General features: G+C 72.1%; 52 protein-coding genes (2 of these 52 only partly in view). 23 read left to right on the forward strand and 29 right to left on the reverse strand.

The features are described from left to right. The 3 genes from AC07EQ_RS05295 to AC07EQ_RS05305 all read left to right on the forward strand — a co-directional run. Positions 1-920, forward strand: partial view of a winged helix DNA-binding domain-containing protein gene (locus tag AC07EQ_RS05295; protein WP_478386671.1) — the 3' portion only. Its footprint begins 181 nt before the window's first position; only the last 920 of its 1101 coding nucleotides appear in the window; its start codon lies off the left edge, out of view; it ends in the stop codon at positions 918-920. A 144-nt stretch (positions 921-1064) separates the two neighbouring features. Further along, positions 1065-1892: an AraC family transcriptional regulator gene (locus tag AC07EQ_RS05300; protein ID WP_478386672.1), complete on the forward strand. Its 828-nt coding sequence runs from the start codon at positions 1065-1067 to the stop codon at positions 1890-1892. A 4-nt stretch (positions 1893-1896) separates the two neighbouring features. Next, positions 1897-2292 (forward strand): VOC family protein, encoded by a 396-nt coding sequence (locus tag AC07EQ_RS05305; protein ID WP_478386673.1) that lies wholly within the window; start codon positions 1897-1899, stop codon positions 2290-2292. 67 nt (positions 2293-2359) lie between these two features. Here AC07EQ_RS05305 and AC07EQ_RS05310 read toward each other — a convergent pair whose 3' ends face one another. The 3 genes from AC07EQ_RS05310 to AC07EQ_RS05320 form a co-directional block, all read right to left on the reverse strand. Further along, the gene (locus AC07EQ_RS05310; RefSeq protein WP_452612569.1) at positions 2360-3511 is read right to left on the reverse strand and encodes an SPFH domain-containing protein; all 1152 of its coding nucleotides are present in this window, start codon (positions 3509-3511) and stop codon (positions 2360-2362) included. Positions 3512-3527: 16 nt separating this feature from the next. Further along, positions 3528-3959 (reverse strand): NfeD family protein, encoded by a 432-nt coding sequence (locus AC07EQ_RS05315; RefSeq protein WP_132486117.1) that lies wholly within the window; start codon positions 3957-3959, stop codon positions 3528-3530. A gap of 87 nt (positions 3960-4046) precedes the next feature. After that, a complete protein-coding gene (locus AC07EQ_RS05320) occupies positions 4047-4853 on the reverse strand; it encodes a DUF3097 domain-containing protein (protein ID WP_478386674.1) in 807 nt (268 codons plus the stop codon). A gap of 140 nt (positions 4854-4993) precedes the next feature. On the opposite strand from AC07EQ_RS05320, the gene AC07EQ_RS05325 reads away from it, so the two are divergent. Further along, positions 4994-5767: a hypothetical protein gene (locus AC07EQ_RS05325; protein WP_478386675.1), complete on the forward strand. Its 774-nt coding sequence runs from the start codon at positions 4994-4996 to the stop codon at positions 5765-5767. 62 nt (positions 5768-5829) lie between these two features. Here the strand turns inward: AC07EQ_RS05325 and AC07EQ_RS05330 are convergent, their stop codons facing one another. The 3 genes from AC07EQ_RS05330 to fabG all read right to left on the reverse strand — a co-directional run bounded on the left by AC07EQ_RS05330 (position 5830) and on the right by fabG (position 8519). Then, positions 5830-6849, reverse strand: coding sequence for a ferrochelatase (locus AC07EQ_RS05330; protein ID WP_478386676.1), 1020 nt, complete (start codon positions 6847-6849; stop codon positions 5830-5832). 67 nt (positions 6850-6916) lie between these two features. Continuing rightward, positions 6917-7684, reverse strand: coding sequence for an enoyl-ACP reductase FabI (gene fabI / locus AC07EQ_RS05335; protein ID WP_358575866.1), 768 nt, complete (start codon positions 7682-7684; stop codon positions 6917-6919). Between the two features lie 130 nt (positions 7685-7814). Then, a complete protein-coding gene (fabG, locus tag AC07EQ_RS05340) occupies positions 7815-8519 on the reverse strand; it encodes a 3-oxoacyl-ACP reductase FabG (protein WP_132486125.1) in 705 nt (234 codons plus the stop codon). Positions 8520-8800: 281 nt separating this feature from the next. Here fabG and AC07EQ_RS05345 point away from each other — a divergent pair, with 281 nt between their 5' ends. After that, entirely contained in the window at positions 8801-11653 is a 2853-nt protein-coding gene (locus AC07EQ_RS05345; protein WP_478386677.1) for an FAD-binding and (Fe-S)-binding domain-containing protein, read from the forward strand. A gap of 96 nt (positions 11654-11749) precedes the next feature. Then, positions 11750-12103, forward strand: coding sequence for a thioredoxin (trxA, locus tag AC07EQ_RS05350; protein ID WP_478386678.1), 354 nt, complete (start codon positions 11750-11752; stop codon positions 12101-12103). 209 nt (positions 12104-12312) lie between these two features. Here the strand turns inward: trxA and AC07EQ_RS05355 are convergent, their stop codons facing one another. From AC07EQ_RS05355 to AC07EQ_RS05390, 8 genes are all read right to left on the reverse strand, one after another. Beyond that, positions 12313-13035, reverse strand: a complete 723-nt coding sequence (locus AC07EQ_RS05355; RefSeq protein ID WP_478386679.1) for an MgtC/SapB family protein — start codon at positions 13033-13035, stop codon at positions 12313-12315. 37 nt (positions 13036-13072) lie between these two features. Then, positions 13073-13663 (reverse strand): class I SAM-dependent methyltransferase, encoded by a 591-nt coding sequence (locus AC07EQ_RS05360; protein WP_478386680.1) that lies wholly within the window; start codon positions 13661-13663, stop codon positions 13073-13075. Between the two features lie 11 nt (positions 13664-13674). Next, on the reverse strand, positions 13675-14655 hold the full coding sequence (locus tag AC07EQ_RS05365; protein WP_397525911.1) for a VWA domain-containing protein: 981 nt from the start codon (positions 14653-14655) through the stop codon (positions 13675-13677). A gap of 2 nt (positions 14656-14657) precedes the next feature. Continuing rightward, the gene (locus AC07EQ_RS05370; RefSeq protein ID WP_358575870.1) at positions 14658-15611 is read right to left on the reverse strand and encodes a DUF58 domain-containing protein; all 954 of its coding nucleotides are present in this window, start codon (positions 15609-15611) and stop codon (positions 14658-14660) included. 14 nt (positions 15612-15625) lie between these two features. Then, the gene (locus AC07EQ_RS05375) at positions 15626-16765 is read right to left on the reverse strand and encodes an AAA family ATPase (protein WP_478386681.1); all 1140 of its coding nucleotides are present in this window, start codon (positions 16763-16765) and stop codon (positions 15626-15628) included. A gap of 206 nt (positions 16766-16971) precedes the next feature. After that, positions 16972-17553 (reverse strand): molybdenum cofactor guanylyltransferase, encoded by a 582-nt coding sequence (mobA, locus tag AC07EQ_RS05380; protein WP_478386682.1) that lies wholly within the window; start codon positions 17551-17553, stop codon positions 16972-16974. Between the two features lie 175 nt (positions 17554-17728). Next, positions 17729-19045: an NlpC/P60 family protein gene (locus AC07EQ_RS05385; protein WP_478386683.1), complete on the reverse strand. Its 1317-nt coding sequence runs from the start codon at positions 19043-19045 to the stop codon at positions 17729-17731. Between the two features lie 163 nt (positions 19046-19208). Continuing rightward, on the reverse strand, positions 19209-20045 hold the full coding sequence (locus tag AC07EQ_RS05390) for an SIR2 family NAD-dependent protein deacylase (RefSeq protein WP_478386684.1): 837 nt from the start codon (positions 20043-20045) through the stop codon (positions 19209-19211). A 175-nt stretch (positions 20046-20220) separates the two neighbouring features. Between AC07EQ_RS05390 and AC07EQ_RS05395 the strand changes: the two genes are divergently transcribed. The 9 genes from AC07EQ_RS05395 (at position 20221) to AC07EQ_RS05435 (ending at position 34512) form a co-directional block, all read left to right on the forward strand. Beyond that, the gene (locus AC07EQ_RS05395; protein WP_478386685.1) at positions 20221-21612 is read left to right on the forward strand and encodes a nitrate/nitrite transporter; all 1392 of its coding nucleotides are present in this window, start codon (positions 20221-20223) and stop codon (positions 21610-21612) included. Beyond that, a complete protein-coding gene (locus AC07EQ_RS05400) occupies positions 21605-23680 on the forward strand; it encodes a molybdopterin oxidoreductase family protein (protein ID WP_478386686.1) in 2076 nt (691 codons plus the stop codon). Before AC07EQ_RS05395 ends, AC07EQ_RS05400 begins: the two co-directional genes overlap by 8 nt. After that, a complete protein-coding gene (locus tag AC07EQ_RS05405) occupies positions 23677-25062 on the forward strand; it encodes an FAD-dependent oxidoreductase (protein WP_478386687.1) in 1386 nt (461 codons plus the stop codon). Before AC07EQ_RS05400 ends, AC07EQ_RS05405 begins: the two co-directional genes overlap by 4 nt. Further along, complete coding sequence (gene nirB, locus AC07EQ_RS05410; protein WP_478386688.1) at positions 25059-27572, forward strand: nitrite reductase large subunit NirB; 2514 nt, start codon at positions 25059-25061, stop codon at positions 27570-27572. Before AC07EQ_RS05405 ends, nirB begins: the two co-directional genes overlap by 4 nt. Further along, complete coding sequence (nirD, locus tag AC07EQ_RS05415) at positions 27569-27892, forward strand: nitrite reductase small subunit NirD (protein WP_132486153.1); 324 nt, start codon at positions 27569-27571, stop codon at positions 27890-27892. Before nirB ends, nirD begins: the two co-directional genes overlap by 4 nt. Continuing rightward, positions 27889-29031 (forward strand): uroporphyrinogen-III synthase, encoded by a 1143-nt coding sequence (locus tag AC07EQ_RS05420; protein WP_478386689.1) that lies wholly within the window; start codon positions 27889-27891, stop codon positions 29029-29031. Before nirD ends, AC07EQ_RS05420 begins: the two co-directional genes overlap by 4 nt. Further along, on the forward strand, positions 29010-29702 hold the full coding sequence (locus AC07EQ_RS05425; protein ID WP_478386690.1) for a sirohydrochlorin chelatase: 693 nt from the start codon (positions 29010-29012) through the stop codon (positions 29700-29702). Before AC07EQ_RS05420 ends, AC07EQ_RS05425 begins: the two co-directional genes overlap by 22 nt. Before the next feature lie 120 nt (positions 29703-29822). Next, positions 29823-30194, forward strand: coding sequence for a hypothetical protein (locus AC07EQ_RS05430; protein ID WP_478386691.1), 372 nt, complete (start codon positions 29823-29825; stop codon positions 30192-30194). Between the two features lie 16 nt (positions 30195-30210). After that, positions 30211-34512, forward strand: coding sequence for a cation-translocating P-type ATPase (locus AC07EQ_RS05435; RefSeq protein WP_478386692.1), 4302 nt, complete (start codon positions 30211-30213; stop codon positions 34510-34512). 214 nt (positions 34513-34726) lie between these two features. Here the strand turns inward: AC07EQ_RS05435 and AC07EQ_RS05440 are convergent, their stop codons facing one another. Beyond that, positions 34727-35659, reverse strand: a complete 933-nt coding sequence (locus tag AC07EQ_RS05440; protein WP_358575888.1) for an EamA family transporter — start codon at positions 35657-35659, stop codon at positions 34727-34729. Between the two features lie 250 nt (positions 35660-35909). On the opposite strand from AC07EQ_RS05440, the gene acnA reads away from it, so the two are divergent. Continuing rightward, positions 35910-38726 (forward strand): aconitate hydratase AcnA, encoded by a 2817-nt coding sequence (acnA, locus tag AC07EQ_RS05445; RefSeq protein WP_478386693.1) that lies wholly within the window; start codon positions 35910-35912, stop codon positions 38724-38726. Between the two features lie 120 nt (positions 38727-38846). Further along, positions 38847-39302 carry a MarR family winged helix-turn-helix transcriptional regulator gene (locus AC07EQ_RS05450; RefSeq protein ID WP_478386694.1) on the forward strand — a complete coding sequence of 152 codons (456 nt, stop codon included), beginning with the start codon at positions 38847-38849 and terminating at the stop codon, positions 39300-39302. Here the strand turns inward: AC07EQ_RS05450 and AC07EQ_RS05455 are convergent. The 3 genes from AC07EQ_RS05455 to AC07EQ_RS05465 form a co-directional block, all read right to left on the reverse strand. Further along, positions 39286-39975 carry a cysteine hydrolase family protein gene (locus AC07EQ_RS05455; RefSeq protein ID WP_478386695.1) on the reverse strand — a complete coding sequence of 230 codons (690 nt, stop codon included), beginning with the start codon at positions 39973-39975 and terminating at the stop codon, positions 39286-39288. The two genes, AC07EQ_RS05450 and AC07EQ_RS05455, sit on opposite strands and share 17 nt — an antisense overlap. 224 nt (positions 39976-40199) lie before the next feature. Continuing rightward, the gene (locus tag AC07EQ_RS05460; protein WP_478386753.1) at positions 40200-40793 is read right to left on the reverse strand and encodes a class I SAM-dependent methyltransferase; all 594 of its coding nucleotides are present in this window, start codon (positions 40791-40793) and stop codon (positions 40200-40202) included. Between the two features lie 378 nt (positions 40794-41171). Beyond that, entirely contained in the window at positions 41172-41321 is a 150-nt protein-coding gene (locus tag AC07EQ_RS05465; RefSeq protein WP_478386696.1) for a hypothetical protein, read from the reverse strand. A gap of 262 nt (positions 41322-41583) precedes the next feature. Between AC07EQ_RS05465 and AC07EQ_RS05470 the strand changes: the two genes are divergently transcribed. Continuing rightward, positions 41584-42633: an NAD(P)-binding domain-containing protein gene (locus tag AC07EQ_RS05470; RefSeq protein ID WP_478386754.1), complete on the forward strand. Its 1050-nt coding sequence runs from the start codon at positions 41584-41586 to the stop codon at positions 42631-42633. Positions 42634-42763: 130 nt separating this feature from the next. Here AC07EQ_RS05470 and AC07EQ_RS05475 read toward each other — a convergent pair whose 3' ends face one another. Both AC07EQ_RS05475 and AC07EQ_RS05480 read right to left on the reverse strand, forming a co-directional pair. Further along, on the reverse strand, positions 42764-42973 hold the full coding sequence (locus AC07EQ_RS05475) for a ferredoxin (protein ID WP_478386697.1): 210 nt from the start codon (positions 42971-42973) through the stop codon (positions 42764-42766). A 2-nt stretch (positions 42974-42975) separates the two neighbouring features. Beyond that, positions 42976-44193, reverse strand: coding sequence for a cytochrome P450 (locus AC07EQ_RS05480; protein WP_478386698.1), 1218 nt, complete (start codon positions 44191-44193; stop codon positions 42976-42978). A gap of 139 nt (positions 44194-44332) precedes the next feature. Here AC07EQ_RS05480 and AC07EQ_RS05485 point away from each other — a divergent pair, with 139 nt between their 5' ends. After that, positions 44333-45007 carry a TetR/AcrR family transcriptional regulator gene (locus tag AC07EQ_RS05485; RefSeq protein WP_478386699.1) on the forward strand — a complete coding sequence of 225 codons (675 nt, stop codon included), beginning with the start codon at positions 44333-44335 and terminating at the stop codon, positions 45005-45007. A 22-nt stretch (positions 45008-45029) separates the two neighbouring features. On the opposite strand, the gene AC07EQ_RS05490 is transcribed toward AC07EQ_RS05485, so the two are convergent. The 7 genes from AC07EQ_RS05490 to AC07EQ_RS05520 all read right to left on the reverse strand — a co-directional run bounded on the left by AC07EQ_RS05490 (position 45030) and on the right by AC07EQ_RS05520 (position 52975). Then, positions 45030-45410 (reverse strand): VOC family protein, encoded by a 381-nt coding sequence (locus AC07EQ_RS05490; RefSeq protein ID WP_358575898.1) that lies wholly within the window; start codon positions 45408-45410, stop codon positions 45030-45032. Positions 45411-45495: 85 nt separating this feature from the next. Beyond that, complete coding sequence (locus tag AC07EQ_RS05495; RefSeq protein ID WP_478386700.1) at positions 45496-46836, reverse strand: uracil-xanthine permease family protein; 1341 nt, start codon at positions 46834-46836, stop codon at positions 45496-45498. A gap of 101 nt (positions 46837-46937) precedes the next feature. After that, positions 46938-47936 carry a TIGR03842 family LLM class F420-dependent oxidoreductase gene (locus AC07EQ_RS05500; RefSeq protein WP_478386701.1) on the reverse strand — a complete coding sequence of 333 codons (999 nt, stop codon included), beginning with the start codon at positions 47934-47936 and terminating at the stop codon, positions 46938-46940. Positions 47937-48001: 65 nt separating this feature from the next. Further along, on the reverse strand, positions 48002-49402 hold the full coding sequence (gene hydA, locus AC07EQ_RS05505) for a dihydropyrimidinase (RefSeq protein ID WP_478386702.1): 1401 nt from the start codon (positions 49400-49402) through the stop codon (positions 48002-48004). Next, on the reverse strand, positions 49399-50697 hold the full coding sequence (locus AC07EQ_RS05510; protein ID WP_478386703.1) for an aspartate aminotransferase family protein: 1299 nt from the start codon (positions 50695-50697) through the stop codon (positions 49399-49401). The genes hydA and AC07EQ_RS05510 overlap by 4 nt, the downstream gene beginning before the upstream one ends. A gap of 11 nt (positions 50698-50708) precedes the next feature. After that, a complete protein-coding gene (locus AC07EQ_RS05515) occupies positions 50709-51551 on the reverse strand; it encodes a nitrilase-related carbon-nitrogen hydrolase (RefSeq protein ID WP_478386704.1) in 843 nt (280 codons plus the stop codon). A 266-nt stretch (positions 51552-51817) separates the two neighbouring features. Continuing rightward, complete coding sequence (locus AC07EQ_RS05520) at positions 51818-52975, reverse strand: alpha/beta fold hydrolase (RefSeq protein WP_478386705.1); 1158 nt, start codon at positions 52973-52975, stop codon at positions 51818-51820. Here AC07EQ_RS05520 and AC07EQ_RS05525 point away from each other — a divergent pair. Then, positions 52949-53491, forward strand: coding sequence for a helix-turn-helix domain-containing protein (locus AC07EQ_RS05525; protein ID WP_478386706.1), 543 nt, complete (start codon positions 52949-52951; stop codon positions 53489-53491). The two genes, AC07EQ_RS05520 and AC07EQ_RS05525, sit on opposite strands and share 27 nt — an antisense overlap. Positions 53492-53556: 65 nt before the next feature. Here AC07EQ_RS05525 and AC07EQ_RS05530 read toward each other — a convergent pair whose 3' ends face one another. Both AC07EQ_RS05530 and AC07EQ_RS05535 read right to left on the reverse strand, forming a co-directional pair. Continuing rightward, positions 53557-54945: an NAD(P)/FAD-dependent oxidoreductase gene (locus tag AC07EQ_RS05530; RefSeq protein WP_478386707.1), complete on the reverse strand. Its 1389-nt coding sequence runs from the start codon at positions 54943-54945 to the stop codon at positions 53557-53559. A gap of 6 nt (positions 54946-54951) precedes the next feature. Next, positions 54952-55335 (reverse strand): DUF5313 family protein, encoded by a 384-nt coding sequence (locus AC07EQ_RS05535; RefSeq protein ID WP_478386708.1) that lies wholly within the window; start codon positions 55333-55335, stop codon positions 54952-54954. A gap of 186 nt (positions 55336-55521) precedes the next feature. On the opposite strand from AC07EQ_RS05535, the gene AC07EQ_RS05540 reads away from it, so the two are divergent. The 3 genes from AC07EQ_RS05540 to AC07EQ_RS05550 all read left to right on the forward strand — a co-directional run. After that, complete coding sequence (locus AC07EQ_RS05540; protein ID WP_478386709.1) at positions 55522-55680, forward strand: hypothetical protein; 159 nt, start codon at positions 55522-55524, stop codon at positions 55678-55680. A gap of 271 nt (positions 55681-55951) precedes the next feature. Then, positions 55952-56506: a hypothetical protein gene (locus AC07EQ_RS05545; protein WP_478386710.1), complete on the forward strand. Its 555-nt coding sequence runs from the start codon at positions 55952-55954 to the stop codon at positions 56504-56506. A 50-nt stretch (positions 56507-56556) separates the two neighbouring features. Further along, positions 56557-56821 carry the start of an SDR family oxidoreductase gene (locus tag AC07EQ_RS05550; protein WP_478386711.1) on the forward strand. 536 nt of this gene lie beyond the right edge of the window, so only the first 265 of its 801 coding nucleotides appear in the window; its start codon is at positions 56557-56559; the stop codon falls past the right edge of the window.

Here is a 56821-nt window from a genome sequence, read left to right on the forward strand (position 1 = left end):
TCTCGGACCTGCTGACGGAGCGTGGCGCGGTGCGGATCCACCTCATGCGCCGCACCGTCCACCTCGTCACCGCCGGCGACGCGCTGTCCTGGCGGGCCCGCTACGACGCCATGCTGCGCCAGCGGGTTCTCGGGACCTACCGCCGCGAGCTCGACGGAGTCGACCTCGACGAGCTCGCGGCGGCGGGCCGGGCGGTGATGGCCGACGGCGAGCCGCGCTCGATGCCCGAACTCGCGCGGGCTCTCGCCGGCCGCTGGCCGGCGGCGGGGTTGCGGGCGCTGGGCGAAATGCTGCTCGCCGCCCTCATCCCGGTGGTGCAGCTGCCGCCGCGCGGGCTCTGGCGGGCGAAGGCAGGCGTTCGCAATGCACTGTTCTCCCACTGGCTGGGGCGCGAGATCGACCCACTGCCCTCGGACGACTCCGATCCGGTGGGCCAGGCACTGGTGCGGCGCTACCTGGCTGCGTTCGGCCCAGCCTCGTCGGCCGACCTGCGCGCCTGGTGCGGCCTTGCCGGACTGCCCGCAGCGGTAACCGCGATGCGCGATGAACTGGTGATCCTCCGCGACGAGCGAGGCCGGAAGCTGCTGGATCTGCCCGACGCACCGCGCCCCGACCCCGGCACACCCGCCCCGGTGCGGTTCCTGCCGGCGTTCGACAACGCGGTCCTCGGCTACGACGACCGCAGCCGGATCATCGACGACGCCCATCGCGGCCTGTCGGTCACGGGCGCTCGCTTCGTCCTGGTCGACGGCCGGGTCGCCGCGACCTGGACCGTCGAGGCCGACACCGTGATCGTCACCCCGCTGCGCCGCTTCTCCCAGGCCGACCGCACCGCCGTCGCCGACCAGGGCCGGGAGCTCGCGTCGTTCCTCTCCGACGACGACAGCGACCGCGTGCAGATCGCCGCCTCTCCCCTGTGAACCGGTTCACAGCAGGTGTCGCTGCGCGACATCGGCGATCACCGCGGTGACGAGTTCGCCGCGGCCTTCCGGCGGGTGGCGCCAGGCTCGCCGCCGTCGAGTCGGGCAACGCGGGCGTCAGTACCGGCGTCTAGTCTTCGGGGCGTGGCTGAGACGCAGTACGTCAAGGCGACGCCGCCGCCCCACCTGCGACCGCTGATCACCGACATGGCGGGATACCGCATCCGCTCGGCGCCCGGCGTGCACCGCGGCCTGCCGTCGCGGAGCCTGACCGTGATCCTCACCCTGGACGAAACGGTCGACATCGCCCCCGATTCGGGACCAGCGCAGGCCTACACCGCCCTCGTCGGCGGGCTGCACCGCAAACCGACCCGGATCACGCACGGCGAACTGCAGCACGGCATCCAGCTGGGCCTGACGCCGCTGGGTGCCCGCGCGCTGCTGGGCAGGCCCGCCGGGGAACTCGTCGACACCGGCGTCGACCTCGCCGCCCTGCTGGGCTCGACCGCCACCGACGAGCTCCTCGAGCGGCTGCGCGCCGCGACCACCTGGAGCGATCGCTTCGCCCTCCTCAACGACGCGCTCGCCCGGCTCGCCGCCCCGGCCGCCCTCCCCTCCCCCGAGCTCGACTGGATCTGGCGGCGGATGACCGAGACGCACGGGCACGCTCCCGTCGCGTCCCTGGCCGCCGACGTCGGCTGGAGCCGCCAGCACCTCGGCTCGCGGTTCCGCCGCGAGTTCGGCCTGCCGCCCAAGCTGATCAGCCGGGTGATGCGGCTGGAACAGGCGCGCGGCCGGTTGATCAGCGGTGTCCGCGGCAGCCTCGCCGACGTCGCCGCCGACTGCGGCTACTCCGACCAGGCCCACTTCAACCGCGACTGGCTGGAGTTCACCGGTGTGCCGCCGTCGCGGTGGATGGCCGAGGAGCTTCCATTCGTCCAAGGCGCGACGCACCTCGCCGACGCATCCTGAGGCCATGACGACGAATGCGACGCGAACCGGCATCTGGCCGCTGATCCCCTACACCGACAAGAAGGCCGCCATCCGCTTCCTGGTCGAGGCCTTCGGCTTCGAGGAAACCCTGATCGTGCCCGGCGACGACGGCGAGATCGTGCACGTGGAACTCGGCTGGCCGCACGGCGGCGGCATCATGTTCGGCACCTGCGACCCGGCGAGCCCGTTCGCCAAGCCGCGGGGCTCGGGTACCGCCTACGTGGTCACCGACGACCCCGACGCGCTGTTCGAACGGGCCGTCGCGGCCGGGGCGGAGGTCGTCCTCGAACCGTCCGATCAGGACTACGGCTCGCGGGACTTCGTCGTCCGCGACCCGGAAGGCAACACCTGGAGCTTCGGGACCTACGCGGGCAGCTGACGGCCAGGACGACGAGAAGGGCTCGGCGGAAACCACGTTCCGCCGAGCCCTTCTCCTGGTTTTCTGCTCAGCCCTGCTGCTCCGGCTGCTCCGGCAGCGCACGGGTGCCCAGGTCCGTCGCGCTGGGCACCTCCTTGCGGGCCACCGCCTCGGCCGCCCGGACGGCCTCCGCGACCTCCGGCGTGGTCGAGGTGTCGAACCAGGACTTGACCGAGTCCTCCTCCTCTTCCGGCGCGCCGGTCGGCGGCTCCTCCTTCGGCGGCTCGTAGCGGAACACGCCGTCCTCGCCAGGCGCGCCGAGCATCCGCGCGAAGCCCTCCAGGGACTTGCCGAACTCGCTGGGCACCAGCCACACCTTGTTCGCGTCGCCCTGCGCCATCTGCGGCAGCGTCTGCAGGTACTGGTAGGCCAGCAGCTCCGGCGTCGGCTTGCCGCGCTTGACCGCCGCGAAGACCTTCTCGATCGCCTTCGCCTGGCCCTGCGCCTGCAGGTACCGGCTGGCCCGCTCGCCCTGCGCCCGCAGGATGCTGGACTGGCGGTCGGCCTCGGCGGCCAGGATCGCCGCCTGCTTCTGCCCCTCGGCCGCGAGGATCGAGGCCTGCTTCTGGCCCTCGGCGGTCTTGATCGCCGACTCCCGCGCACCTTCGGCGTTGAGGATCATCGCGCGCTTCTCCCGGTCGGCGCGCATCTGCTTCTCCATCGAGTCCTGGATGGACGGCGGCGGGTCGATCGCCTTGAGCTCGACCCGCGCGACCCGGATGCCCCAGCGCCCGGTCTCCTGGTCCAGCACCCCGCGCAGCTGCGTGTTGATCGCGTCCCGCGAGGTCAGCGTCTCCTCCAGGCTCATCGCGCCGACCACGTTGCGCAGCGTCGTGGTCGTCAGCTGCTCCACCGCGATGATGTAGTTGGAGATCTCGTACACCGCGGAGCGCGAGTCGGTGACCTGGAAGTACACCACGGTGTCGATGGACACCGTCAGGTTGTCCTGGGTGATCACCGGCTGCGGCGGGAACGAGACGACCTGCTCGCGCAGGTCGATCCGGGCCCGCACCCGGTCGAAGAACGGCACCAGGAAGTTCAGGCCCGGCTCGGCCACCGACCGGAACTTCCCGAGCCGTTCGATCACCGCCGACTGGGCCTGCGGCACGACCATCACCGACTTGACGGCGATGATCAGCACCAGCAGCACCACGACCACTAGCACGATCAGTCCGGTCATGCGTACATCAATCTCCTCACGGCTCGGCCCACACGACGGCGGTCGCGCCCGCGATCTCCATCACGGTGACCGTCTGGCCCGCCTCGATAACCTGGGTTTCGTCGAACGCCCGCGCCGACCACAGCGCCCCCTCGATGCGCACCTGGCCACCATGCGCGTCCACAGTGGATTCCACCAGCGCGTGCTTGCCGACCAGGGCGTCCACATTGGTCTTGAGCTCGTGCGGCAGTCGCAGCCGGCGCTTCAACGCGGGCCGCGCCAGGAAGATCAACCCCAGTCCCAGCACCGCGAACACCACCGCGTCCACCGGCAGCGGCGCCCCCAGCGCCGAAGCGCCGGCGGCACCCAGTGCCGCGGCGCCGAGCATCACCAGGACGAATTCCCCGGAAAGCACCTCGGCACCGATCAGCAGTACCCCGGCGATGAGCCAAAGCAGTGCGGGCGTCATGTCACCCATGGTGACAGACGCCGCGAGAGCGGGAATGGCGGAATCGCCCGACGTGATCAACGCGTGATGTCATCGGCCACGCTCGGCTCAGCTCGGCTCGGTGACGAAGTCGATGAGCCGCTCGACCGCGCCGAGCAGCGGCGTCTCGACGTCCCGGAAGCCCGACACCGAAGACAGGACCCGCCGCCACCCGTCGGCCGGTTCGCCCCAGCCCAGCTCGGCGCAGACGCCCTGCTTCCAGTCCGTCCCGCGCGGCACCCGGGGCCAGCCGGGGATGCCCAGCACCTGGGGCTTGACCGCCTCCCAGATGTCGACGAACGGGTGGCCGGTGATCAGCACGTCCGGGTCGTCGATGCCCTCGACGAGGCGGGACTCCTTGCTGCCGGGCACCAGGTGGTCCACCAGCACGCCGACCCGCCGCCCCGGCTCGGGCGCGAACTCCGCCAGCAGCCCGGGCAGGTCGTCGACGCCGTGCAGCGGCTCCACGACCACACCCTCCACCCGCAGGTCATGCCCCCAGATCCGCTCGACGAGCTCGGCGTCGTGCTGACCCTCCACCCAGATCCGGCTGCCACGCGCGGTGCGCGCCCGCAGTCCTTCGACGCGCACCGACCCGGACGCCGACTGCTTCGGCTTCGCGGGCGCGCCGCCGCGCACCGGCACCAGCGTCGCCGGCTTCCCCTCGAACAGGAACGCGGCCGGCCGCATCGGGAACAACCGCTGCTTGCCGTGCCGGTCCTCCAGCACGACGGTGTCCTTCTCCACCCGCAGCACCGCGCCGCAGAACCCGCTGGCCGGGTCCTCGACGACCAGGCCGGGTTCGGCGGGGATCTCGGGCACCTTCCGCCGCCGCGGGCCCGCGAGGATGTCCTTGCCGTAGTTGACCGAACGCACGAGGCGTCACGTTAATCCGATCGGGGACAACATGGTCGGCGGCGCGCCGCCGCAGCGCAGATCACAGTCACAGCCCCCGGGACGACACGACCCGGATCCGGTCCGTACCCTCTCTCGACGTGCCTTGCCCAAGCGCCACGATGGTTGTCTGGACGTCCGCCTGGCTGCACGGTGCAGCCGCCTCGGACGACATGCTCGATGCCCTGCAGACCTGGGCCGAGTCGCAGGAAGTGCTCGCCGCCGACGAGGAACTGGCCGCGCGGCTGGACCTCCCCGGCCCCCAGGAGACCCCGGCCGGTCCGGCGCTGCTGCTCGCCGCCCTGCGCAAAGCCGGCGCCGGCGACGGCCAGCTGGTGCTGCCGGTGCCCGGTGATGCCCGCGGTCTCGGTGGTGCGAGCCCGTTCGCGAAGCTGGCCATGCGCGGCGGCGAGGCCGTCGTGCTGCCGCAGGCCGGGATCGGCCTGGTCCCCCAGCGCATCGCCGAAGGAATCCTGCGCTGGACGGTGTTCGGCATCGGGGACCTGCCGCCTGCCGAGCACTTGCCGATCGGCGAGGCCGAGCACGGCATGGCCTCGGCGATGCGGGAAGCGGCCACCGCGCTGATCGACCTCGGCGTCGCCAAGCACCGGCCCGGGGTCCGCGAGGAGATCGCCCAGACCATCTCGGCCCGCCCGGTGCCGCCGTGGCCCGAGGGCGTGCCTCAGCGCACCCTGCGCATCCTGCAGCGAGCCACCGAGGTGGAGGCGATCCTGTGGGTCGCCACCGACGACGCTCCTGGCGGCGCCCTGTCCGCCTCGGCGATCCGTGGCCGCACGGAGGCCCTGCGCCCGCTGTTCGACGCGGTCCGGGCGGCCCGCCGCGCGTCGGTCGCCGAAATGGTCCGCATCCTCGGCGACCACGCGGAAAAGTCCTGAACAAGACGATGGGGGTCACCTTCGCCTGAAGGTGACCCCCATCGTTTCGCCAGGTCCGGGCGTCAGCAGCCCGGGGCGCAGGGTTCGCCGTTGGCGCTGGAGCCCGCCGCCGGCAGCTCGGAGAGCTTGCGGGGCTCGGCTCCGTCGGTGTGCTCCGCGATCAGCTCGACGATCAGCTTCGCGAAGCGCGGGTCCGGCCCCGCCGTCGCCGCGCGGGCGAAGCCCATGCCCAGCTCGGCGGCCTTCTCCGCGGCCTCGTTGTCCAGGTCCCAGATCACCTCGAGGTGGTCGGAGACGAAGCCGATCGGGCTGACCACCACCGCCTGGACGCCCTTGGCGTGCAGGTCGTCGAGGTGGTCGCAGATGTCCGGCTCCAGCCACGGCACCTGCGGCGGGCCCGACCGCGACTGCCACACCAGGTCGTAGGCGTCCACCCCGGCCGCCTCGGCGACCAGCCGCGACGCCTCCGCGACCTGGCGGGAGTACCACTGCGGGCGGCCGTCCGGCCCGTCCTGCGCGTCGGCCTTCAGCGGGATCGAGTGCGCGGTGAACACCAGCCGCGCCTGCTCGCGCTGCGCCGGGTCCAGCTCGGCGAACGCGCGGCGGACGGCGTCGGCGTTGGCCTCGATGAACAGCGGGTGGTCGAAGAACTGCCGGATCTTCACCAGTTCCGGCGCCCGGTCGCCGACCGCGGCGCGGGCCCGTGCGATGTCCTCGTGGTACTGCTTGCAACCCGAGTAACCGCCCCACGCGGACGTGGCGAACACCAGCGCGCGGCGCACCCCGTCGTCGGCCATCTTCGCGACGGTGTCCTCGGCCATCGGGTGCCAGTTGCGGTTCCCGAAGTACACCGGCAGCCGCCGGCCCTGCTCGGCGAGCTCGGCCTCCAGCGCGGACATGATGTCCTTGTTGAGCCGGTTGATCGGCGACACCCCGCCGAAGTGGTGGTAGTGCTCAGCGACCTCGTCGAGGCGTTCCGGCGGCACTCCCCTGCCTCTGGTCACGTTCTCCAGGAACGGCCGGACCTCATCGGGGCCTTCGGGCCCACCGAACGACAGGAACAGCAACGCATCAAAGCTCACCCGACCATGATGCCGCCGAGCGATGAGCGCCCGCAGCCGGGGGCACCGGCTGCGGGCCGCGACCGCCTCAGATGCCGAGGGCGTGCACGCCGCCGTCGACCATGATCATCGAGCCGGTGGTCGCGGGCAGCCAGTCCGACAGCACCGCGCAGACCGACTTGGCCACCGGCGTCGGGTCGTTGACGTCCCAGCCCAGCGGCGCGCGGTCGCCCCAGCCGGCCTCCAGGTCGGCGAAGCCCGGGATCGACTTGGCCGCCATCGTCCGAACCGGACCCGCCGAGACCAGGTTGACGCGGACGCCCTTGGGCCCCAGCTCGCGCGCCAGGTAGCGGGAGGTCGACTCCAGCGCGGCCTTGGCCACGCCCATCCAGTCGTAGGCCGGCCAGGCGACGCGGGCGTCGAAGTCCATGCCGACGATCGAGGCGCCCTCGGACAGCAGCGGCAGCGTCGCGGTGCTCAGCGACTTGAACGAGTACGCCGAGACCTCCAGCGCCGTCGAGACGTCCGACCACGGCGCGGCCAGGAAGTCCCCACCCAGGCAGGACGCCGGGGCGAAGCCGATGGAGTGCAGCACGCCGTCGAGCCCGTCGACGTGCTCGCGCACCCGGTCGGCGAGGCTGTCGAGGTGCTCGGCGTTGGTCACGTCCAGCTCCAGCACCGGCGCGGGCTTGGGCAGCCGGCCCGCGATGCGCTGCACCAGGCTCATCCGGCCGAACCCGGTGAGCACCACCTCGGCGCCCTGCTCCTGCGCGACCTTGGCCGCGTGGAACGCGATCGACGCGTCGGTGATCACACCGGTGACCAGAATCCGCTTGCCTTCGAGCAATCCGCTCACGTATTTCCTCCGCAATGCTTTCGTGAGGCGCCTGGGCACCTGCGACTACCGCCGGGCGCCGCCGCCGGGCGCGAGAAGACCGGATCGTCCACTGCGTCCGTCCACAGTGTTCGACCGCAGGGGGCCGGGCTCAGTGACCCATCCCGAGGCCGCCGTCGACCGGGATCACCGCGCCGGTGATGTAGGCCGCGGCGTCGGAGGCCAGCCACTCCACGGTGCCCGCGACCTCCTCGGCGGCGGCGAACCGGGCCAGCGGGATCTGGCCGAAGATCTCCTTCTTCCGCTCCTCGGACAGCGCGTCGGTCATGTCCGTGGTGACGAAGCCGGGCGCCACCACGTTGGCCGTGATGCTGCGCGAACCGAGCTCGCGGGCGATCGAGCGGGCCAGGCCCACCAGGCCCGCCTTGCTCGCCGCGTAGTTGGCCTGCCCGGCCCCACCGGAGAGCCCGACCACCGACGAGATGAAGATCATCCGGCCCCGGCGGAGGCGCAGCATGCTGCTCGCCGCCCGCTTGGCCACCCGGTAGGAACCGGCCAGGTTGGCGTCGATGACCCGGCCGAACTGGTCCTCGCTCATCCGCAGCAGCAGCGTGTCGTCGGTGATGCCCGCGTTGGCCACCAGCACCTCGACCCGGCCGTGCGCGGCCTCGACCTCGTCGAAGGCCGCGGTCACCTGATCCGGGTCGGTGACGTCGCACTGGACGCCGAACAGCCCTTCCGGGGCACCCGATCCGCGGTGGGTGACCGCGACCTTGTCCCCGGCGGCCTGGAAGGCCTTCGCGATGGCCAACCCGATGCCGCGGTTGCCGCCGGTCACCAGAACGGACCGTGCCACTGTGGATCTCCCCTCGAACAATGCCGCAAGATTCGTTTCAGCCGCGACATTATCCGCTCGACACCCACGACCGCTCATCGCCTCCATACAGAAAAAACTGGACCATGTCGTGGTCCCCCTACAGCGACGAGAGCAGGCACACTGCGCTAGGGAAACGTCGAGGACCCGATGCGGGTGGCGGAACCTCGCGGGATTCGCGGTCACCACCCGGACTCCGGGATCTCCGACTTGCGCACGACCGAACGAGGACCGGCCCGATCAGCAATCTGGGAGGCGCTTGCATGGCAACCTCAGCCGACGTCCTCGCCGCCGAACTGCGCGGCGAGCTCTCCGGCCCGGCCCGCTTCGACCCCGGCACCCGCGCGATGTACTCGACCGACGCCTCCAACTACCGCCAGGTGCCGGTCGGCGTCGTGTTCCCGCGCACCGAGGACGACGTGGCGGCGGCGGTCGCCGTCGCGCGGCGGCACGGCGTGCCGGTCACCGGACGCGGCGCGGGCACCAGCATCGCCGGGAACGCCGTGGGTCCCGGCCTGGTGCTCGACTTCTCCCGGCACCTCAACCGGATCCTGGAAGTCGACCCCGAGCGCCGGCTCGCCCGCGTGCAGCCGGGCGTCGTGCTGGATTCGCTGCGCGCGGCCGTCGCCGGTCACGGCCTCACCTTCGGGCCGGACCCGTCCACGCACAGCCGCTGCACGCTCGGCGGCATGATCGGCAACAACTCCTGCGGCACGCACTCGGTGGCCTGGGGGAAGACCGTCGACAACGTGCATTCGCTGGACGTGCTGCTCGCCGACGGCACCCGCCTGCAGGTCGGCGAGACCACGCCGGCCGAGCTCGACCGGCTGTGCTCGCGCGGCGACCGGACCGGGCGGCTCTACCAGGAGCTCAGGGCGCTGCGCGACGACACCGGCGACCTGGTCCGGCGCTCGTTCCCGGACCTCACCCGGCGGGTGTCCGGCTACAACCTGGACCAGCTGCTCCCGGAGAACGGGTTCCACCTGGCCAGGGCGCTGGTCGGCACCGAGGGCGGTTGCGCCGTGGTGCTGGGCGCGACGGTCCAGCTGGTGCCCTCGCCGCCGACCCGGGCGATGACGGTGCTCGGCTTCCCCGACACCTACGCCGCCGCCGACGAAGTGCCCCGGCTGCGCGGGCTGGACGCGCTGGCCATCGAGGGGCTCAGCGCGGAACTCGTCGATGTCGTGCGCCGGCGCAACCCGGCCTCGCCCGCGCTGCCGCTGCTGCCCGGCGGGCGCAGCTGGCTGCTGGTCGAATCCGGTGGCGCCGATCAGGGCGAGGCCGAGGCGGCGGCGCGACGCATCGCGGCGGCGATGGGCGAGCGCGCGGAGAGCGTGATCCACACCGCTCCGGCACGGATGGCGGCGCTGTGGAAGATCCGCGAGGAGGGCTCCGGGTACTCGACGCGGATGGCCGGCTCCGAGCGGTGGTCCGGCTGGGAGGACGCCGCGGTGCCGCCCGAACGACTGGGCTCCTACCTGCGGGAATTCGACTCGCTGCTGGCCTCCTACGGCCGCCGCGGGGTGACCTACGGCCACTACGGCGACGGCTGCATCCACGTCCGCATCGACTTCGACCTGCTGTCCTCGCCCGGCGCGACCGAGTACCGGAACTTCCTGGACGCCGCCGCGGACCTGGTCGTCGCCCACGGCGGCTCGGTCTCCGGGGAGCACGGCGACGGCCGGGCCCGGTCGGCGCTGCTGGCCCGGATGTACCCGCCCGAGGTGATCAAGGCGTTCGAACGGTTCAAGGCCGCCTTCGACCCGGACGACCTGCTCAATCCCGGCCAGATCGTGCGCCCGCGCCCGGTCGACGCCGACCTGCGGCTGCTGGTGGCCCCGCCCCGGCTGCCCGGCCGGACCGAGCTGGCGCTGCACGCCGACTCCGGCGACCTCGCCGCCGCGACCCGCCGCTGCGTCGGGATGGGCAAGTGCCTGAACACCACAGGTGGGGTGATGTGCCCGAGCTACCGCGTGACGAAGGAGGAGAAGCACTCCACCCGTGGTAGGGCGCACCTGCTGTTCGAGATGCTGGCCGGCCGCGTCGTCCGCCGCGGCTGGCGCTCGCCGGAGGTCCGGGACGCGCTGGACCTGTGCCTGTCGTGCAAGGGCTGCAAGTCGGACTGCCCGGTCGATGTCGACATGGCGACCTACAAGGCCGAGTTCCTGCACCACCACTACCGGCGCCGCATCCGCCCGGCCGCGCACTACTCGATGGGTTTCCTGCCGTTGTGGCTGGCCGCCGGGCACCGCGCGCCCCGGCTGGCCAACCGGGTGCTGACCGGCCCGCTGGCGCCCGCGATCAAGCGGCTCGGCGGGATCGACGCGCGGCGTGAGGTGCCGCAGCTGGCCGCGCAGACACTACAGGCGTGGTGGTCCGGCCGGCGCACGATCTCCGATCCCACCACTCCCGTAGTGCTGTTCCCGGACACCTTCACCAACCACTTCGACCCGCACATCGGCCGCGACGCCGTCGCGGCGCTCGAAACGCTCGGCCACGCCGTGGAAATGCCGCGCGAACCGGTCTGCTGTGGACTCACCTGGCATTCCACCGGGCAGCTGCGCATCGCCCGCGCCGTGACCCGCCGCACCGCCCGCCTGCTGCGCCCGCAGCTGGACCGCGGCCTGCCGGTGGTCGGCCTCGAACCCAGCTGCACGGCGTTCCTGCGCAACGATGCGCTCGAACTCGCGCCGCACGACCCGGACGTCGCCGCGCTGGCCGCCGCGACCAAGACCTTCGCCGAGCAGGTCGAGCCGACCCGCGCGCGGTGGCAGCGGGAGCCCGGGCCGGAGGCGCTGGTGCAGGTCCACTGCCACCAGCACGCCGAACTCGGCTTCGCCGCCGATCAGGCCACATTGGACGCCACCGGAACCCGTGCGCGGGTGCTGGACTCCGGCTGCTGCGGCCTGGCGGGCAACTTCGGCTTCGAACGCGGCCACTACGACGTGTCGATCGCCTGCGCCGAACAGGTCCTGCTCCCGGCCGTGCGAGCGGCCGACCCGGGCACCGAGATCGTGGCCGACGGCTTCAGCTGCCGGACCCAGCTCCGCCAGACCACCGACGCCGAACCCGTCCACCTCGCCAGCCTCGTCGCCCGCGCCCTCGGCGTTCCGTGACCGAGGGTGGCGGATGCGACACACTCGCCGGGGAATGCGCGGACGGCCACGCCGCGTTGCCCCGGTACGCCCGCAACCGCCCAGGAGGGAAAGCACATGGCAACGGTCGAGCTGACCACCGAGAACTTCGACGAGGTCGTCTCCGGCAACGAGTTCGTGATCATCGACTTCTGGGCCGACTGGTGCGGCCCGTGCAAGATGTTCGCGCCGGTCTTCGAGCGCAGCGCCGAGAAGCACGACGACATCGTCTTCGCCAAGGTGGACACCGAAGCCCAGCCGCAGCTCGCCGGGGCCTTCGAAGTCCGCTCCATCCCGACGCTGGCGATCGTCCGCGACAACGTCCTGGTCTTCCAGCAGCCCGGCGCCCTGCCGGAGAACGTCTTCGAAGACCTCATCCGCCAGGCCCGCGAACTCGACATGGAAGAAGTCCACAACAGCGCGAAGGAATGACAGCATTCGTTCGGCTCGTTCTGCGTAGCGGTGCGGGTGGCGGCCCCCCTGCGGGAGTTACAGGCGCCTTCTCGCTGTGGGATCCCCGACATCATGAATGCCAATTCACCACGTCGGGGCCGTCCTCACGAGAAGACACCTGAGAACCCGCGGCGGTGCCGGTTGCGCAGGTGGGCTAAGCGGCTCCGCCGCTTCAAAGACGTGGGTCGCTAGAAGCCTGGTTCGAAGGACTCCCCGACCGCGGTGTGCAGCACGCCCGGCATCGCGCTGATCTCCTCGACCAGCGCGGCTGCCGGCACCTTCCCGCGCAGCCGCAGCGCGACCACCGCCGTCCGCTGCTGCTGGTCGTCGGTGTCCTCGCGCTCGACCTCGAGGTCCATCACCGTCCACCCGCGGCTGGTGCACAGCGTCAGCACGCTCCGCAGCACGCCGTACCCGTCGAGGTAACCGACGCGCAGCACCTGCGGCTCCCGCAACGACTTGCGCATCAACCGCAACAGCCGCGGATAGCCCATCGCCACGAGGAAGTGCACCGCCGTCGTCGCCGCGGCCAGCAGCACCAGTCCGCTGCCGCAGGCCATGCCGATCGCGGCGACCAGCCACACCGTGGCCGCGGTCGTCAGGCCGCGCACCGCGTCCCGGCGCACGAAGATCAACCCGCCGCCGATGAACCCGATGCCCGAGACCACCTGCGCCGCCACCCGCGACGGGTCCAACGAGACCCTCTCGAACGCCAGCAGGTCACCGAAGCCGTACTTGGACACCAGTACGAACAGCGCCGCTCCGACGCCGACCAGGGCGTGCGTGCGCAGCCCGGCGCTCTTGGCCCGGACCTCCCGCTCCAGCCCGACCAGGCTGGACAGCAGCAGCGCAGTGCCCAGCTCGACGAGCAGCGGAACCTCGCCGAACCCGGCTACTACCGCATCAGACACCCATGGAACGTAACTCACCGCCGCCGCGCGGTCACGATCAGCTCGCCCGCCGCGGCCGCCGGGCCAGGTAGGCCACCGCCGGCGGCAGGTTGCGCCAGACCGTCCGGCTGATCACCGTCTCCTCGAACTCGGCCCGCAGGTCCGCGAGCTGCCGGCGGGCCGGCGGGGCCCACCGCGTCCAGGTGTAGGCGAACTGCGTGTACGCCCCGCCCGGCGCCAGCGACTCGGCGACCAGCCGGATCAGCGGCACCCCGGCCACCGGCGCGTGCGCCACCCACGGCAGCCCGCTGACCACGACGTCGGCCCGCAAGCCCCGCTCGCGCAGCAACTCCGGCAGCTCCCGGGCGTTCGCGCACACCGACTCCACCGCCGGGAACCGCTCCCCCAGTTCCGCCGCCCACCTCGGGTTGAGCTCCAGCGCCAGGTGCCGCCCGCGGCCGCCCAGGCGGCGCTGGATCGCCTCGGTGAACGCGCCGGTCCCCGGCCCCAGCTCGACGACCACCGGGTCGCCCGAGTGCGGGACCGGCGCGACCATCTGCTCGGCCAACGACCGGGAGCTGGGACCGACCGCAGCGGTCGTGGTCGGCGATTTGACGAACTCCCACAGAAAACCCGCTGCCTGGCCCACCTGCGCTCCCCCTAAGGCAACCTTCGGCCGGCGAACATCGACACCCCGGCCGCGATGATCGCGGTGAGCGTACCCAGCACCAACCACGGCTTGCTGGCATCTGTGTGCTTGGTCTCGTAGCCGATCTGCTCACCGAGCGTCGCGTACACCTCGCGCAGTTGCTCCGCGCTGGCCGCCTTGTGGAACTCGCCGCCGGAGAGCCGGGCGATCTCCTGCATCGCGTCGTCGTCGACCTCGACCCACTCCTGCTCGCCCTGGATCTCGATGCTGCCGTGCTTGGTGCCGAACGAGATCGTGGAGATCGGGATGCCGGCCTGCTTGGCCTCCTTGGCCTTCGTGTAGGCGCCGCGCGGTGCGTCCAGGTCGCGCGGGATCGTCTGCCCGCCGTCGGCCATCAGCACGATCCGCGCCGGCGGCGCCCCGGCCGGGCCGCCGACCATCTTGCCGAACGAGTCGATCGCCTGCATCGAGGCGTTGATCCCGTCGCCGGTGGCCGTCGCCTCCGCCAGCTTCAGGCTGTCGATGGCCTGCTTGACGCCGGCCCGGTCGGTCGTCGGCATCACCAGCACCGTCGCGGTGCCCGCGAAGGACACCAGCCCGAGGTTGATGCCGGGCGTCAGCTTGTCGGCGAACTCCTTCGCGGCGACCTTCGCGGCCTCCAGCCTGCTGGGCTCGACGTCGGTGGCCTTCATCGACAGGGACACGTCGATGGTGAGCATCACGGTGGCCCGGTTGCGCGGGATCCGCTGCTCGGCGGTCGGGCCGGTCAGCGCCACCGTCAGCATGATCAGCGCCACGCCCAGCAGCGCCGGCGGCACGTGCTTCCACCAGCCCTGCCGCTTCGAGGCGACCTGGTCGAGCACCTCCAGGTTGCTGAACCGCAGCGTGTCCCGGCGGCGGCGCCGCAGCGCCCACACGTAGCCGACGACCAGCGCCGCGACCACCAGCAACAGCAGGAACCACCACGGCGTGGCGAATCCCGACAAACTCAACATCAAGCAGCTCCTCCGGACCAACCCCGCTTGCGCGCAACGACGAACCGCACCACGTCGGCGATCCAGTCCGAATCCGTGCGCAGCGCCAGGTGCGCACACCCGGCGCGCCGCAGCACGGCGGCGACCTCATCGCGGTGCGCCGCCGCCGCGGCGGCGAATTCCTTGCGCAGCACCGGGGTGGTGTGCACTTCCCGCCGCTTCCCCGTTTCCGGGTCCGACAGCAGCACGGTGCCGACATCGGGCAGTTCCAGGTCGCGCGGGTCCAGCACCTCGATCGCCAGCAGCGAATGGCGGGCCCCCAGGCCGCGCAGCGCGCGCTGCCAATCCGTCGGGCCCAGGAAATCCGAGATCACCACCGCGAGCCCGCGCCGCCGAGGCGGCCGGCGCAGCGACTCCAGCAGCTTCGCGAGATCACCGCGGGTGCCTTCGGCCGCGCGCGGCGTCTCGGCCACCTTCTTCAGCAACGCCCGTGCGTACGCCGCGCCACCGCGCGCGGGCAGCCGGACCTGTCCGGTGCCGTTGTCCACCACCGCACCGATCCGGTTGCCACCGCCGCTGGTCAGGAACATGACCGCGGCCAGCGCCGCGACGGCCAGCTCCCGCTTGTCGCTGGCCGCCGAGCCGAAGTCCAGGCTCGGCGAGAGGTCCATCGCCACCCAGGTCTCCAGCTCGCGGTCGGCCACCGTCTGCCGGATGTGCGGCTCGGCGGTACGGGCGGTGACCGCCCAGTCCATCCGCCGCACGTCGTCGCCCGGCTGGTAGACCCGGGCCTCGCCGGGCTCGGAACCCGGGCCCGGCACCAGGCCCAGGTGATTGCCCTGCAACAGGCCGTCGAGGCGGCCGCGCACGCTCAGCTCCAGCGTCCGCAGCGCGACCTCCAGCTGGCCCGTGTCCAGGGCCGGCGGCGCCCATGGCGGGCGGCCGTCGCGGCCGGAATGGGATGTCGCCGACACCGCTGCGTCGCTCCTCACTGGTGCGGGTTCGGCCCGAGGTGCGGCGGCTGCTGCTGCTGCGCGTAGCCGACCGGGCCGGCCGGGCCCACCGGAGCGGGCGGGCCTGCCTGGGGCCGCGCCGACACCTGCGGCAGCGGCACGGTCTGCAGGACCCGGCTGACGATGTGCTCGACCGGGATCCCGTCGGCCAGCGCGTCGTAGGACAGCACCAGGCGGTGCCGCAGCACGTCCGGCACGACGTCCACCACGTCCTGCGGCAGCACGTAGTCACGGCCGCGGACCAGGGCCAGCGCCCGCGAGGCGGCGATGATGCCGAGGCTGGCGCGTGGCGAGGCGCCGTAGGACACCCAGCCGGCGATATCGGAGAGACCGTGCTCGTTGGGCAATCGGGTGGTCACGACCAGCCGCACGACGTAGTCGACCAGCGCGTGGTGCACGAACACTCCGGCGGCCACGTTCTGCAGGCGGATCAGCTCGTCGGGGTTGAGCACCGGGTTGGGTTCCGGCGCCGCCACTCCCATCCGGTAGATGATCTCCCGCTCCTCCTCCGCCGAGGGGTACTCGACGGGCAGCTTGAACAGGAAGCGGTCCCGCTGCGCCTCCGGCAGCGGGTAGACGCCCTCGTTCTCGATCGGGTTCTGGGTGGCCAGCACGAGGAACGGGGCGGGCATCGGGAAGCTCTGGCCGCCGATCGAGACGTGCCGCTCGGCCATGACCTCCAGCAGCGCCGACTGGACCTTCGCCGGCGCGCGGTTGATCTCGTCGGCGAGCACGAAGTTCGCCAGCACCGGGCCCAGCTCGACGTCGAAGCGCTCGCTGCCCTGCCGGTAGATCCGGGTGCCGAGGATGTCGGCGGGCACCAGGTCCGGGGTGAACTGCAGGCGGGAGAACGAGCCGCCCACGACCCGCGCGAAGGTCTCCACGGCGAGCGTCTTGGCCACGCCGGGCACGCCTTCGAGCAGGATGTGGCCCTTGGCCAGCAGCCCGGTCAGCACCCGCTCCACGAGCCGGTCCTGGCCGACGATCACCCGCTTGACCTCGAAGACGGTGCGCTCCAGCAGCTGCGCGTCCCGCGCCGGGGTGCTCACCTGGTCCGCCGGGCGCGCCGCCGCGGCTCCGGCGCCCCCGCTCTCACCGTTGCCGGCCTCGGTCACTTCTCCCAGCCTCCTGTCGTCGATGCGGCCGTTCGTGGCCGATCAAGATCCTGACACGCGCCGATCGCAGGCTCGCGCGGGGGCGATGCCCCACGCACACCCAACCGCACGCGCGGTGTGACCGCTGTTAAGCGGTTAATTTCATTCTTCACTGAAGCTATAGATATTACAATCATGCGGGCGGCGGCTCTCCCTTGATGAGCCGCTCACTCGGTTCTTCGGGTTTCGCGGGCCCGGCGGAGGTCCTCCGGGGTGTCCACATCGGACGCTTCCGCCCCGGATGCGGGAATCAGCAGTGGTGCCAACGGCGCGAAGGCGGAGCGGATCGAGCCGTTGCGCGCCTCCCCCGGCATCGCCTCCCGGAGCGCGGCGGTCCGCCACACCCCCACCAGCCATTGCGGTTCGCCCGCGTCGTCGGCCAGCACCGCGCCGGGAGCTCCGGGATCGGCGAGCAGCGCCTCCAGCAGGCGCGAGATCGTCGCCGGCTCCAGATGCGGATGATCTCCGGCGAGCACGGCGACCAGCCGCGCCGACGCCGGCAACCTCCGCAACCCGGCGTGCACACCGGCCAGCGGGCCGCCGCCCGGCGGCTCCTCCAGGGTCCACTCGACCGCCCTGGCCGTCGCCCGCTGCGGCCCGACCACGACGACCGGATCCGCCGCCGCCACGGCGTCGAGGGTGCGGTCCAGCAACGACCGGCCGCCGACCGGCAGCAAGACCTTGTCCACGCCGCCGAGCCGACGCGCCCGACCGCCCGCCAGCACGAGTGCCGCGAATTCCACCGCCACGCCGCGCAATGCTCCCAGCCGTCCGGAACCCGCGGCCAACCGGACCGCGAGTGGGGCCCTCTTCCGGCCTTCACGAGCGACCGGTCGCGGGCCGCCGCAGGACCATCACCTGGTCTTGCTGTGCACGACCTTCCAGCGACCGGCAGGCCCCGGGATCTGCGCCGCGCTCGACGCCTCAGAGCATGCGGACCGCGTACGGGGCGATGCCGCCGTAGCGGACGGCGGTGACCCGGACCCGCGAGCCCGAGTACGGCGCCTCCACCATCTTTCCGCCGCCGAGGTAGAGCGCCACGTGGTGGATCCGGCCGCCGTCCTGCCAGAACAGCATGTCGCCGCGCCGCATCTGCGACACCGGCACCCGGCGGCCGGACTGGTACTGGTAGCCGCTGTAGTGGTCGAGGCCGACGCCGGCCCCGGCGAAGGCGTAGATCATCAGGCCCGAGCAGTCGAACCCGACCTTGGCGTAGTCGCCGTAGGAGTCCGCGACTCCGCCGTCCCGGATGCCCCGCGACGGGCCGCGCGAAGTCCCGCCGCCCCACGCGTACTGCACGCCCAGCTGGGACAGCGCCCGCCCGACGACCACCTCGACCGACCGACCGCCGGGCCGCGGCCCCGCACCCGCCGATGTCGCGGTGACCGTGCTGTCCGACGTGGCCTGCGCGGCCGCCTCCTCCTCGCGCTGCTTCGCAGCTTGCCAGCTCTCGTACCGGCCGCGCTGCGCTTCCAGGCCCGCCACGCGGGAGCGCGCCTCGGCGAGCTGCGCTTCCACGCCTGCCTTGTCGGCCTCCAGCCGGCGCGCTTGCTCCGCCTGCGTCTCCTGCGCCGTGATGGCCGCCTGCTCCGCGGCCTCCGCGGCGCTGCGCGCCTGATCGGCGGCGAGGCGCTTCGCCTCCGCGTCCTGCAGCGCCGCCCGGGTCAGCGAGTCCTTGTTGACCTTCTCGATCCGCGCCCGCTCCAGGTCGTCCATGACGTCGAGCTGCGATTCGCTGATCGCGTCCAGGAAGACCGCCCGGTCGAGCACGTCCTGCGGGGTCTTCGAGCCGATGAAGGCCGTGGCCGAGCCGATCGTGCTGCCCTGCCGGTAGCTGCTGGCCGCGAACTGGTCGAGCCGCTTGCGCTGCTCCTCGATCTGCCTGGCCGCGGCGTCGGCCTCGGCCCCGGCCGCCTCGGCGGCGCGGCGGGCATCGTCGTGGGCGCGTTCGGCGCGGCCGAGATCGACCCGCGCCTTGTTCGCGTCCTCCATCTTGAGCTCGACCTGGGACTGCAGGCCGATCAGCTGCGACTCCGCATCGGCGAGCCGGTTCGCCAGCTCCCCCACCTGACTCGCCGTGCTCTGCGCCGTCTCGCGGCCCGCGGTTATCTCGGCGTCGCTGGGGTTGGGCGGCGGGGGTGGCACCGCGAGGGCACTGCCGGACGCCGCCAGGCCGACTGCCGTCAGCAGCGTGATCGTGGCAATGCTCCGCGCGCGGAGCACTCCTCGGGTTCGCGACACGACCGTCACCTCCAGCTGATGCGCCCGATCGGCGGTCGATCAATGGGCCGAATGGAGTCACACGACAGCCACGAACTTTGCCACTCGTGTCCCGATTGCACCACTCGACACGATCACGACTTGTGCAACATCAGCCACACGTGTCACATCGATGGAGGGACGTTCACCCCCAGGTGCTGGGGTCGCCCCAGGTGCGCAGCGGGTTCGGCGAGTCGATCAGCGGCGCCGCGACCAGCTCCGGCAGCACCTCGGCCAGCGGCTCGCGCAGCACCGCCGACGCGACGTCGTCGTACGGGGTCGGCTCGGCGTTGCAGATGACCAGCGCCGCGCCCGCCTTGACGGCCAGCTCCACGAAGCCCGCCGCCGGGTACACCGTCAGCGAGGTGCCGGCCGCGACGAACAGGTCGCAGTTCAGCGTCGCGCGCTGGGCGTCGCGCAGGACGTCGGGGTCCAGGGACTGTCCGAAGGAGACGGTCGCCGACTTGAGGATGCCACCGCAGGAACGGCAGGGCGGGTCCGGCTCGCCGGCCGCCACCCGTTCCAGCGCGGCGCTCATCGGGCCCGTCGCCCCGCAGTCCAGGCACACCGTCCGGTAGATCGTGCCGTGCAGCTCCAGAACCCGGTCGCGGTCGAGGCCGGCGCGCTGGTGCAGCTCGTCGATGTTCTGCGTCAGCAGCGCGCCCAGCCGCCCGGAGCGGTCGAGGTCGACGAACGCGCGGTGGGCGGCATTGGGCTCGGCGCGCCAAGCCGAGTGCTCGGCGCGGTTGCGCCACGCCTCCTCGCGGACCTGCGGATCGGCGATGTAGCTGTCGATGTCGGTGAGGCGCTGGGCGGCCGGGTTCTTGGTCCACACGCCGTTGGGGCCGCGGAAGTCCGGGATCCCGGAGGCCGTCGACACCCCGGCGCCGGTGAGGGCGGTGATCCGGCGCGCGCGGCCGAACAGTTCGCGGGCGCGCTGGTCCGCGCCGTCACCCGTGCCGTCGGCCGTGCCTCGCTGCATCACGGCTCCACGGTGCCATGGACCGACCGGCCGAGACGCGCTCGGGGGCCGTTCCGCTGCTCACACGGTCCGGACCTGCGCCTGTGAAGGCCGGTTTGCATCGTGGTAACGATCGGCGCGCCCGCACGAAACACCCGGTTCCTACCTTCGGAGCAATCCGACGAGAGGAGCCGAGTTGACCGCGAGAGCCAAGTCCAGCGGCCGCTGGATCGAGGGCTGGGATCCCGAGGACGAGCGGTTCTGGGAGTCCACCGGCAAGCGCGTGGCGCGGCGGAACCTGATCTTCTCGATCCTCTCGGAGCACATCGGCTTCTCCGTCTGGAGCATCTGGTCGGTGCTGGTGCTGTTCATGTCGCCGGACATCGGCCTGCCGTTCACCGCGGCCGAGAAGTTCCTGCTGGTGATCACCCCGAACCTGATCGGCGCCGTGCTGCGGCTGCCCTACGCCGCCGCGGTCACCCGCTTCGGGGGCCGCAACTGGACGGTCTTCAGCTCCGCCGCGCTGCTGGTGCCGACCGCGCTGGCGTTCCACTTCGTGCAGCAGCCGGGCACGCCGCTGTGGATGTTCATGCTGATCGGCGCCGCGGCCGGGGTCGGCGGCGGCAACTTCGCGTCGTCGATGACGAACATCACGACGTTCTACCCGCAGCGCCACCAGGGCTGGGCGCTGGGGCTCAACGCGGGCGGCGGAAACCTCGGCGTGGCGGCGATCCAGGTCGTCGGCCTGCTGGTGATCGCCACCGCGGGCAACACCCACCCGTCCTACGTCGCGGCGATCTACCTGCCGCTGATCGTGGTGGCCGCCCTGTGCGCGGCGCTGTTCATGGACAACGTGGACGCGGTGCGGGCCCGTCCCGGCGCGTTGCGCGAGGCCGCCGCGAACAAGCACACGTGGTGGGTCTCGTTCCTCTACATCGGAACGTTCGGCTCGTTCATCGGTTACAGCTTCGCCTTCGGCCTGGTGCTGCAGACCGAGTTCGGCTTCACCCCGCTGCAGGCCGCGAGCTGGACCTTCCTCGGCCCGCTGATGGGCTCGGTGTCCCGGCCGTTCGGCGGCTGGCTGGCCGACCGGCTCGGCGGCGCCCGGGTCACCCTCGGGGCCTTCGCCGGCATGACGGCGGGCACCGGGGCGCTGCTGTTCGCGTCGTCGCAGGGCTCCTTCGCGCTCTACCTCGCGGCGTTCATCGCGCTGTTCGTGCTGACCGGCATCGGCAACGGCTCGACCTACAAGATGATCCCCGCGATCTTCGCCAAGGAGGCCGAGGACGACGTGACCGACGGCGGCGAGGCCATCGCGGCGTTCGCCCGGGCCCGGCGGATGTCCGGCGCGGTGATCGGCATCGCCGGCGCGATCGGTGCGCTCGGCGGCGTGGGCATCAACCTCGCCTTCCGGGCCTCCTACGGCGGCGCGGCCGCCAACGGCGACGCCGCCCTGACGACGTTCCTCGGCTACTACGTGGTGTGCGGGCTCGTCACCTGGGTGGTGTACCTGCGCGGGTCTCTCAAGAGCGCCCCCGCACCGCGGCCGGCCCAGGAGCCGTCGAAAGCCGAGGTCGGTCGTGCCTGACATCCGGACCGTTGCCACCCACTGCCCCTACTGCGCCCTGCAGTGCGGCACCCGGCTGACGCGCGAGCGTCGCGGCGTGTCGGTGCGGCCGACGGACTTCCCGGTGAACCGGGGCGGGCTGTGCCAGAAGGGCTGGACGGCGCCTGCCCTGCTGGACGTCCCGGACCGGCTGCGGAACCCGCTGGTGCGCCGCGGCGGCGAGCTCGTGCCGGTCGACTGGGACACCGCGCTGGGCACCGTCGCCGCCGGGATCGACCGGGTGCGGCGCGAGCACGGGCCGGACGCGGTCGGGGTGTTCGGCGGCGGCGGGCTGACCAATGAGAAGGCCTACCTGCTCGGCAAGTTCGCGCGGCTGGCGCTGGGCACCAGCCAGATCGACTACAACGGCCGGTTCTGCATGTCCTCGGCCGCGGCCGCCGGCAACGCCGCCTTCGGCATCGACCGGGGGCTGCCGTTCCCGGTCACCGATCTCGGCGGCGCGGACGTGGTGCTGCTGGCCGGGGCGAACCCGGCCGAGACCATGCCGCCGCTGATGCAGCACTTGAACGCCGCACAGCTCGTGGTCATCGATCCCCGGCGCACGGCGACCGCCGAGCGCGCCGCACTGCACCTGCGGCCCGCCCCGGGCACCGACCTGGCGCTGGTGCTCGGGCTGCTGCACATCGCCGTGGTCGACGGCTGGTCCGACACCGCCTACATCCGGTCCCGGACCACGGGTTTCGACGCGGCGTGGCAGCGGGCGACGACCTGGTGGCCGGAGCGCGTCGAGCGGGTCACCGGGGTTCCGGTGACGGCGCAGCGGCAGGCGGTGCGGATGCTCGCCGAGGCCGAGAGCGCTTACGTGCTCACCGGTCGCGGGGCCGAGCAGCACAGCAAGGGCGTGGACACCGTGTCCGGGTTCATCAACCTCGCCCTCGCGCTCGGCCTGCCGGGCCGGTCCGGTCGCGGCTACGGCTGCCTCACCGGTCAGGGCAACGGCCAGGGCGGGCGCGAGCACGGCCAGAAGGCCGACCAGCTGCCCGGGTACCGGATGATCACGGATCCCGCCGCGCGGGCGCACGTGGCCGAGGTCTGGGGCGTGCCGCCCGAGGCGCTGCCCGGTCCGGGCCGCAGCGCCTACGAGCTGCTCGACGCCTCGGGCCGCGCCGACGGCCCCCGGGCGCTGCTGGTCTTCGGCTCCAATCCGGCGGTTTCGGCGCCCAACGCCGGTCACGTCGTCGAGCGGCTGTCCGCTTTGGACCTGCTGGTGGTGGCCGACTTCGTGCCCTCGGAGACCGCGGAGCTGGCCGACGTGGTGCTGCCGGTGACGCAGTGGGCCGAGGAGGAGGGCACCATGACCAACCTCGAAGGCCGCGTGCTGCGGCGCCGCCGGTTGCAGGTGCCGCCCGGCCACGCCCGCAGCGATCTCGAAGTGCTGCACGGCCTGGCGGTTCGGCTCGGCGAGCCCGGCCACCGCTACCCCACTTCGCCCCGGGAGGTCTTCGACGAGCTGCGCCGCGCGTCGGCCGGCGGCAAGGCCGATTACAGCGGCATCACCTACGACCGCCTCGACTCCGGCGAGGCCCTGCACTGGCCCTGCCCCGACCCGGAACATCCCGGCACGCCGCGCCTCTTCCTCGACGGCTTCGCGCATCCGGACGGGCTGGCCCGGTTCGCGGCCGTGGAGCACCGCGATCCGGCCGAGACGCCGCGGGAGGCGTTCCCGCTGACCGCGACCACCGGCCGGGTGCTGGCGCAGTACCAGTCCGGGGCGCAGACGCGGCGGGTGGCCGAGCTCAACGAGGCGTCCGCCGAGGCTTTCGTGGAGATCCACCCGGACACCGCCGACCGCGCCGGCCTCGCCGAAGGCGCCCTCGCCCGGGTCACGTCGCCGCGCGGCAGCGCGCTGGCGCGCGTGCGGATCGTCGCCACGATGCGCACCGACACCGTGTTCCTGCCGTTCCACTTCCCCGGCCCGGGGCGGGCGAACCTGCTCACCGGTGACGCGCTGGACCCGCGCAGCCGGATGCCGGAGTTCAAGGTCAGCGTCGTGCGGATCGAGCCCGCCGAGGAGGTGGCCGCCCGATGAACCGCATCGTCATCGTCGGCAACGGGCCCGCCGCGCACCGGCTGGTCGAGCGGCTGCGCGCGCACGGCCACGCGGGCCCGATCACGGTGCTGGGCCGCGAGGAACACCCCGCCTACAACAGGGTTCTGCTCGGCGCGGTCCTGGACCGGACGCTGACCCCCGCCACCCTGGCACTGCCCATCGTGGACGCCGAGGTGCACCTGCGGGTCACCGCCACCGAGATCGACCGCGCCCGGCGCGTGGTGCGCACCGACACCGGCGACGAGCACCCGTACGACGTGCTCGTGCTGGCCACCGGCTCCCGGGCCCGGCTGCCCGAGATCCCCGGGCTGGGCGGCGAACGCCTCCAGGCGCTGCGCACGCTCGCCGACTGCGCGCGGATCGGCTCCGCCGCGGGACCGGTCGCGGTGCTCGGCGGCGGGATCCTCGGCGTCGAGGCGGCGCGGGCGCTGCTGGCGCGCGGGCACGAGGTGACGCTGGTGCACCCGAATCCGCACCTGATGGACCGGCAGCTCGACGACGTCGGCGGGCGCCTGCTCGCCGAGCGGCTGGGCAAGCTCGGCGTCGAGCTGCGGCTCGGCCGCCGGGCGGTCGCCTACCGGCGCGGGCGGCTCGTCCTGGACAGCAGCGATGTGGTGCCGACCGGCCTCGTGGTGGCGTGCACCGGAGTCGCCGCGGAGACCGGACTGGCGGTGCGGGCGGGATTGCCGGTGCGGCGCGGGATCGTCGTCGACGACCGGCTGCGCACCAGCGATGCGCGCATCCACGCCATCGGCGACTGCGCCGAGCACGACGGCGAGGCGTCCGGCCTGATCGCGTCGGCCTGGGAGCAGGCCGACGCGCTGGCGGAGCTGCTCGCCGGCGGCGACGCGCGCTACCGCGGGACCCGCACCGTCACCCGGCTCAAGGCCCGCGGCATCGACCTCGCCTCGATCGGCTCGGTCGACTGCCTCCAGAGCACGGACGCCGAGGTGGTGACGCTGTCGGACCCGGCCCGTGGCCGCTACGCGAAGCTCGCGCTGCGCGAGGAGCGGATCGCCGGCGCGGTGCTGTTCGGCTTCCCGGAGGCGATCGCGGCGGTCAGCCAGCTGCACGACCGCGACCTGCCGGTGCCCACCGACCGCCTCGCGCTGCTGCTGGGCACGCCGGCCGCCGTGCCGGGCGCGCCCGCCGAGCTACCCGACGACGCGGTGATCTGCCGCTGCAACAACGTGACCAAGAAGGCCCTGACCGCCGCCTGGCAGGGCGGTGCCCGCTCGGTCCCCGAGCTGGCCAGGGCGACGCGGGCGACCACCGGCTGCGGAGGCTGCGTCGACGACGTCGGCCGCCTCTGCGGCGCGCTGGCCGACCGCACCGAACACCAGAAGGAGGGCGCGGCATGACCCGCACGCTCGTCGTCGTCGGCCACGGGATGGTCGGCCACCGGCTCGTCGAAGCGCTCCGGGAGCGCGACGTGGACGGCACCTGGCGGATCGTCGTCCTCGGCGAAGAATCCCGGCCCGCCTACGACCGGGTGGCGCTGTCGTCCTACTTGGACGGAAAGAGCGCCGAGGACCTGAGCCTGGTCGACCACGCGCTGCTGGACGACCCGCTGGTCGACCTGCGGCTGGGCATCGGCGCGACCGGCATCGACCGGACGGCCCGCGTGGTGTCCACATCGGACGGTTCGCGGCTGCGCTACGACGCGCTGGTGCTGGCCACCGGCTCGCGGCCGTTCGTGCCGCCGGTGCCCGGCCACGACCTCGACGGCTGCTTCGTCTACCGCACCATCGAGGACCTCGACGCGATCCGCGCCGCAGCGACCGAAGGCGAGCCCGGCGTCGTCATCGGCGGCGGTCTGCTCGGGCTGGAGGCCGCGAACGCGCTGCGGCTGCTGGGCATGCGCGCGCACGTCGTGGAGATGGCGCCGCGGCTGATGCCGCTGCAGGTGGACGAGGGCGGCGGCCAGGTGCTCGGCCGGCTGGTCGGCGATCTCGGCCTGACGGTGCACTGCGGCGCCGCGACGAAGTCCATCGACGGCGACGGGCGCGTCCGCGGGGTCACGCTGGCCGACGGCACCGTGATCGACACCGATGTCGTGGTGTTCTCCGCCGGCGTCCGGCCGCGCGACGAGCTCGCCGAGCTCGCCGGGCTGGCGCGCGCGGAACGCGGCGGGTTCCTGGTCGACGCGAGCTGCCGCACCAGCGACGAGTACATCTGGGCCATCGGCGAATGCGCCGCGGTGGAAGGCCGCTGCTACGGCCTGGTGGCGCCCGGCTACAGCATGGCCGAGGGCGTCGCGGAGCAGCTCCTCGCCCTCGGCGAGGGGACCTTCCCCGGCGCGGACCTGTCCACCAAGCTCAAGCTGCTCGGCGTCGACGTCGCCAGCTTCGGCGACGCCCACGCCCAGACCGACGGCGCGCTGGAGGTCGTCTACGCCAACAACGCCGCGGGCACCTACGCGAAGCTCGTGCTCAGCGACGACGCGCGGATCCTGCTCGGCGGCGTCCTCGTCGGCGACGCGACCGCCTACTCGGTGCTGCGGCCGCTGATCGACCGCGAACTGCCCGCCCCGCCCGAACAACTGCTGCTGCCCGCAGGTTCCGGCGTCGACGCGGGCGCGCTACCCGCCGACGCGACGGTCTGCTCCTGCAACAACGTGTCCAAAGAGGACATCACGTCGGCCATCGCCGGGCAGGGGCTCACCGACGTGCCCGGGATCAAGGCCTGCACGAAGGCCGGCACCAGCTGCGGCTCGTGCGTGCCGATGCTGAAGAACCTGCTCGCCGAATGCGGCGTGACCGCCTCCAAGGCGCTGTGCGAGCACTTCCCGCAGTCCCGCGCGGAACTGTTCGAGATCGTCCAGGCCACCGGGATCGGCTCGTTCTCCGAGCTGATCGGCAGGCACGGCAGCGGTCACGGCTGCGACATCTGCAAGCCCGCCGTCGCCTCCATCCTGGCCAGCCTCGGCCACGGCCACATCCTCGACGGCGAGCAGGCCGGGCTGCAGGACACCAACGACCGGTTCCTGGCCAACATGCAGCGCAACGGCACCTACTCGGTGGTGCCCCGGGTGCCCGGCGGCGAGATCACGCCGGAGAAGCTGATCGTGCTCGGCGAGGTCGCCAAGGACTTCGGCCTCTACACCAAGATCACCGGTGGGCAGCGCATCGACCTGTTCGGCGCCCGGGTGGAGCAGCTGCCGCTGATCTGGCGGCGGCTGGTGGACGCCGGGTTCGAATCCGGCCACGCCTACGGCAAGGCGCTGCGCACCGTGAAGTCCTGCGTCGGCAACGACTGGTGCCGCTACGGCGTGCAGGACTCGGTGAGCATGGCCATCCGGCTGGAGCTGCGGTACCGGGGCCTGCGAGCGCCGCACAAGATCAAGGCCGGGGTGTCCGGCTGCGCCCGCGAGTGCGCCGAGGCGCGCGGCAAGGACTTCGGCGTGATCGCCACCGACAAGGGCTGGAACCTCTACGTCGGCGGCAACGGCGGCTTCACCCCGCGGCACGCCGACCTGCTGGCCGCCGACCTCGACGACGAGCGGCTGATCAGGATCATCGACCGGTTCCTGATGTTCTACGTGCGCACCGCCGACCGGCTGCAGCGCACCTCGGCGTGGCTGGAATCGCTCGACGGCGGCCTCGACCACCTGCGGGAGGTGGTGGTCGAGGACTCCCTGGGCATCGCCGGGGAACTGGAGGCCGCGATGCACCGCCACGTCGAGAACTACGCCGACGAGTGGGCCGGAGTGCTGGCCGATCCCGGCAAGCTCGCCCGCTTCGTGTCCTTCGTCAACGCCCCCGACGCGCCGGATCCGACGATCCGCTTCGTCCAGGAGCGCGGCCAGATCCGGCCCGGCCCGGTCGCGCTCCCGATGCCCGCCATCCCGAACCAGGAGGTGCTCACGTGAACTGGCAACAGATCTGCGAACTCGACCTGCTGCCGCCCGAGTTCGGGCTGCCCGCGCTGATCAGCGACCACGCGGTGGCGCTGTTCCGCACCCGCGACGACGAGCTGTTCGCCGTCGGCAACGTGGACCCGTTCTGCGGGGCCGGCGTGATGAGCCGCGGCATCGTCGGCGACCGCGACGGCGAACCCACGGTCGCCTCGCCGATGCTCAAGCAGGTCTTCTCGTTGCGGACCGGGCTGTGCCTGGACGACCCGGGCGCGCGGCTGCCGGTCTACCCGGTGCGGCGCCGGGCCGACGTGGTGGAGGTCGCCGTCCCTTGATCGACGAACTCGCTGGTTTCACCGTCGCGGTGACGGCGGCGCGACGGGCCGACGAGCTCGGTTCCCTGCTGGAGCGCCGCGGCGCGCGGGTCGTGCACGGCCCCGCGCTGCGGATCCTGCCGCTGGCCGACGACGCGGAGCTGCGCCGCGCGAGCCGCGACTGCGTCGCCGACCCGCCGGACGTGGTGGTGGCGACCACCGGCATCGGGTTCCGCGGCTGGATCGAGGCGGCCGAGGGCTGGGGCATCGGCACCGAGCTGCTCGACGCGCTGCGCCCGGCGCAACTGCTGGCCCGCGGGCCGAAGGCGCGCGGGGCGGTCCGCGCCGCCGGGCTGCCCGACCCGTGGTCGCCCGCCTCGGAATCGTCGGCGGAACTGCTGGAACACCTGCTCGACCAGCCGCTGGACGGGGTCCGGGTGGCGGTGCAGCTGCACGGCCAGCCGCTGCCCGACTTCGTCGAGGCGCTGAGCTGCGCGGGCGCGGAGGTCATCGAGATCCCGGTGTACCGCTGGACCGCGCCCGCCGACATCACCGCGCTGGACAACCTGCTGACCTCGGTGTGCGCGCGGGAGGTCGACGCGGTGACGTTCACCAGCGCACCCGCGGCGGCCAGCCTGCTGTCGCTGGCCGCGGAGCGGCGCTGCCAGGACGAACTGCTCGACGCCCTGCGCGGGCCGGTGCTGGTCGCCTGCGTCGGTCCGGTGACGCACGCCCCGCTGGCCGATCACGGCGTTCCCGCGGTGATCCCGCAGCGGTTCCGCATCGGCGCGCTGGTGCGCTCGCTGTGCGTCGCGCTGCCGGGCCGGGCGCCGACGCTTCCGGTCGGCGGCAGGCAACTGCAGGTGCGCGGGCACGCCGCCGTCGTCGACGGCGTGGTGAAACCCCTTTCACCGCAGGGGAAGACGCTGCTGCTCGCGCTCGCCGAACGGCCCGGCCGGGTGGTGTCGCGACGCGGCCTGGCCGAGGCGTTGAACGGCGCCGGGAACCCGGCGGACGAGCACGTCGTGGAGCAGGCCGTCGCGCGGCTGCGGGCCGCGCTCGGAGCGCCGGAGCTCGTGCAGACCGTGATCAAGCGCGGATACCGACTTCCGCTGGAACCGATGGGGGACGCACCGCGATGCGCCGATCCGCAACCCTGACTCCCCCGCTGCTGCTGGTCGCCCACGGCACCCGGGATCCCGCCGGGCCGCGGGTGGTCGAACGCCTCGCCGAAGCCGCGGCCGCCCGCCTGCGGGTGCCGGTGCACGTCGCGTACGTCGACGTCATCGGCCCGACCGTCGCGGAGGCCCTGCGGGCGGCCGACGACGGGCCGGTGGTCGCGCTGCCCGCGTTCCTCGCGGCCGGCTACCACGTGCGCACCGACCTGCCGGCGCAGATCGCCGCGACAGGACACGAGGACGTGGCGGTCTGCGCCCCCCTCGGCCCGGCGCCGGAGATCATCGAGGCGATGCTGCGGCGGTTGGTGGCCGCCGGGTGGCGGCCCGGCGACCGGGTCGCGTTCGCCGCGGCCGGTTCGTCGGACGAGCGGGCGCTGGCCGACGTGCGGACCGCGGCACGGCTGCTCGGCCGCCGCGTCGGCCGGTGGCTGACGCCGAGCTACGTCGCCACCGCCTCGCCGGCGACCGCCGACGTCTGCGGCCCGGCCGACTTCGTCGCGCCGTACCTGCTGGCCCCGGGGTTGTTCCACCGGCGGCTCGCGGAGCTGCCGGTGGCCGGCGTCGCCGAGCCGGTCGGCGCGCACCCCGGTGTGATCGACCTGATCGCCCGCCGCTACCGGTCGGCGGTGCGCGATCGCGTTTCCGCCGCCTGAACTCCCGGCACCGGGATTCATCCGCTCAGTTCGGGGTACTTCAACGGGATCGGCTTCAAGGCGATCTGACGTCCGGCGCGGCCTGAACGGTGCGGCTCCGGAGGAGGAGGTGTCCCAACCATGGCCACCACGACAAGCCCGAGCACCTCGTCGACGAGCTCGGGCACCTCGCACCGCACTCGCAAGCAGCCCCCGACCAGGGCCGCCCGGGCGCGTGGCGGCACGGAGATCACTCTCCCCTACGTCACCGCCGAGCTCCACACCACCAAGGTCCACCTGCCAGGGCTCCCGGGGATGCCCGGCCGCAAGGAACTGGCCTCCGCCGTCGACACCGTGCGCGGTCAGCTGCCCTCCCGCGAGCAGGCGCTGTTCTACGGCGGGCTGACCGCGGCGGCCGCGTTCAGCCTGATCGAGTGGCCGGTGGCCGCGGCGATCGGCATCGGCAACGCGCTCGTCCAGCGCAGCGTGCACAAGGAGACCAGCGAGGCCTGACCGCGAAGGATCTCCGATGCCGCTGGGTTGGCTCCTGTCGAAGGCCGCCGAGGTCGTCGCGCCGGTGGCACGCGCGGCCCGCACGGTGGCTGCCGCGCCTGCCGACCGACGGGTGTGGGCCGGCCGCAACCGCAGCCACCTGGAGATGCGCGGGGTGCACAGGCCCGGCACCGAGGCTGCGGCACGCGACGTCGAGCAGCGGCTGCGCGACGTCGACGGGGTGCGCGGCGCCGAGGTGAACGGCGTGTTGGGCCGGGTCGTGGTCACGCACGATCCGGAGGTCGTGAACATCGCGGCGCTCGCCCGCGTGATCGCGGAAACCGAGGCCGAGCACGGCTTGGACGACGAGCCGATGTCGCCGCGCAGCGCGGCGCACCCGGGAAACGCCGAAGCCGTGCTCCGCGACGTGGGCGCCCTGGTCGTCGGCGTGGCAGGGCTCGGCTACTCCGCGGTCGGCGCATTGCTGCCGGTGCGGGCCGTATCGCCGCTGGTTCCGGCCGTGGTGTCGCTGGTGGACTCGGTGCCGTGGATGCGCGGCAGCTTGGAGAGCAAACTCGGCCGCGCCCCGGTCGACACCACGCTGGCGCTGGGCGGCGCCATCGCGCACGGCCTGGCACGCCGCCCGATGGGCGTGCTCACCGACATGTGCGGGCGGTTCTGCGCGTCCCGCGAGGCGATCGCCCGGCACCAGGCCTGGCAACGGTGGGAGCAGGTCTCGCACCGCTGCGACCCGGTGGTGGTCCCCGACCGCCCGCGCCCGATCCCGGACGGTCCGGTGGAGCGGGTCGCGGGCGTCTCCGGCGGCATGGCGCTGGCCGGGTACGGCATCGTGCTCGCCGGGTCGCGCAACCCGCAGCGCGCCCTCGCGGCGCTGCTGGCCGGTGTGCCACGTCCCTCGAAGGCCGGTCGCGAGGCCTTCGCCACCCACCTGACCACCGCGATCTCGGCGCGCGGCGGGCTCGTGCTGGAACCCGACGCGATGCGCCGGCTCGACCGGGTCGACACCGTCGTGTTCGACGCGCCGGTCCTGCTCACCGGGCGCCGGGTCCTGGACGCCGTGATCCCGCTGGCCCCCGAAGCCGATGCCGCGGAGCTGTTCGCCCGCGCCGGCGAACTCGTCGATCCCCGGGACCCGTTGGCCGAGCAGGCCCGCGGCGAGTGGTCGACCGCGCCACTCCCCGACGACCTCCCGGACGCCGCCTGCGACGTCGTCGAAGCCGAATCCTCGCGCGGCGCAACGGTATTGGCGCTGAACCGGGACACCACCCCGGTCGCCCTGGTGAGCGTCGCCGACGAACTCGATCCGCTGGCCGAGGCGCTGGTGGAGGCCGCGCGCGCCAACGGATCGGCGGTGGTGGCCGGGATCGGCAGCCGGCTGGACCAGCGGTTGCCGCTGGATCGGCTCGTCGCCGGCGGCAACAACCTGGCCGGCTCGGTGCTGCGGCTGCAGGCCGACGGTGCCGTCGTGGCCGTCGTGTCCGGCCGCGCGCACTCCGCGCTGGCCGCAGCGGACGTCGGCATCGGACTGTCCACAATGGTCACACAGCCGTGGGGCGCCGACGTGCTGTGCCCGAGAGCCGATGTGGCCCACATGCTGCTGGCCGCAACCGAAAGCGCTCGCCGCGCCAGCCGGCACGCCGCGATGCTGTCGGTGGCCGGATCCTGCATCGCGGCGCTGTTCGCGGCGTTCGGCCCGGCGGTCGGCGCGCCCGCCCGGGCCTCGATGCCGGTGCACGCCGCGACGCTGGCCGCCTTCATCACCGGCACCTGGGCCGGGATGTCCGCGGCGAACCGCGCTCCCCCGGTCCCGCAGGAACGCACCCCGTGGCACGCGATGCCGCCGCCCGCGGTGCTGTCCGCGTTGTCCAGTTCCGAACAGGGACTCAGCGAGTCGATCGCCGATTCCCGGCACCGGCCGCAGGACGGTGGCCGGATCCCGCCGACCGTGGCCGGGGCCACCGTGGAAGGCCTGATCACCCCGATCACCCCGGTGCTCGGGGCGGGCGCGGTCATCTCGGCGGGCCTGGGGTCGATCATCGACGCCGCGCTGATCGGCGGCGTGCTGCTGGCCAGCGCGCTGGTCGACGGCGTGCAGCGGGTCGCCACCGACCGCGAGCTGACGCGGCTGCTCGAGGCCGGCCAGATGCCCGCGCGGCGGCGGCGTGACGGGATCGCGCGGATGGTGCCCGCCGACCAGCTCGTGCCCGGCGACGTGATCGACCTGCGGGCCGGCGACGGGGTGCCCGCGGACTGCCGGCTGCTGGCGGTCGAGGCCCTGGAGGTCGACGAGTCCAGCCTCACCGGCGAATCCCAGTTGGTCGCCAAGGAAATCGAGGCCACGACCGCGCCCGCGGTCGCCGACCGCGCGTGCATGCTCTACCAGGGCACGGCCATCGCCAGCGGCTCCGGCACCGGGATCGTCGTGGCCGTCGGCACGTCCACCGAGCTCGGGCGCACCGCGCAGGGCACCGTGGCCGAACACGACGGCGGCGTCGAGGCCAGGCTCGGTCAGCTGACCAAGCGGGTGCTGCCGATCTCGGTGGGCGCCGGCGCCGTGCTGTTCCTCGCCGACCTGGTGCGCGGCATCCCGCTGGCCCAGACCGTCGCGCGCTCGGTCGGCCTTGCCGTGGCGGCGGTTCCGGAGGGGTTGCCGTTCGTCGCCACCCTCGCCGAGCTCGCCTCGGCGCGCCGCCTGTCCAAGCGCGGCGTCCTCGTGCGCAGTCCGGCGACGATCGAGGCGCTGGGCCGCGTCGACGCGCTGTGCTTCGACAAGACCGGAACCCTCACCCAGGGGCGGATCGCGCTGCGCCAGGTGTCCGACGGCCGCACCGGTCAGTCCACTGAGGACCTCGACGACGGGCACCGGGAGATCGTGGCCGCCGGCGTGCGGGCCACGCCGCGCCAGCACGACGAGCACCCGCTACCGCACCTCACCGACCGGGCGGTGCTCGACGGCGCCCGCGCGGCCGGCGTCGTGGCGGATGGGGCCGTGCTGGCCGAGTTGCCGTTCGAGCCCTCGCGCGGCTTCCACGCGGTGCGGACCCGCGATCTGCTGTCGGTGAAAGGGGCGCCCGAGGTCGTGCTCGACCGGTGCACCGGCTGGCGAGATCGCGGGGCGTTCGACGCCGAGGCCCGCGCCGACGTCGAAGCGGAGATCGAGCGCCTGGCGCTGCGCGGCTACCGGTTGCTGGCCGTGGCCGAACGCGCCGTCCGGGCGGGCACCGATCTCACCGAGTCCGATGTGGACGGGCTCGAGTTCGTCGGGCTGCTGGGCCTGGCCGATCCGGTGCACCCGACCGTCGCCGATGCGGTCGCGCAGCTGGGCGGGGCGGGCGTGGACGTCATCATGATCACCGGCGATCATCCCAGCACCGCCGAGGCCATCGCCGCCGAACTCGGCATGCTCGGCGACAAGCGGGTGCTGACCGGCGCGGAGCTGGATCAGCTCGATGACGAACAGCTCGCGGGCGAGCTGCCGAAGGTGTCCGTGTTCGCCCGGGTCAGCCCGGCGCAGAAGGCGCGCATCGTGCGCCGGCTGCGGGCCGGCGGCCGGGTCGTGGCGATGACCGGTGACGGCGCCAACGACGTCCCGGCCATCAACCTGGCGCAGGTGGGCATCGCGTTCGGGTCCCGCGCCACCCCGGCGGCCCGGCAGGCGGCCGACCTCGTGGTCTCCGACGACCGCATCGAGACGCTGACGGACGGCATCGTGGAGGGGCGCGCGATGTGGACCTCGGTGCGCGACGCGCTGTCGATCCTGCTCGGCGGCAACCTCGGCGAGATCGGCTACGCGCTGGGAACCGGGCTGGTCAGCGCCGGCGCCTCGCTCAACGCTCGGCAACTGCTGGTGGTCAACCTGCTCACCGACATCATGCCGGCGATCGCGATCGCGGTGCGGCCGCCGCCGCGGGCCACCCCGGAGAAGCTGCTCGCGGAAGGCCCGGAGGCCTCGCTCGGCTCGGCCCTGGCGCGCGACGTCTCCGCCCGCGCGGCCGCCACCGCCGGCGCCGCGGGGCTCGCCTGGATGCTGGCCAGGCCGCTGTCCACCGCGGCCCAGGCCCGCACCACCGGCCTGGTCGCGCTGGTCGCCGCGCAGCTGGCGCAGACGCTCGCGGTCCGCGGCCGCACGCCGCTGGTCCTCGTCGCCGGCGTGGGATCGGTGCTGGTCCTCGTCGGGCTGGTGCAGGTCCCCGGCGTCAGCCAGTTCTTCGGCAGCAGTCCGCTCCTGCCGCACCACTGGCTCATCGCGGTCGGCACCTCGATCGCGGCGACGCTGGCGGTGCTGCTGTGGCAGAAGTGGTCGCAGAACAGCCCCTGACCTGCACTGTTCTGGCTCGATTCACCTGTGCTTCATCTCCTGCGCGACGGCGGCTAACCCGCCTGGCGCACAGTCGGTTCGCAACGACGAAGCAACGCGGGAGAAAGCAGACCGATGCCCCAGTTCCTCACCACCGTCCTGACCGGCGTGGCCATCGCGCTCATCGAGACCCTGTTGATCCACCTGGTGAAGTCGGCCATCCGCACCGCCTGACCTACACCCCGGCCAGCTCGGCGGACTGGGTCTTCGCCGGTGCCGCGCGCTGCGCGACGAAGGCACCGACGAGGATCAGCGCCCCGCCGACCAGCTGGATCGGGCCCAGCGCCTCGGCCAGCAGCGCCCACGCCAGCACCGTGGCGACCACCGGCTCCAGGAACGCGACCGCCCCGGCCACCTGCGGTGAGAGGCGGCGCACCGCGACGATCCCGGTCAGGTACGCCAGGACCGTGCTCAGCACGACGATCCAGCCGACCGCGAACAGCGCCGGGAACTGGTACCCGGCCAGCTCGACCTGCCCGAGCAGCAGCGCCCAGTCCAGCTCCCACGGCTGCGCGAGCAGCGTGACGACCGCGGCGCCGAGCAGCAGCCCGAAGCCGGCGAGGGCGAACGGGTTGACCTCCGGCCCGCTGTCGGACAGCAGGAAGTAGGTGGCCTGGCAGCCCGCCGCGCCCAGCGCCAGCAGCAGGCCGATCGGGTCGAAGCTCAGCCCGGACCACAGCTCCACCACGCAGGCCAGGCCGACCATCGCGATCGCCACGCCGATGGCCGCCGAGCGGGTCACCGGCTTGCGGCGGACGAACCGGATCCAGCCCAGCACCATCACCGGGCCGAGGAACTCGATCAGCAGCGCCACCCCGACCGGCACCCTGGCGATCGAGGCGAAGTAGAAGACCTGCACCCCGGCGATGGCGAACAACCCGTACCCGGCCAGCAGCTTCGGCGCCCGCCGCACCGCGGGCGCGTAGCGGATCACGAACGGCAGCATCAGCAGCGCCCCGCCGGCCAACCGCAGCCAAGCCACCTGCAGCGGAGTGAACCCCGCGGTGATCAGCGGCTTGGCGAACGGCCCGGAACCGCCGAAGCAGAACGCGGAGACGATCGCGACCGCCACCCCGGCGGACTTCGCGTTGTCGGTCAGGTTGCGCATGCGCCAATCGAAGCACGCCCCTCCGACGCCCTCGCAACGGCTTTCGGTACTTCCGTCCCAATCCCTGGGAAGGCCGGAAAAACGGCGGTTTTGCACGCCGTGGTACATGTGATCGAGAGTTTGCCGACCCTTAGTTGAGGGCGAATACAGGACAAGCGTACTGTTAGCAGTGAAGAGAGCGGGTCCCCGCGCATGCTCGCTCGACGTGCGCGAGACTCGCAATCGTTCCCGAACTTGCGCCCGTCGCGAGATGGAGTTGAACGTGACTGCACCTGCGAGCAAGGACAGCTTCGGCGCCCGCGGCACGCTGAACGTCGGTGACGCCTCTTACGAGGTGTTCCGGCTCAGCGCGGTCGACGGCGCGCAGCGGCTGCCCTACAGCCTCAAGATCCTCCTGGAAAACCTGCTGCGCACCGAGGACGGCGCGAACATCACCGCCGACCACGTGCGGGCCCTCGCCAACTGGGACGCCAAGGCCGAACCGGCCACCGAGATCCAGTTCACGCCGGCCCGCGTGATCATGCAGGACTTCACCGGCGTGCCCTGCGTGGTCGACCTGGCCACCATGCGCGAGGCGGTGGCCGACCTCGGCGGCGACACCGCCAAGGTCAATCCGCTGGCCCCGGCCGAGCTGGTGATCGACCACTCCGTGATCATCGACGTGTTCGGCAAGCCGGACGCCTTCGAGCGCAACGTCGAGTTCGAGTACGGCCGCAACAAGGAGCGCTACCAGTTCCTGCGCTGGGGCCAGGGCGCCTTCGACGAGTTCAAGGTCGTCCCGCCGGGCACCGGCATCGTGCACCAGGTCAACATCGAGCACCTGGCCCGCACCGTGATGTCCCGCAACGGCCAGGCCTACCCGGACAGCTGCGTCGGCACCGACTCGCACACCACCATGGTCAACGGCCTGGGCGTGCTGGGCTGGGGCGTCGGCGGCATCGAGGCCGAGGCCGCGATGCTCGGCCAGCCGGTGTCGATGCTCATCCCGCGCGTGGTCGGCTTCAAGCTCACCGGCGAGATCCCGGCCGGCGCCACCGCCACCGACGTGGTGCTGACGATCACCGAGATGCTGCGCAAGCACGGCGTCGTCGGCAAGTTCGTCGAGTTCTACGGCTCCGGCGTGGCCTCGGTGCCGCTGGCCAACCGCGCCACCATCGGCAACATGAGCCCGGAGTTCGGCTCCACCGCGGCGATCTTCCCGATCGACGAGGAGACCGTCCGCTACCTCAAGCTCACCGGCCGCCCGGCCGAGCAGGTCGCGCTGGTCGAGGCCTACGCCAAGGAGCAGGGCCTCTGGCACGACTCGAGCCACGAGCCGGAGTACTCCGAGTACCTCGAGCTGGACCTGTCCACCGTGGTCCCGTCGATCGCCGGCCCGAAGCGCCCGCAGGACCGGATCGTGGTGTCCGAGGCCAAGCAGTCGTTCCGCACCGCGCTGACCGACTACGCCAAGGTCGAGACCGCCGACGACCGGGCCGTGGACGAGGCCGGCGAGGAGTCCTTCCCGGCCAGCGACGCCCCGGCGGTCACCCACCACGAGTCCGCGCCGCTGGCCGTCTCGGCGGCCAACGGCTCCCACGGCCGGATCTCCAAGCCGGTCAAGGTTTCCTCCGACGAGCTCGGCGAGTTCGAGCTGGACCACGGCGCCGTGGTGATCGCCTCGATCACCTCCTGCACCAACACCTCCAACCCGTCGGTGATGCTGGGCGCGGCGCTGCTGGCCCGCAACGCCGTGGACAAGGGCCTGACCCGCAAGCCGTGGGTGAAGACCTCGATGGCCCCTGGTTCGCAGGTCGTCACCGACTACTACGAGAAGGCCGGGCTCTGGCCGTACCTGGAGAAGCTCGGCTTCCACCTGGTCGGCTACGGCTGCACCACCTGCATCGGCAACTCCGGCCCGCTGCCGGAGGAGATCTCCGCCGCCGTGCAGGACAACGACCTGTCGGTCGTCTCGGTCCTGTCGGGCAACCGGAACTTCGAGGGCCGGATCAACCCCGACGTCAAGATGAACTACCTGGCCTCGCCGCCGCTGGTCATCGCCTACGCGCTCGCGGGCTCGATGGACTTCGACTTCGAGAACGACCCGCTGGGCACCGACACCGAGGGCAAGCCGGTCTTCCTGCGCGACCTCTGGCCGTCGCCGCAGGAGGTCCAGGACACCATCGACTCGGCGATCACCAACGAGATGTTCACCAAGTCCTACGAGGACGTCTTCAAGGGCGACGAGCGGTGGCGGTCGCTGCCCACCCCGGAGGGCCAGACCTTCGAGTGGGCCGCGGACTCCACCTACGTGCGCAAGCCCCCGTACTTCGAGGGCATGGCGATGGAGCCGACGCCGGTCACCGACATCTCCGGTGCCCGCGTGCTCGCGCTGCTCGGCGACTCGGTCACCACCGACCACATCTCGCCGGCCGGTGCGATCAAGCCGGACTCGCCCGCGGGCAAGTACCTCACCGACCACGGCATCGACCGCAAGGACTTCAACTCCTACGGTTCCCGCCGCGGCAACCACGAGGTGATGATCCGGGGCACCTTCGCCAACATCCGCCTGCGCAACCTGCTCTTGGACGACGTGCAGGGCGGCTACACCCGGGACTTCACCCAGGACGGCGCTCCGCAGGCGTTCATCTACGACGCCGCGCAGAACTACGCCGCCCAGGACATCCCGCTGGTGGTGCTCGGCGGCAAGGAGTACGGCTCCGGTTCGTCGCGCGACTGGGCGGCCAAGGGCACCCGGCTGCTGGGCGTCCGCGCCGTCATCGCCGAGTCCTTCGAGCGCATCCACCGCTCGAACCTGATCGGCATGGGCGTCATCCCGCTGCAGTTCCCGGAGGGCCAGTCGGCCAAGTCGCTGGGTCTGGACGGCACGGAGACCTTCGACTTCGCGGGCATCACCAAGCTCAACGAGGGCGAGACGCCGCAGACGGTGAAGGTGACCGCGACCAAGGCCGATGGCTCCACTGTGGAGTTCGACGCCAAGGTCCGCATCGACACCCCCGGTGAGGCGGACTACTACCGCAACGGCGGCATCCTGCAGTACGTGCTGCGCAAGATGATCCGCTCCTGATCCCCTGCCGATCCGGCGGGCACTACCGAACGGGCCCGGTGCGCCACAAGCGCACCGGGCCCGTTCCCGTTGGGGCGCCCCGTAAACTGGCGGGCGACCTGACCGACGACGGCTGGCGAGGTGGCAGTGCAGCGCAACCGGCGAGCCGAGCGGATGGCGTCGGATCCCGATCTGGCGGCCCTGAGCGCGCGGCTGCTGCTCGCCCTGCAACAGGAACTGTTCGACGCGCTGGCGGAGCAGGGATTCGCCGATCTCACCCCGCGCCACGGCGCCGTGCTGGCCTACCTGGACGAGGCCGGCGTTCGCGCGAGCGAGCTGGCGCAGCTCTCGGGGCAGCACAAGCAGGTGATCGGCACCATCGTCGACGAGCTGGAAGCGCTCGGCTACGTCGAACGCGAGCCGGATCCCGCCGACCGGCGGGCGAAGCTGGTGGTGCCGACCGAACGCGGGCTGGCCGAGCAACGTGCCGCGGACCGGATCATCGCCGCGATCGAGCGGCGCCACGCCGAAGCGATCACCGAGCCCCGCTACCGCGAGTTCAAGGAATCCCTGCGGGCCATCACGGAACGGACGTGAGGGCGGTGAGCAAGGACTTCGAGTCCGACACCCAGCCCAGGTTGTGCTCGATGACCGCCAGCGACGCCTCGTGGTTGGCCCGGCCCAGCGGCTCGCTGGTGCAGTCCGCGAGCAGCACCGGCAGGTAGTCCCGGAAGAACGCGTCCCGGATCGTCGACTCCACGCAGACGCTGGTCGTGCAGCCGGTGACGATCAGCGACGTGGTTCCGAGCCGCCGCAGGGTCGCGTCCAGATCGGTGCCGTAGAAGCCGCTGTAGCGGTTCTTCGGCAGCACCAGGTCGTCCGGCCCGGGCGCGAGTTCCGGCAGGATCTCGGTGTTCCAGGTGCCCAGCACCAGCGCCCGCCCTTCCCCGCCGGCCGGCGCCGCGATCCGATCGCCCACGCCGATCGCCTCGTGGATGAGCCGGTTCTTCGATCCCGGTGCCCCGAGGTCGGACAGGTCGGGCCGGTAGCCGTGCTGCAGGTAGATGACCGGCATCGACGAGGCCCGCGCGGCGGCGGCGACCCGGGCGATCGGCCCGATGGTGTCCCGGACCGGACCGATGTCCAGCCCCGCCCGGTCGACCATGCCGCCGGGTGCCGCGAAGTCGTTCTGCATGTCGATCACCAGGACCGCACAACTACCGGTCTCCAACCCGACCGACGCCGGACCGGCGCCAAGGGAAAACCACATCAGAACTCCGTCACCAAAGTTGATAGTCAAGATCAGTGACTAAATATAGGCCAGCGGTCGATCCCACGCCATCAGTCCGGCAGGCGATCACAGCGGGGACGGCGGGCAAGCGCAATCGAATCGCCGGTACCCGCCGCCGTCGACGTGGACAGCCTTCCGGCTCCACGCCGGCCACGCCGTGCCGGACCACGCCCTACCGGCGGTCGTCCGGCACGACCCGGCGCTCAGGGCTGGCGGGGGCGGCGGCAGACGTAGATGCGGGCCGGCGGGACGTTGCGCCACACCGTGCGCGAGGTCAGCACCTCGTCGAAGCTCAGGTCCAGGCGGCGGCGGAACTGCCGGGCTCCGGCCATGCCCAGGGCGTGCACGTAGGCGAAGGTCGTGAAGGCGCCGCCGGGCGCGAGGACCGCGCCGACCTGGCCCAGGATGTCGTGCTGCAGCTTCGCCGGGAAGATCGACCACGGCAGGCCGCTGACCACCGCGTCCACCTTGTCGATGCCCGCGTCCGCGAGCAGTTCGCCGAGCCGCGCCGCGTCGCCCTGGATGACCTCCAGCCACGGCAGTTCGGTGCCCAGGTACTCGACCATCCCGGCGTCCAGCTCGATCGCCACCTGTCGTCCGCCTGCGGGCAGCCGCTCGGCGATCGCGCCGCTGAGCGCCCCAGTACCGGGCCCGAGCTCCACGACCACCGGGTTGCCGGCGGTCGGCACCACGGCCGCCATCTCGCGGGCCAGGTTCGGCGAGCTGGGCGCGACCGCGCCGACCAGGTTCGGCTTGCGGACCGCGCGTTCGATGAACGTCCGGTAGTTGGCCAGCACCGATCCGGAGCCCGAACGGGGCAGCACCGGACCACCCGGCTGTGGACCACTGGACTGTTCGACTGGACTCACGGATGCCCTTCCCGATCGGCGTGCTGACCTCGTTCGGCTCACCCTATCGGTCGCCGCACCCGTCGCGACCCGCATGTGCGGCATCACATGCCGATCATCGCGCGGCCGGGACACCGCGGCGCTAGTTACCTTTGCAAACAACCGGTGCCGATTAAACGCGGAATGAACGTGATGCGGTCAATCCGAAAATGCACCCGGAATTGGGTAACGAAAACCGGCCGGGCGGCGATTGGATTCGCCGCCGTGGCCGGTCCGAGGTATGCGGGCCCGTTCCCACCGAGGGGAGCGAACCCGCTGCGCGCTTGCTCAGGCGATGCGCTCGGCCACGGGGCCGACCGGCTCGATCACCTGGTCCGGGGTGCCCGGCCGAAGCCGCCACGCCCACTTGGTCATCGCTCCCGCCACCGCCAGCAGCACAACCGACTCGGCCGCCAGGGCCACCCACACCGTTGTCACTTCTTGCCTCCCTTCTGCAAACCTCCCCGTCTTCCGCACGCGCGCGCGAGGCACCGCCCGGCAAAGGGCAGGACGAACGGAAGAAGGTTTGGGGAACCACCGCTTACGGAATCAATCGTAGGGCGTTGTTTCGGTGGAATTAAAGCCACCCCACGGGTGTCTTGCGTCGCACTCTCTTGGCCTATCGGAACAACTCCGCGGGCAGTGGCACAGACCACCTCGTGCACGGGAAGATTCCGCCGCGGCGGCTGTTCTGGTGGGTGTGGAGGACATCGACGTCGTGGTGATCGGGGCCGGCCAGGCGGGCTTGACCGGCTCGTTCCACCTGCAGCGAGCCGGCATCGACCACGTGGTGCTCGACCACGGCGACGGGCCCGGCGGCGCGTGGCGGCACCGCTGGCCGTCGCTACGCCTCGGTGGTGTGCACGGCATCCACGACCTGCCGGGCAGCCCGCTGCGTGAAACCGACGGCGCCCGCCCTGCCGCCGAGGTCGTCCCGGAGTACTTCGGGCGGTACGAGTACGAGCAGGAGCTCCCGGTGCTGCGGCCGGTGAAGGTCGACGCGGTGCGCGACGGCGGCGAGCGGCTGCTGGTGGACAGCTCGGCGGGGGCCTGGGCCGCCCGAGCGGTCCTCAACGCCACCGGAACCTGGGAGAACCCGTTCTGGCCGCACTACCCCGGGCAGAGCTCGTTCGCCGGCCGCCAGCTGCACACCGCCGACTACCGCGGCCCCGAGGAGTTCCGCAGCCGGCGCGTGATCGTGGTCGGCGGTGGGATCTCCGCAGTGGAACACCTGTTGGAGATCGCCGGTGTCGCCGAGACGACCTGGGTGACCCGGCGGCCGCCGGAGTTCACCGACGCCGAGTTCACGCCGGTCGACGGGCGGGCCGCGGTCGCCGAGGTCGAGCGCCGCGTCCGGCTCGGCCTGCCGCCGGGCAGCGTCGTCAGCGCGACCGGGCTCCCGAACACCCCGGCCGTGCAGGCCGCGCGCGAGCGGGGCGTGCTGAACCCGCTGCCGATGTTCGAGCGGATCACCGCCGACGGTGCCGAATGGGCCGACGGGCGCTCGCGGCGCGCGGACGTGATCCTCTGGGCCACCGGCTTCCGGCCGGTCATCGCCCACCTCGCGCCGCTGCACCTGCGCGAACCGGGCGGCGGCATCCGGATCGCCGGGACCCGTGCGGTCGCCGAGCCCCGGCTGCACCTCGTCGGCTACGGGCCGTCGGCCAGCACCATCGGCGCCAACCGCGCCGGCCGCGCGGCCGCCCGGGAAATCACCGAGTTCGTGCGGGAAAGATCAAGAAAACCTTAATCGGTCCTGTCCAGGGACCTAATGCCCTGTAACCGGAGCGCCACAGCCAGCAAGCTGCGCTGTGGCGGCTCAACCACGCCGGCGGCGCCATCTCCAGGAGAGGGGGAGGTGGCGCCGCTTCATGTCGCGGCTACCGGTCGCCGATCAGCGACAGCGCGCCCGACGGGCAGATGTGCACCGCCTCCCGGGCCGCCGCGACCAGGCCCGCGTCGCCGTCGTCCACCTCGGCCGCCAGCAGCACCACTCGGCCGTCCTCGTCGTTCTGGTCGAACAGCGCCGGTTCGGTCAGCACGCACTGGCCCGCGCCGACGCAGCGGTCCAGGTCCGCCTCGATCCGCATGATCACTCCTCTCCCCAGGTCACGGGCATCTCGTAGATCCCGTAGATGTTCGCGTCGGACTTGAACGGGAGGTCGTCCACGGCGACGGCCAGCCGCAGCCCGGGCAGCCGCCGGAACAGCGTGTCGAAGACGATCTGCAGCTCCAGCCGCGCCAGGTTCTGCCCCAGGCACTGGTGCGGGCCGAAGCCGAACGCGACGTGCCCGCGGGCGTTGCGGGCGAGGTCCAGCTCGTCGGGCCGGTCGAAGGCCTCGGGGTCGCGGTTGGCCGAGCTGCCCAGCGCGACGACGCCCTCCCCCTCCGGGATCAGCACGCCGCCGATCTCGACGTCCTCCGTCACGGTGCGCGAGGTCGCCGCCTCGACGATGGTGAAGTAGCGCAGCAGTTCCTCGACGGCGGTCGGTGTCTTGGCCGGGTCGGCGACGATCCCCGCCAGCTGGCCGGGGTTCTCCAGCAGCGCCAGGGTGCCCAGCGAGATCATGTTCGCGGTCGTCTCGTGCCCGGCGACCAGCAGCAGGAGCGCCATCCGCACGAGTGCCTCGTGGTCGGCCTCGCCGGCTTCGCGCTGCTTGCGGATCTGCCTGCCGATCAGGTCGTCGGTGACCTCCTGCTCCTTGGCCGTCACCAGCTCGTCCAGGTACGCCTGGATCTCCTCGACCGCAGCGATGCGCTGCTCGACGGGGGTGGTCTTGCGGAGGAGCTTGCTGGTGCGCTCCTGGAAGAAGTCGTGGTCGGCGTAGGGCACGCCCAGCAGCTCGCAGATGACCAGCGACGGCACCGGCAGCGACAGGGCCCGCACCAGGTCGACCGGGCGGGGCGCGGCGAGCATCTCGTCGATGCAGTCGTCGACGATCTGCTGGATGCGCGGTCGCAGCGCCTCGATCCGCCGCACGGTGAACTCACCGAGCACCGAGCGGCGGGCGGCGGCGTGCTCTTCCCCGTCCATCCCGATCATCGACGGAGCAACGGTGCCGACGGTGGCCCGCTGGCCGACCGAGAGCTGCGGGAATCCGGGGCGGCGCCGGTCGGAGCTCATCCGCGGATCGCCGAGCACCTGGCGGACGTGTTCGTGCCGGGTCACCAGCCAGGCGGTGCCGCCGCCCGCCATCGGGACCTTGGCGACCGGTGCTTCGGCGCGCAGTTCGGCGTACTCGGGTGCGGACGCGAACGGGCAGGTGCGGACTTTCGGGTAGGTCACCGGGTCAACGGCATGTTCGGACATCGTGCCTCCCTGATCACCGAGCGAACAAATGGATGATGCTCTTCCGGTTATAGCGAACCGGAAGAAACTCGTCCACCTACTTTCGGCCCGGAACATGCGACAATCCGCCCACCCGACGCACAGCACGCGAGTGAGGACCATGACGACCGACGCCACGCCACGGCTGCGGGCCGACGCCCGCCGCAACCGGGACCGGATCATCGCTGCGGCGCGGGCCGTCTTCACCGAGCACGGCACCGAGGTCCCGATGGAGGAGATCGCCCGCGCCGCCGGGGTCGGGATCGGCACCCTGTACCGCCGCTTCCCGGACCGCGAATCGCTGCTCGGCGCCATCGGCCGGGACGCGTTCCAGCAGGTCCTGGACGAGGCCCGGGCGATCGGCGACCGCGAATCCGACCCGTGGCGCGCGCTCTGCGACTTCCTGCTGCGCGCCGCCAACCTGCGCACGGTCGTCCGGTTCTCGATGCTGTCCCAGCGGGCCAGGGCGATCCTGGCCGCCGATCCGGAGGTCGAGCAGGCGCGCGAAGAACTCCTGGAGATCCTCGACGGGATGGTGCGCGCCGCGCAGGCGAACGGTTCGATGCGGCCGGACGTCGGCGGCGGCGACCTCGGCGTGATCCTTTCGATCGTGCTCCAGGGCGTGCACATCGCCCCGGACGACATCCGCCAGGACGCCTCGGCCCGCTACCTGACGCTGATGCTCGACGGCTTGCAGGCCTGCCCCGGCACGCCGCTGCCCGGCAGGCCGGTGACCATCGCCGACATCGCCCTGGCGCGGCACAACGCGCCGGCGGCCGACGAGCAGACCGTCTGACCCGCGCGGCTCGCCGCCCCGGTCAGCTCGCCAGATCGTCGGCCTGGAACATGCCGAAGATGTTGCCCTCGGTGTCCCGGCAGTACGCCACCCAGCCCATGCCGGTCAGCGCGGTCCGCGGCATCGCCACCCGGCCGCCCGCGGACTCCACGATCGACAGCATGGCGTCGACGTCCGCCACCTCCATGGTCGTCGCGAACGCCGCGATCGGCGTCTCGTCGGAGGGCTCGGAGCCCTTGCGGGGCAGCAGGCCGCCGTCGATTCCCGGACCCTCGCCCGTGAAGATCAGCCAGTACTGCTCGTCGCCCCACTGCTGGAACCGCCAGCCGAACACGGTCGAGTAGAACTCGCGGGCGCGATCCACGTCTCCCACGTGGATCTCGAAGTGCACGGGACGCAGCATGGCGGCCTCCTCGACGCCGGTCGTCGTCTGCGAACCTACGACCTGGCGGCCGCGGCCGCACTGACGATCAGCGGCGAGGAGCCGGTCACCCCCGGGCGGGCACCAGCCAGCGCAGCACGTGGTAGCCCAGCAGCGTCACGATGGTGCCCAGCGCGATGCCGCTGAGGCTGAACTGCGGCGTGATCTGCAGCGACACCCCGCCGATGCCGGCCACCAGCCCGGCGGCCAGCGGCATCAGGTTGACCGGGTCGCCGAAGTCGACGCGGTTCTCCGTCCAGATCTTCGCGCCCAGCAGGCCGATCATGCCGTAGAGCACGACGGTGATGCCGCCGAGCACGCCGCCGGGAGTCGCGGCGATCACCTCGCCGAACTTGGGGCACAACCCGAACAGGATCGCCACGATCGCGGCCACCCAGTAGGCCGCCGTGGAGTACACCCGGGTGGCGGCCATGACGCCGATGTTCTCGGCGTAGGTGGTCGTGGGCGGGCCGCCCACCGCGCTGGAGAGGGTGCTGGCGAAGCCGTCGGCGAAGATCGCCCGCCCGAGGCTCCCGTCCAGCTTGGTGCCGGTCATCTCCTCGACGGCCTTGACGTGGCCGGTGTTCTCCGCGATCAGCGCGATCACCACGGGCAGCACCACGAGGATCGCCGCCGCGTCGAACGACGGCGCGTGCAGCGTCGGCAGGCCGAACCAGCTGGCCTCGGCGACGCCGCCGAGGTCGAGCCGGAGGTGCGTGCTGACCTCGCCGCTGGCGTTCGGCGCGGTGATCGGGCCGAAGCCCAGGTCGAACAGCCACGACAGGACGTAGCCGACGACCAGCCCGATCAGCACCGCGATGCGGGACCAGAATCCGCGCAGCAGCACGCTGCAGCCGAGCACCACCATCATGGTGATCAGCGCGATCCACTGGTCCTGCGGCCAGTACGACTCGGCGACCACCGGCGCGAGGTTGAAGCCGATCAGCATCACCACCGCCCCGGAGACCGCGGGCGGCAGCACCTTGTGCACCACCTGCGGGCCGACGAAGTGGATGATCACCCCGACCGCGGACAGCACCAGGCCGAGCACCAGGATCGCGCCGGTGACCGTCGAGCTGTCCCCGCCGCCGGCCCGGATCACCGTCACGACGCCCACGAAGGACGCGCTGCTGCCCAGGTAGCTGGGGATCTTGCCCTGCACGATGAGCAGGAACAGGATGGTCGCCACGCCCGAGACCATGATCGCCAGGTTCGGGTCCAGGCCCATCAGCACCGGGAAGACGAAGGTGGCGCCGAACATGGCCACCACGTGCTGGGCGCCGAGCCCGATGGTTCGTCCCCAGGAAAGCCGCTCGTCCGGGGCCACCGCCTCGCCGGGGCGTGGCGTGCTGCCGTCCCCGTGCAGCTTCCAGCCGACGCCCAGCTTCGCGCCGAGTCCCTGCCGCATGGCGCCCCTCCTCGTTCCACCCCGCCGATCGGGGCTGCCACTTTCCGGCGGAACTCTACAAACCCGCGGCCGTGTGATCGCCGCCGCAGGTCCGCGAGGCGTCAGGACATGGCCGGGATGACGGCATCGCCATAGGCGTCCACAGTGGAGTCAAGCGCGTCGTGCATGGCGTAGATCGCGAACTGGTCGACCCCGGCCTCGCGCAGTTCCCGCAGCTTGGCCAGGTGCGCCTGGACGGGCCCGAGCAGGCAGAACCGGTCCACGATCTCGTCCGGCACGAACTCGGTGCTCGGGTTGTCGGCGCGCCCGTGGTGCGAGTAGTCGTACCCCTTCCTTCCCCTGATGTAGTCGGTGAGCGCGGTGGGCACCGCCTCCGCGGCGTCGCCGTAGCGGGCGACGAGGTCGGCGACGTGGTTGCCGACCATGCCGCCGAACCAGCGGCACTGCTCGCGGGCGTGGTCGAGGTCGTCGCCGACGTAGGCCGGGGCGGCCACGCACACGGTGATCGACGCGGGGTCCCGGCCGGCATCGCGGGCGGCCTCCCGGACGTGGTCGACCATCCACCGCGTCAGGTACGGGTCGGCGAGCTGCAGGATGAAGCCGTCCGCCTGCCGCCCGGCGAGCTCCAGGGCTTTGGGCCCGTAGGCGCCCATCCAGATCGGCAGCCGGCCGTCGCGCACCCACGGCAGCCGGACGGGGGTTCCGTGCAGCTGGACCTCGCGGCCCTCGGCCAGCTCCTTGATCACGCGCATGGCCTGTTCGAGCGTCGCCAGCGTGGTCGGCCGCCCACCGGTGACCCGCACCGCCGAGTCGCCGCGGCCGATGCCGCACACCGTGCGCGGCCCGAACATGTCGTTGAGCGTGGCGAAGGTCGATGCGGTGACCGTCCAGTCGCGGGTGGCCGGGTTGGTCACCATCGAGCCGACCACGAGCCGTTCGGTGGCGGCCAGGATCTGGCTGTGGATGACGAACGGCTCCTGCCACAGAACGCACGAGTCGAAGGTCCAGCCGTGGCTGAAGCCGAGCTGCTCGGCCCGGCGCATCCGGTCCACCACGGACCACGCGGGCGGGTCGGTCTGCAGGACCAGTCCGAAGTCCATCTCTCCCCCAAGCGGTTGCTGCGAATGTGGGCTGAGCGGCCGGCGCCGCTTCGAGCGGGCGAAGCTCAGATCAGGTACTGGCAGGTGTCGCGGGCCAGGAACCGGCCGTGCCCGGCCCGGCCCGTGTAGGTGCCGTCGTCGACGACGACCTCGCCGCGGGACAGCACCGTGCGGACCCGGCCCGTGATCCGCTTGCCCTCGTAGGCGTTGTAGTCGACGTTCATGTGGTGCGTCTCGGCCGAGAGCATGTGCTCGGCGCGCGGGTCGTAGATCACGATGTCGGCGTCTCCGCCGGGCGCGATCGTGCCCTTGCGCGGGTGCAGGCCGAACATCCGGGCCGGGGTGGTGCAGGCCAGTTCGACCCACCGGCGACGGTCGATGCGCCCCTCCACGACGGCCTGGTGCAGCAGGTCGACGCGGTTCTCCACGCCCGGGATGCCGTTGGGGATCTTGGAGAAGTCGCCGCGACCGAGCTCCTTCTGGTCCTTGAAGCAGAACGGGCAGTGATCGGTCGACACCACCGAGAGGTCGTTGGTGCGCAACGCCCGCCACAGGTCCGCCTGGTGCTCGGCGGGTCGCAGCGGGGTCGAGCAGACGTACTTCGCGCCCTCGAACTCCGGCCGGGCCAGGTCGTCGACCGTGAGGAACAGGTACTGCGGGCAGGTCTCGCCGAAGACGTTCAGCCCGTTGTCGCGGGCCCGGGTGATCTCGGCGACGGCCTCGGCCGCCGAGACGTGCACGACGTAGAGCGGGGCACCGGCCACTCTGGACAGCTGGATCGCCCGGTGCGTCGCCTCCGCCTCCAGCAGCGGGTGCCGGACCTGCCCGTGGAATCGCGGGTCGGTGCGCCCGGCGGCCAGCGCCTGCTGCACGAGGACGTCGATGGCGATGCCGTTCTCGGCGTGCATCATCGTGAGCGCGCCGTTGCCGGCGGCCTGCTGCATGGCACGCAGGATCTGCCCGTCGTCGCTGTAGAACACGCCGGGATAGGCCATGAACATCTTGAAGCTGGTGATCCCCTCGGCGACCAGCGCGTCCATCTCCTTCAGCGCCTCGTCGCCGACGTCGGAGAGGATCATGTGGAAGCCGTAGTCGATCGCGCACTGCCCGTCGGCCTTCGCGTGCCAGGCGTCCAGGCCTTCGCGCGGCGAGCCGCCGACCGGCTGGATCGCGAAGTCGACGATCGTGGTGGTGCCGCCCCACGCGGCGGCCCTGGTGCCGGTCTCGAACGTGTCCGACGCGAACGTCCCGCCGAAGGGCATCTGCATGTGCGTGTGCCCGTCGACGCCGCCCGGGATGACGTAGTGCCCGGACGCGTCGATCACGGTGTCCGCATTGGACACCCACTGCTCGGCGACGGCGGGCGCGGCGATCGCGGCGACCTGCTCGCCGTCGACGAGCACGTCCGCGCGGGTCTCCTCGGTCGCGGTGATCACCAGGCCACCGCGGATGATCGTCCTGCTCATGACCGCCCCGCCTTCTCCAGCGCCGCCAGCAAGATCCGGCCGCCCTCGCGCGCCTCGGCCTCCGTGAGGGTCAGCGGCGGCGCGATGCGCAGGACGTTGCCCTCCAAGCCGCCCTTGCCGATGAGCACGCCGCCCCGCCGAGCCTCCTCGAGGACCTCGGTGGCGATCTCCGGCGCGGGCGTTCCGTCGGAGTACGCCAGCTCCACACCGATCATCAGGCCCTTTCCGCGCACGTCGACGACGCCCGGGATCCGGCCGAGCGCTCCGTCGAGCTGTTCGCGCAGCACGCCGCCGACGCGCGCGGCGTTGCCCTGCAGGTCGTGGGCGAGGAGGTAGTCGAGGTTGGCCAGCGCACCGGCCGCGGTGACGGGGCTGCCGCCGAAGGTGGAGATCGAGTTCGCCCGGACGCTGTTCATGATCTCGGCGCGGGCGATGACGCCGCCGACCGACAGGCCGTTGCCGATGCCCTTGGCGAAGGTGACGATGTCCGGCGCGCCGTTGGCGTCGTGCGCCTGCCAGCCCCAGAAGTGCTCGCCGGTCCTCCCCCATCCGGTCTGCACCTCGTCGCTGATCCACAGGATGCCGTGCCGGTCGAGGACCTCCTTGAAGCGGGCGAACATGCCGTCCGGCGGGGTGGCGAAACCGCCGACGCCCTGGATCGGCTCGGCGATCAGGCAGGCGACGTTGCCGTGCAGCTGCCCGAGCACGTCCTCCAGGTCGGACACGCACGCGGCGGTGAACTCCGCGTCCGGCAGGCCGGCGAACGGGGTGCCGCGCCGGCGGCTGCCGTGCACGTACGCCGTCTGCACCGGCGACAGGCTGGTCGGCGACCAGCCGCGGTTGCCGGTCACCGCCAGGGCCGAGAACGACCGGCCGTGGTAGCTGTTGCGCAGTGCCAGCACCTGGTTGGAGGCGCGGTAGCCGGTGGCCAGCAGCAGCGCGGTGTCGTTGGCCTCGGTGCCGCTGGTCGTGAAGAACACCCGCGGGTCGTCGATGCCCGAGAGCTCCGCGACCCGTTCGGCGAGCTCGATCATCGGCCGGTTCAGATACAGCGTGGAGGTGTGCAGGATCCGGCCCGCCTGCTCGCCGACCGCCGCGGTCACCTCGGGCAGCGCGTGCGCGGTCATCGTGGTGAGGATGCCGCCGAAGAAGTCCAGGTACCGGTTCCCCTCGGCGTCCCAGACGTGCCGCCCCTCGCCGCGCTCGACGTCGATCGGCTCGTCGTAGTACAGCGCGAGCCAGTCCGGCAGCACCGCGCGGTGCCGCTTGGTCAGCTCTGCGTGCGTGCTCGTCATCGTCGCTCCTCTCACGGCTCGGTCAGCAGTCGGTAGGCGTCCGGGCGGCGGTCGCGGTAGAACGCCCACTTCTGCCGGACCTCGTCGATCAGGTCGAAGTCCAGGTCGCGCACCACGAGTTCCTCGTCGGTGCCGCTGGCCGGCTCGCCGACGAACTGCCCGTACGGGTCGACGAAGTAGCTGGTGCCGTAGAAGTCGTTGTCGCCGTACTCCTCGATGCCGACCCGGTTGATCGCCGCGATGAAGTACTCGTTGGCCACCGCCGCGGCGGGTTGTTCGAGCTTCCAGAGGTAGGAGGAGAGCCCGCGGCTGGTCGCCGACGGGTTGTAGACCAGCTGCGCGCCGGCCAGCCCGAGCGCCCGCCAGCCCTCCGGGAAGTGCCGGTCGTAGCAGATGTAGACGCCGATCCGGCCGACGGCGGTGTCGAAGACAGGCCAGCCGAGGTTGCCGGGGCGGAAGTAGTACTTCTCCCAGAACCCGGGCAGGTGCGGCAGGTGGTGCTTGCGGTACTTGCCGAGGTAGCTGCCGTCGGCGTCGATCACGGCGGCGGTGTTGTAGTAGAAACCGGGTCCGTCGACCTCGTAGACCGGCACGACGATGACCATGCGGAGTTCCCGCGCCAGCGCGCACATCCGCTGCGTGGTCGGCCCGTCGGGCACCGCCTCGGCCCAGCGGTAGTGCTCCGCCTCCTGCACCTGGCAGAAGTAGGGGGCGTTGAAGACCTCCTGGAATCCGATGATCCCGGCGCCCTGCCCGGCCGCGGCTCGGGCGTGCTTCTCGTGCTGGTCGACCATCGAGGCGGTGTCGCCGGTCCACTTCGCCTGGACCAGCGCCGCACGAACGATGTTGGGCATGGTTGCGCTGCACCCCTTCGGTCGGTGATGCCCTCTAGGACGACGTTCGGAGGGCGACCATGACGAGCCGGTCGGCCCGTCCATCGAAGGTATGACCAGTGGCCATGGCGCGCAATGATCAAGCAACTACGCAGTGTTCCCATTCGGGTCGACGGGAACCACCGCACGGCCCGGGCGTGGGGCGATGCCGGAATCACCGGAGCGCCCCACCTCCCGAATTCCTTCGAACAGGCGAAGCGCCGGTGTGTCGTGCTGGAACGGTCGCGCTATCGGCTTTCGACCGGACCCGCAGCCCCAAACCGGCCCGGCGAAGGCCACCTCGACGCATGGCCGGTCAGGTGGGGCGAGTTGGGCCGTGGTTGTCGCCCAACGCCGTAACGGGTCTCGGGTGTCATCTGCCGAGCAGGTCCTGGACCGCTCGGAGCACGGCGTCGGGGCGGCGCCAGTGAACGGAGGCGTGGCCGGCGCCGTCGACCAGACGGTTCTCGCCGCGCGGGACCGATGCGGCCAGCGCGTCGTGGAGCCGCCGCTTGCCGTCGATCTCCTCGCGCAGCAGCGACTCGGATTCGCCGATCAGCACCGCCTTCTTGAAGTCGTCGATGTCCATGGCGGTGAGGACGATCAACGGAACATCGGGCAGCGGTCCTGCGTGACGCATCTCGTCGAGGAATCGGTCGCGGTACGGCACCAGCTCGTACCCGTCCATGATCCATTCCGGGCTGACGTGGCATTCGATGAGCGACTCGCGAATCCTCTCCGGCCAGTCCTCCATCATCTGGGCGAACAGGTCGCGGTAGAGCCGAACGGCCCTCCTCCGGCAACTCGTCGGGCAGCTCCTGGTCCGGATCCCATGCGTCCCGCATCTCCGTCAACCGCGGAGGCATGTAGTCGTCGTAGTCCTCGTGGTCCGGGTCCATCAGGACCAGGCCCGCCACCTCACCGGGAAAGCGAGTCGCGTAGAGACGGGCGTGCAGCCCACCGAGGGAGTGGCCGACGAGCAGGTAGGGCGCGGGCACGTCGGCGGCCCTCAGCAACCAGTGCAGCTCGTCGACCACTTCAGCGCAGGTCAGCGGGACGTCGACCCGGTCGCTCCAGCCCGTCCCCGTCCGGTCGTAGACCACGCTCGTGGTGAATTCGGCGACCCGCTCCTGCACGTTCCAGTAGTCCAGGCCGACCGCGCCGCCTCCAGGCAGGAACACCACTGCCGGGCCGCCGCTGCCCGAACGATGCAGCAGCAACCGTCGACCCTCTACCTCGTAGTACCGCCCCAGCGGTGGCGCGCCCGTCGCGATGCCGGGATCCACGAACGGTTCGTCTTGCATCGCTGACTCCTCGATGTCGACACAAGCATCCTTTTCCATTTTTGGAAACGGTACCATATGTGGGATCATGGCTCGGTGAACACGCTTGACCTTCTCCTTCATCCGGTGCGGGTTCGCATCGTGCACGCCATGTCCGGCGGGCGTACGCGCACTACCTCCGACCTGTGCGCGAGCCTGCCCGACGTCCCCAAGACGACCCTCTACCGGCATGTCGGCCTGCTGGCCGAGGCAGGGCTGCTGGAAGTCGTCGACGAACAGCGGGTGCACGGTGCTGTCGAACGCCGCTACCGCCTGCGCCGCGAGAACGCGACGATCGACGCCGACGCGGCAGCATCCATGTCACTGGAAGACCACCGCCACGGATTCACCGCAGCCATGGCCGCCCTGCACGCCGAATTCAATGCCTACCTCGACCGGAAGAACGCAGACCCGACCGCCGACTCGGTGGGTTACCGGCAGATTCCGCTCTGGCTCGGCCAGGGCGAACTCGTCGAGCTCGTAAACGAGTTGCGCGACGTCATCGCGTCCAGGCTGGACAACCGACCCGCGCCAGGCCGCAGCCTTCACATGCTGAGCCCGATCCTTTTCCCGATCGAGGAACGACCGCAGCAGGACTGACCGGCAGGGTCACCCGCGGATGATGCCGATCTCGCGGGAAATCGACGCCACCGGACACCGGCCGGTCAGCTGCCGAGGCCGATGCCGCGGTTGTCGAGGAAGCGCAGCCAGCGACCGCGCCGCCCGCCGGTCTCGTCGGCCCGGGCGAGGGCGCGGCGGGTGTACTGGACCAGCGGCCAGCGCAGGGGTTCCGGCGGGAACGGGATGGGCCGGTCGCGCACCATGCGCAGCCGGGTGCGTTCGGTGTCCTCTCCCCACAGCAGGTCCAGCGCGGTCTGCGCGCCGAAGCGGGACGCCGCCACGCCCAGGCCCGTGTAGCCGACTGCGTGGGCGACCCCTCGGTCGCAGCCGATGACCGGCGTGAACCGGACCGTGGAGTCGATCGGCCCGCCCCAGCGGTGGGTGAAGCGCAGCCCCTCCAGCTGGGGGAAGGTCCGGAAGAAGTTCCGCGCCAGCGCGCGGTGCGCGGCGTCGTGCCGGGCCAGGGCCGGATCGGTGCGGCCGCCGTAGTAGTACACCGCGTCGTAGCCGCCCCACAGGATCCGGCCGTCCGGTGTCGGGCGGTAGTAGTGGAAGCGGTTGGCGCTGTCGGTGACGCCCTGCCGGTCCGGCCACCCCAACGAGTCCCACTGCGGTGCCGACAGCGGCTCGGTGACCAGGACGTAGTCCCAGATCGGGAGCACGTACCGGCGGATCGAGCGCAGCGGCGCGGGAAACGCGTTGGTCGCGAGCACGACGCCGCCGGCCCGCACCGTCCCTTGTGGAGTTCTCAGCCGGACCCCGGCATCACGGCGCAGCGCGCGCACGGGGCTGCCCTCGTGGATGCGCACCCCGAGCCGCTGCGCCGCCGCGCCGAGACCCCAGGTCAGCCTCGCCGGGTCGACGAGCCCGCCCGCATCCGGCAGGCGCACGCCCGCCCGGTAGGTCGGCGAGTTCACGTCCGCGCGAATGCCGCCGGCGCCCAGGAACCGCGCCGCCATCCCGTGCTCGCGGTACAGCTCGGCCTCGTCGCTGAGCTCCTCGACCTCGTGGGGCTCGGTCGCGATGCTCGTCTTGCCGCACAGCCGGAAATCCGCGTCGATCGCCTCGTCCCGCACGAACTCGCCGATCGCTTGGAGGTTCTCCCGCCCCAAGCGCACCAACCGGTCGTTCTCCGCCGGCCAGCAGAAGCGACCGTGGGCGAGGCCGTGCGTCAGGGATTCCGACACGAAGCCGCCGTTGCGGCCGCTGCCGCCGTGCCCGAGCCGGTGCGCTTCCAGCAGCAGCACGTCGAGGTCCGGGCGCCGCTGCTTGGCCCGGATCGCCGCCCACAGCCCGGTGAATCCGCCGCCGACCACGACGAGATCCGCGCGGTCGTCGCCGGGCAGCGGATCGCGCGGGGCGGGCGCGTCCGCGCGATCCGTCCAGTACACGGCGATTTCGGCGTCGCGCAACGCCGGGTCGAGCTCGTCCATCCGGCGCTAGTCCCACCACGGGCGGTAGCCGACGCCGTGCTTCGCCACGCGGCTGACGTCTCGGCGCAGTTCCCGGGTTTCGCGCGCGACGCCGGGCGGGAAACCGTGCTTGATCGCCCGGTGCTCGGCGGTCTCGCCCAGGTAGCAGACCGAGTAGAACAGCCCGACCAGCAGGCCCAGCAGGATCGAGGTGAGCCGGATCCACAGCGGACCGGGCATCAGCACGAGGAGGCAGAAGGGCGCCAGCTGGGTCAGGGCGCGCGCGAAGTGCCGCAGCACCCAGGTCGAGCAGGTGACGTCGTGCAGCACCCACTCCGCGCACCGGTCCGGCAGCCTGCCGCCGAAGGCGTACCAGACCCACTGCGCCGGATTGGGTCGGTTGGTCGCCATGTTCTCCAGGCTAGTCTTCGCGATTCCGGTCTCCAGCCGTCCATTCGGCCGGATCCGAGGACGCGGCAATCCTAGGCCCGGCCAGGCGCGGCGCCCGCATCCGGCCGGAAATGCGTCCCGCGACACACCTGGGGGATACCGGTAACGAAGGCCGCTCCTGATCGATGTTATGGGCAGAAGGGGTGAGTGATCGTGTTCGTCGTCGTTGTCGCCTTGTTGCTCGTGCTTGTCCTGGGTGCCGTCATGTTCACCGACGTGCTGGACCGCAAGGGTTCGCCGAGCCGTGGCCTGAAGAACGCCGTGGCCCAGTTGCGGCGGGACCTCCGCCTGCTCGGCCACCGCTGATCGTCCAGAGTGGACTCCGGCCTCGCCTCGCGGCGAGGCCGTTTCCGTTCCCGGCTCCACCGCCCGCAACCCTCCCACCAGCGATGATCTTGCAAATCGCCGGCCAGGGGGCTGGTCACGCGGGCCGGCGGTGACGTAGGGTGCGACCGGCCGCCATCACTCGTTCGGGTGAAGGCGACGCCGCGAACAGACCAATCGGCCGGACAGGTGGGTGGCAGAAGTGGGTAATTCGTCGTTGCCGCGAGCCCGCACTCGGGGCCGCCACCGGCGGGTGGAACCCAAGACGTGGCAGCACGCCACTCCCCCGCGGGTGATCGGCTACGCGGTCGCGGTGTTCCTCACCGTGATCGCGGTCAGCAGCGCCTACCACCGCACCGACGCGCCGCAGGCGGTGCCGGCTCCGCAGCCGGCCGCCGCCCAGCCCGCCGCGCAGCTCCTCGCTCCGCAGGTCACGGCCACGGCGCCGGACCTGGCTCCCGCGACGCCGGAACCGCGGCTGCTCGCCAGCGAAACCCCGGACCCGGCTCCCGCCAAGACACCGGTCACCGAGCGGCAGACCGAGGAAGCCCCGGAGACGACGAAGGCGCCGAAGCCGACCACTAAAACCTCGGCGCCCGCGGCGACCTCGCAACCGGAGGAGCCGAGCCGGACCACGCAGCCGTCCGACGAACCGGCGCCGACCACGCAGCCGTCCGAGCCGCCGAGCGAGACCGCCCCGCCGTCGCAGCCCGAGCCGCCGAGCGGCTCCGAGCCCGAACGCCCGGGCCTGCTGCCCGCGATCGGCGGCATCGTCGACGGGCTCACCGGTCCGCTGCTGAAGCCGTAGCCGTCGCGACCTCGGCATCCCGGTGGGACAGTTGATCCGGAGGTGCCGAGATGGACACAGTCGCGATCACCGGCGGGACCGGACACCTCGGGCGTGAGCTGGTGCGCCTGCTCAAGCCCGCGCACCGGGTGCGGATCCTGACGCGCCGCCCCGGCACCGATCCCGAGCTGGAGTGGGTGCAGGGCGACCTCGCCACCGGTGAAGGGGTCGCCGAAGCGGTGGCCGGCGCGCACACCGTGGTGCACGCGGCGACGTATTCCCCCGCCGCCCAGCGCGGTTTCATGCACCCGGTCGACTTCTGGCGCAGCCCACCCG

Source organism: Saccharopolyspora sp. NPDC045839, assembly GCF_056431645.1.

What these genes read in the sequence shown, in the direction of transcription:
- AC07EQ_RS05305 (WP_478386673.1), top strand. Translation starts at nt 1,897, where the DNA reads ATGACGACGAATGCGACGCGAACCGGCATCTGGCCGCTGATCCCCTAC.
- AC07EQ_RS05310 (WP_452612569.1), bottom strand. Translation starts at nt 3,511, where the DNA reads ATGACCGGACTGATCGTGCTAGTGGTCGTGGTGCTGCTGGTGCTGATC.
- AC07EQ_RS05315 (WP_132486117.1), bottom strand. Translation starts at nt 3,959, where the DNA reads ATGACGCCCGCACTGCTTTGGCTCATCGCCGGGGTACTGCTGATCGGT.
- AC07EQ_RS05325 (WP_478386675.1), top strand. Translation starts at nt 4,994, where the DNA reads ATGGTTGTCTGGACGTCCGCCTGGCTGCACGGTGCAGCCGCCTCGGAC.
- AC07EQ_RS05345 (WP_478386677.1), top strand. Translation starts at nt 8,801, where the DNA reads ATGGCAACCTCAGCCGACGTCCTCGCCGCCGAACTGCGCGGCGAGCTC.
- trxA (WP_478386678.1), top strand. Translation starts at nt 11,750, where the DNA reads ATGGCAACGGTCGAGCTGACCACCGAGAACTTCGACGAGGTCGTCTCC.
- AC07EQ_RS05390 (WP_478386684.1), bottom strand. Translation starts at nt 20,045, where the DNA reads ATGCAGCGAGGCACGGCCGACGGCACGGGTGACGGCGCGGACCAGCGC.
- AC07EQ_RS05405 (WP_478386687.1), top strand. Translation starts at nt 23,677, where the DNA reads ATGAACCGCATCGTCATCGTCGGCAACGGGCCCGCCGCGCACCGGCTG.
- nirB (WP_478386688.1), top strand. Translation starts at nt 25,059, where the DNA reads ATGACCCGCACGCTCGTCGTCGTCGGCCACGGGATGGTCGGCCACCGG.
- AC07EQ_RS05425 (WP_478386690.1), top strand. Translation starts at nt 29,010, where the DNA reads ATGCGCCGATCCGCAACCCTGACTCCCCCGCTGCTGCTGGTCGCCCAC.
- AC07EQ_RS05430 (WP_478386691.1), top strand. Translation starts at nt 29,823, where the DNA reads ATGGCCACCACGACAAGCCCGAGCACCTCGTCGACGAGCTCGGGCACC.
- AC07EQ_RS05435 (WP_478386692.1), top strand. Translation starts at nt 30,211, where the DNA reads ATGCCGCTGGGTTGGCTCCTGTCGAAGGCCGCCGAGGTCGTCGCGCCG.
- AC07EQ_RS05440 (WP_358575888.1), bottom strand. Translation starts at nt 35,659, where the DNA reads ATGCGCAACCTGACCGACAACGCGAAGTCCGCCGGGGTGGCGGTCGCG.
- acnA (WP_478386693.1), top strand. Translation starts at nt 35,910, where the DNA reads ATGGAGTTGAACGTGACTGCACCTGCGAGCAAGGACAGCTTCGGCGCC.
- AC07EQ_RS05455 (WP_478386695.1), bottom strand. Translation starts at nt 39,975, where the DNA reads ATGTGGTTTTCCCTTGGCGCCGGTCCGGCGTCGGTCGGGTTGGAGACC.
- AC07EQ_RS05475 (WP_478386697.1), bottom strand. Translation starts at nt 42,973, where the DNA reads ATGCGGATCGAGGCGGACCTGGACCGCTGCGTCGGCGCGGGCCAGTGC.
- AC07EQ_RS05480 (WP_478386698.1), bottom strand. Translation starts at nt 44,193, where the DNA reads ATGTCCGAACATGCCGTTGACCCGGTGACCTACCCGAAAGTCCGCACC.
- AC07EQ_RS05485 (WP_478386699.1), top strand. Translation starts at nt 44,333, where the DNA reads ATGACGACCGACGCCACGCCACGGCTGCGGGCCGACGCCCGCCGCAAC.
- AC07EQ_RS05490 (WP_358575898.1), bottom strand. Translation starts at nt 45,410, where the DNA reads ATGCTGCGTCCCGTGCACTTCGAGATCCACGTGGGAGACGTGGATCGC.
- AC07EQ_RS05495 (WP_478386700.1), bottom strand. Translation starts at nt 46,836, where the DNA reads ATGCGGCAGGGACTCGGCGCGAAGCTGGGCGTCGGCTGGAAGCTGCAC.
- AC07EQ_RS05500 (WP_478386701.1), bottom strand. Translation starts at nt 47,936, where the DNA reads ATGGACTTCGGACTGGTCCTGCAGACCGACCCGCCCGCGTGGTCCGTG.
- hydA (WP_478386702.1), bottom strand. Translation starts at nt 49,402, where the DNA reads ATGAGCAGGACGATCATCCGCGGTGGCCTGGTGATCACCGCGACCGAG.
- AC07EQ_RS05510 (WP_478386703.1), bottom strand. Translation starts at nt 50,697, where the DNA reads ATGACGAGCACGCACGCAGAGCTGACCAAGCGGCACCGCGCGGTGCTG.
- AC07EQ_RS05515 (WP_478386704.1), bottom strand. Translation starts at nt 51,551, where the DNA reads ATGCCCAACATCGTTCGTGCGGCGCTGGTCCAGGCGAAGTGGACCGGC.
- AC07EQ_RS05520 (WP_478386705.1), bottom strand. Translation starts at nt 52,975, where the DNA reads ATGAAGGAGAAGGTCAAGCGTGTTCACCGAGCCATGATCCCACATATG.
- AC07EQ_RS05530 (WP_478386707.1), bottom strand. Translation starts at nt 54,945, where the DNA reads ATGGACGAGCTCGACCCGGCGTTGCGCGACGCCGAAATCGCCGTGTAC.
- AC07EQ_RS05535 (WP_478386708.1), bottom strand. Translation starts at nt 55,335, where the DNA reads ATGGCGACCAACCGACCCAATCCGGCGCAGTGGGTCTGGTACGCCTTC.